The organism is Sphingobacterium suaedae (assembly GCF_042684625.1).
GTDB classification, from domain to species: domain Bacteria; phylum Bacteroidota; class Bacteroidia; order Sphingobacteriales; family Sphingobacteriaceae; genus Sphingobacterium; species Sphingobacterium suaedae.
In genome coordinates this window covers 115343-173013 of record NZ_JBHULR010000004.1, presented here as the reverse complement: position 1 = coordinate 173013, position 57671 = coordinate 115343, and the positions used below count along the sequence as shown (strand labels likewise).

The following is a 57671-nucleotide window of genomic DNA, read 5'->3' as shown; positions in this document are numbered from 1 at the left end:
TACGGATGAAAAAATACAGATCGATCGGCAAACTTAGTCCGGTATTTCGGAAATAGAGCCGATCGGCAGTGGCCTTCGTGAAGGACCTAAAAACAGACATGTTGTGCCCGAAAAAAGTAAATAGGTTTACGCGCATATAGGTACGTTAAAAATTATTGATCATCGTGTCGTTGGTTGCCGGTTTATTCAGTGGATCTTACAAACAGCGATGCCCAAAGTTAGCGATACCTCGTTTTGTCCATGTTGAATTTCGGATTATTTACCGATGAATTTTAGGTCAAAATCATCAAAAACAATAATTTAACAGATAAATGTATAAAAAACATTTAAAATATTCCATGCAATTTCTATCTTTGAAAAGTCGACATGACACGGCCTGGCCGTGGTCGCTAACCGAATGAAGATACTGTATTCTTGGTCGACCATAAACTAAAATTTCTGTCCTATGTTTCTAAAAAAAACTTTTCTCTGTCTCGTTGCTGCGTTCGTCTGTGGAGGCCGTGTACATGCGCAAACATCGGAACGTCTCCAGTATTTTGATTTGCAGGATGTGCGCTTGCTGAGCAGCCCCTTTAAACAGGCCGAAGAGTTGGATTTGCGCTATTTGCTGGAAATGGATCCGGATCGTTTGTTAGCACCATTTCTGCGGGAGGCCGGGTTGCCTAGTCCCAAGGAGTCGTACGGCAATTGGGAAAATACAGGATTGGATGGTCATATTGGGGGACACTATCTTTCTGCACTCGCACATATGTTTGCGTCAACAGGCGATGCACGCATCAAGGAGCGGCTAGATTATATGCTTTCTAACTTAAAACGTTGTCAGGAAGCAAACGGAAACGGCTACATAGGAGGCGTGCCCGAAGGAAAACGTATCTGGACAGAGATCCAACAAGGCAAGATCGATGCCGGAGGGTTTAGTCTGAATGGTAAATGGGTACCATTATATAATATACATAAAACATATGCAGGGCTGCGCGATGCGTATCTTCAGACGGGCAGCGTACTGGCAAAGGAGATGCTGATCGGCATGACCGACTGGGCCATCGCGCTTGTACAACACTTGTCCGACACACAAATTCAAGCTATGTTGCGCAGTGAACACGGTGGCTTGAACGAAACCTTCGCCGATGTGGCGGCCATCACCCAGCAGCCACGTTATCTTGAACTGGCCCGTCAGTTCAGCCAGCAGTCTATACTCACCCCACTGCTCCATCATGAAGATAGATTGACGGGGCTGCACGCTAACACGCAGATCCCTAAAGTACTCGGTTTTAAGCGCATAGCTGATGTTGCCCATGATTCGGCATGGGCCGATGCTGCCCGATATTTTTGGGACAACGTGGTGGAACAGCGGTCTATTGCTATCGGTGGTAATAGCGTAAGTGAACATTTTAATCCGGTAGATGATTTTTCCAAGATGGTACACAGTATCGAAGGTCCCGAAACCTGCAATACCTACAACATGCTCCGCCTTACGAAAATGCTCTATCAAACCGATCCACAGGGGAAATACCTGGATTTCTATGAGCGCGGACTTTATAACCATATTTTATCCACACAACATCCTAAACATGGTGGTTTTGTATATTTCACCCAGATACGTCCCGGCCATTACCGCGTGTACTCCCAGCCACATACCTCGATGTGGTGCTGTGTAGGATCAGGCATGGAAAATCATGCCAAATACGGCGAGATGATCTACGCTTACGAGAAAAATAATATTTATGTGAATCTCTTCATTGCCTCGCAGCTCAACTGGAAGGCAAAGGGGGTCGAGATTGTGCAGGAGAATAACTTCCCACAGGAGGCACATACAGTGCTTCGGATCAATCCGAAGAGAACGACGACCTTCACCCTGCATATCCGTAAACCTACCTGGTTGATCGGCTCACCCCAAATTTCCATCAATGGAAAACCGATCCAAGCGGTCGATGGCGAAGGACATGTACAGATCAAACGAACCTGGAAAAAAGGCGATCTGGTTCGCGTGGATCTTCCTATGGGTATTCATACCGAACAGCTACCGGACAGCAGCAATTACTTCAGTATCAGCTACGGCCCGATCGTTTTAGGTGCCCGTACAGGTACAGAAGATTTACGGGGGTTATTGGCCGATGACAGCCGGATGGGACATGTTGCACGCGGTAAGCAGATCCCCTTACGTGATCTGCCAATCCTCACCACTGAGCCAAAGAATATTCCAGCTTTGGTTGAACCTATCGCCTCCAAACCACTGCACTTCACCTTATCCGGTCTTCGATTGGGCAAGGAACGCGTACAGATGGAACTGGAACCGTTTTATGGTATTCATGATACCCGTTACGTCTTGTACTGGCCCCAAGCCACCGAAGCACAATTGCAGCAACTGCAAGAAAAAATAGAGCAGGAAGAGCGGGAAAGTCTCGCTCTGGCGGCGATCACCGTAGACAATGTGGTATGTGGAGAACAACAACCGGAATCGGATCACTTTATCCGGGAGGAGCGGAGCTCCGCTGGCGTCTTTGACGATACGCGCTGGCGAGAAGCGAAGGGATGGTTTACCTACACCATGAAAAAAGAGAAAAATACAGGAGGCACACTGTATATCAAGTATCTTCGGGAAAATCAACCGCGCGTCACGTCCATTTCAGTGGACGGGACCCCAATTGGCACACTGAAGGATGACAATGCCAAAGCGGGCATACATACCGCGCGGTTTAAACTTCCTTCGCATATCGATGCCAACTCCGAGATCACGGTACGCCTCGAAGGGCGGGACATGAGCAGCCATAAGATCTTGGAGGTGCGGATTCTCCGGCTAGAGTAGACTATGCCTACAGGTGGATTGCCAAGTGCCACTCGAATAGTCCATGCGACTTGATGGAAACAGGCAAATTCGTTAAGTTTATAACACGAACTGAATTGATGTGAAAGATGTACTTGCCAATAACCTGATTTTGTTCCTCCTCCTGTTGTGTTCTGTACCCGGGAATGCGCAACGCTTGAGCCTATCCTCTGTTGGTATTGAACAAGAATTGCCTTCCTTAACGATTAACAAAACTTACCAAGACCAAGAAGGATATATTTGGTTGGCGACAACGGAAGGGATCTGCCGCTACGACGGCTATGGTATTCGCACCATACGGCTCACCGCACCCAGTGGCGACGCAACGTTAGTACAAAATATCACCACGATCAGTGAAGTCAATGGCCATCTGCTGGTGGGAGCTGATGCGGGCCTTTATATTATTTTTAAAGATACCTATAAGGCAATTCCTTTTCCCGACCAACGCCTAGCTCACGAAAAAATAACCGATATTCTCGTCGATAAACGGCGGCGGATTTGGGTAGGCACCGCACAGGGTATGCATGTATATGGCTCAGACTTCCGCTACCTAACCTCCTATGGGTCGGAAACTGATCGGAACAGCGGTCTACCTCATGCGGGCGTAAACTCCTTCTTTGAAGATCTCGATGGCTCAATCTGGATTTGCTTTTGGGAAGCCGGACTTTACAAGCTAAATCCTACAAACGAACGGGCTGTGGCTTATCCACCACTGGGGAACCGTAACAATCCATACCGGATGATGCGGGATCGACGGGGACACTATTGGGTCTGCACATGGGGAGATGGTCTTTTTATGTTTGATGACCATCGTCCATCGGCGTACACTACTATATCGGTGAAAAATAAACGGCGAAAAACGGGGGACGAATATCTCTTTTACGATATCATCGAAGATGCCCAGCTCGGGTACATCTGGGTGCTTTCCTTCTCCGGAATATCTGCTTTTCACTATTCCGATGCACATACCGTAAACGAAATTGACCTGTCCCCGACCTTCGACCGCACCGCCAATATTTTTGCACATCTCTTCCAAGGCCGCGATGGCACCCGTTGGTTATCGATCCCGGGCGAAGGTATCACCCACATACGCACCGATCGTCCGGAGACCCATCAGTACACACTCCATTCTATTAAAGAAGATTATAGCATCACGCCCAACCTCACGACGTTATTCCGCGATTCAGACGGCGAGTTTTGGTTCAACCAAGAGCGTATTGGACTCATGGCCTTCAACCCGGTTTCGGGCGATATACGTTCCTTCAGCAACACGGATTTTAAAGATGTGCTGTCGCTTCGTGCCGTCAATGGGATTGTAGAAATGAATGGTGATCTGTGGATTGGTTCAGCCCATGAACCCATCGTACACGTGTTTCGAAAAGATCATAAAAAACTGCATTTGCGGCATTCGTTTGATCTGCGCCATGCAGCAGAACAGATCGGTTTTCCGACCGTATTTGTTGTGGATAATCGTCAAACTATTTGGGTTGGCACCACACGAGGACTGGCAAAAAAAGGACTTTCGGACAATCAATTTAAAAACGTAGCTGCTATTACGGATCACGTCATGGACATGACCACCGATCGGGAGGGCAACGTGTGGGTCGCAACAAAAAATCAAGGCCTATACCACATCCCCCCGGGAGCAAACGTGCCTACCTTGCAACTAAATAAGACCGTACAAGGACTACAAACCAATCAAATCGAATCGGTAGCTACCGACATGCAGGGCAAGTTGTGGATTGGCACGAAAGACAAGCGTCTGCTCGCGTACCACCCTGCTACGAGGCTGTTCACGGAGTATGCCAATGCGCTCGTGTTTTCGAACGAACGATTAATCGATATCGCTATTCTACCGCATAATATCTGGCTATCAACAACCCGACACCTTTATAAACTGGATCCACAAACAGGTGCTTTGGTGGAATACAGCCAAGCCGACGGTTTTCAAGTCAACATGTTTAATAAGAAATCGCATGATGTGGATAGATCACAGCAGCTGGTTTATTTTGCAGGACACAACGGCCTGGTAGGCTTTAAGGACACACCTATACAACATGTCCCGGAATCCAGGGCGTTTATTGCAGATATCAGAATCAATAACCGTTCGGTCATCCAGAATTTTCGAGACGGACAATGCAACTTCCGCGACCTCCACTTAGTGCTTCGTCCAAACGAACAGAATATAGAGATTAATTTCACATCCATGGCCTATGCGGCACCGGAAAAGATTCGATATGCCTATAAATTGGAGGGCGTGGATAAAGAATGGGTATATGCTCCGCGCGAGCGGGTATTCGCCACCTACAATAACCTGAGTAAAGGAACCTATACGTTTTTGCTGAAAGCAACCGATTTAAACAACAAATGGAGTTCGCCGATTACCGAATTGCATATTGTTAAACAGCCAGCCTTCTACGAAAGCACCCTCGCATATGTGCTTTACGTCCTCTTGCTTGCAGGCCTGATTTATTACATCGTGAGCTTTACACTAAACCGATTAAAATTGCGTAGTGATTTGCAGATTGCTCAGATCGAAAAAACAAAGACGGATGAGCTCGTGCAAACCAAGCTCGGCTATTTCACCAATATTTCGCACGACCTATTGACACCATTGACTATTATATCTTGCTTATTGGACGATATACAGATAACCACGAAAAAGAACCTGTCTCAATTCGAAAAAATGCGGTACAACCTCGATCGTTTGAAACGGCTGTTACAACAGATTCTTGATTTCAGACGCGTGGAAAACAAGCAAATGCAACTGCTTGTCAGTGCTGATTCAATCGACAGTTTCGTAGAGGAACTTGGCAATGTCTATTTCGGACCACTGGCGCAAAAAAAGAAAATAGATTTTCAGATGGTGCCGCCTGATCGGCCAATTTACGGGTATTTCGACCGCGATAAACTCGATAAGATCGTCTTCAATATCTTATCGAATGCATTTAAGTACACAGCGGCGGGAGGACAGGTCACGTTGCGGTATGGGGTTCACGAAGAGAACGGGATCCGGTATCTGCACATGGAAATCCATGATACCGGCGTAGGAATACCTGCCACCGAAATCGATCGAATCTTTATTCCATTCTATACCAATAAGGACGCGAACCACCGAGAAAGCAATGGCATTGGCCTGGCATTGACCAAAGAACTGGTCGAGATTCACCATGGACGCATACACGTGCACAGCATCGCACAACGGGGTTCTTGTTTTACTATACAGCTGCCGATCGATGGGGAAGCCTATTCCGATTCCGAACGTCAGGACGTACACGAACAATTCGGGAGCAGCCTCGTGGCTCCTCCCGTAATTTATGAACAAGAAAATGTCGATGCGCCACTCTCCGATATGGAAAAGCAGCAGCTCCACCTGTTGCTGGTGGAAGATAACGAGGATTTACGGCATACGATCGCCAACGTGCTATCGCGAAACTACCAAGTGCATCAAGCTACTCAAGGAGAAGAGGCCCTAGACATATTGCGGCATCAAGACATCGATATTGTAATCAGTGATATCATGATGCCTGTCATGGACGGCTTAACATTATGTAAGACGATAAAGAACGCCGACGACATCAACCATATTCCTGTCATCTTATTGACCGCCAAAAACAGCATGGACGACCGGGTCGAATGCTATCAAGCGGGAGCAGACGGGTACATCAGTAAGCCGTTTGAATTGAAAGTGCTGGAGGCAAGAATCCATAGCTTTGTTATCAACAAACGCACAAAGCAGCTCGACTTCAAGACCGACCGACACATCAATATCTCGACATTGGATCACACACCGCTTGATGAGCAGTTTCTGACCAAAATGATCCATATTATCGAAGAACACCTGTCTGATTCGCAATTCGACGTAGTCGTTCTCGGTGATAAAGTCGGGTTATCGAAGTCTACCCTATACCGAAAAACGAAAGTTTTGCTGAATCTTTCTCCTAGCGAATTTATTAAGAACATCCGCCTAAAACACGCCTGCCAGATGATGGAAAAAGACAAGTCCATTACGGTCAGCGAAGTTGCCTTCTCGACGGGTTTCTCCGACCCGAGATACTTCTCTACATGCTTTAAAGCAGAGTTTGGCATCACTCCTTCCGAATATCAAAAAAGTAAATCCGGACACGCTATCGGACATGATTGAATAGGAATCGGTTTATGATACCTGGGGGTGCCTATCGATAAGAAAGGCAGTTGGGAAGCCCCAACTGCCTTGACTAAACTAACACATGTCCATGGGGAATGGACCAACTAAAAAAACCGATAAAACGGATATCTTATGTAATCGGAATTACGCATTGTATGTTATGCACAAGGCGTAATCCCGTTTTCGTATACACGATGCATCGAATAAGCAATCCATCCGACTACCGACCGTGAATACCTTCTGTGGTCATGCGCACGCGCTTCAACTTTCCGTCCGCTTGGTAAAATAATCGATCAATACAAACCGATCGACTGTAACTACCACCACCGGTCTGAATACCACCGTTGTGGTAGATGAAATACCAATTGTTTTTAAACTGCACGATAGCTTGATGATTGGTATTGCTGTTTCCGGCAAGTTCGTTTAATATTCCTTGATAACGATAAGGCCCATCTATACGGTCAGCGGTCGCATAGGCAATCTTCTCGGGAAACCCCGTGGCATAGGACAAATAATATGTACCGTCCTTTTTGTGTATCCAAGGCGCTTCGGTAAACGAAAAACCGTCGAAGTCCAATCGTTTGATCGCACCGTCAATTTCAATCATATATCCTTCAGCTTCGCATAGTAGCATTCACGGTTGCCCCAAAAAATCCAAGCTTGCCCGTCGTCGTCTGTACATATTGCGGGGTCGATACAGGCCCAACTGTGCTTGGAATCAAAACAGTCGGCGTTGGTCAACAACGGCTTGCCCAGAGCATCTTTATAGGGACCTTCCGGTCGATCCGCTACGGCAACACCTATGCCCGACCAATTGGTGCTGATATACCAATAATACTTTCCACCTCGCTCGGCTACATGTCCGGCATACGCATCTCCGCTTTTCGCCCAAGAAAAGGTCGAAATCGTCATGGGAACTGGATATTCCGTCCAATTCTCCAGATCTGTTGTCGAAAACACCAGCCAATCCTTCATCGTATACCCTTTCTGTCCACCCGCCAAATCATGCCCAGTAAACATCCAAAGCGTATCGCCTTGTACTATCGCTGCAGGATCGGCCGTGTAGTGGTGCGTGAGTATAGGATTTCCTTTGGCTTGAAATTGAAAACGATCGTGCCGTTCAATGGGCTGTAACAATCCCGCAGGCACTCCTCCCCACCGCTGCTCCAGACGCCTAGCTTCCTCTTTCGTTATCGGAATTATACTCCCGTGACGTGGGTGGAAATCTTTCTGAAATGATTCTGGCGTGCTCGTAAAATCGACCAGGTCGGTGGTCCGCTGAAACTCATACCGGCCGTCGGCATAGAGATCGTACATTAAGATGTACTCGTCTGTTTCATTCTTTTTAAATATACTGGATCCTTCTACGACCGTCGAGGTATCCGCATACGCATCAACATACACGTAGTTTTCTTTCCAGGGGCCCTGCAAGGATGTACTGATCGCTTGCTGTATGCCATTTTTGAACTCCTTACCATTGGCGTCTTTGGTGTTTCCTTTGAAGAAGAAATGGTACACACCATCCCGGTAGATAATATCGCCGTCGATACCGCCGTATTTTGGACTGAACAGCAAGGTCGGCTCGTTCTCGAATCCCGAAAAATCCGCGTTGGCATACGCACAGTAAAAATCTAACTTTTCATTATGGTGATAGCGTACCGTGAAGTATACCATATACTTCCCGACCGTTGAATCGTAAATGGTTTGTGGCGCCCACACCCATTTCACCTGTGCAAATCGCCCGGGATACAAAGCTGCTAGGTCAATCGCCTGATGCTTCCAGTCAATCAAGTTATCTGATTTCATCAGGATAATTCCAGGGTTGCTACCCCAGCCATTTTTTGCCGTAAACATATCGGTTGCGACCATATAAAAAGAATCATCAGGCACACCGCGCACGATATGCGGATCACGGATACCACCTGTTTGGGAGATTAGGGCCGAGGGAATTATGGGTTTATTGCCGTTTAACGCGCGCCAATGCACGGCATCGTCACTGACTGCGAAACGGAGTTGTTCCTGCAGATCTCGCTTCCCAGTTCCTTCAAAATAAGCAAAAAGATAGCCGTCGAATATGGGCTTCGTAGACTGCCCAAAAACTAGTTGTATAGATAGGAACAATACAAAAACGCATGCACGTGATCTTTTTTTCATGGTGATGATTTCTTTTTGTCTACGCTTAATCCAATAGTTCTCCCAGGACCAACTTATCTCCCGAATCATCTATTGTAAAGAAATGTGGATAACGGATATGTCGTCCGTCGACATTTTTGTTGCTATGCACGGACATCAACAATTTACCTTCAAATGTTCGAAATAGCATGCCGTGCCCGTAGTTGGGTGGTGTAAATGGTAGCTTTTCTTGTATCCAGGGGCCATCTAATGTTCCGCTTGTTGAATACGCAACTCCCTGCGTGTATACATCGAACACCCAACTTGTCCAAAGCATACCCAGTTTCCCGGTCTGTGTCCGAAAGAGCCAAGGTCCGTCTGTAACCTTATTCGGAACTGTTTGGCCGTCCACATTCTCTCTGCTCCAAGGCGAAGCACTCGCTTTAAATAGCAAGGTTGATTTTCCTACCGTCCCGCTTAGATCTTTTTTCAATTCGATCTTCTCCACGGTACCGTCCCAATTTTGTAACCATTCGTGACAAAATACCATATACGGTTTTTGGTCGACGTCTACCCAAAAAGTACCGTCCAATGTCGGCATGTGAGCCGGTAGATAAAGCGAATCATTTAACGGTGTATACGGCCCTTCTGCCCGATCGCTGACCAGCACATGGCTTGCGCGACGATCAATGATATTTCCTTTAACCGTATCAATCTTGACCGCTGTATTCGTAAACGTGCCAAAGTAATAGTACTTGCCTTCATAAGCATGTATTTCGGCCGCCCATATGTCCGGTCGTTTACCCATCCAAGAAGCGGTGTCGTGCTGAACCACGTCAAACGGGCCTGTCCAGTATTTCAAATCATGGCTTTTCCATAACTTGCCCCCTGTTCCGGTCATATAATACGTGCTCGTGTTTCGGTCGGCCAGGATGTACGGGTCGCTTAAACGAATAGAATCCAACGGCATACCGACGCGGAACGGCGTGGGACGTTGTTGTGCGTACGTTACGGTTATACTGATCAATAGCGTGATCAACAACATACCGCTTTCTTGCAGGGTTCTATTAGCTAACCTAATCATTTCTTTTCCAATAATTTTCCAAACGATCCGCCTCCGTTTTGGTCAGGTGGATAACCGACCCATGTTTTGGAGACTGGAAGTTGGTTGTTTTCATTTTCCCCTCGTTAAACCGGCCAATAGACGTGAATGTCTTGAAGTCGGTCGTTTCGCTAAATCCAAAATTATGCGGTGTAATGCCATATACGTCGTACATCAATACCCATTTATCTTCCCCAATACGTTTCCAAATATGAGGCGCCTCGCAGGCGTGCTCTTCCGGATCGTACCATGCCGGATCATATTGATACCCGCCGCGCAATGAATCAGACACCGCTTGTTTAATTCCGGCGGTTCCGTCGTGTGACACATAAAATAGATGATAGCTGTCGCCAACCTTTGTGATATCCCCGTCGATATATGCTTTATTGTACTTCGGATATTGAAAAAGCAATTTGGGGGCTGCTTCCAGCCGAGAGAAGGTCGGATCAAGAAAGGCGTAATACAGTTGGCTCAAGCCATTACGAAATCGCAACGTAAAATAAATCATCATTTTTCCCGTCGTGTCTTCGTAAAACAGCTGAGGGGCCCAAGCACAACCAATATCCTCCCAGCCCGGAAAGGCCTGATCGACACGCAATAACGCGTGTGACCAATGGAGGAGGTCTTTAGATTTCATTAAAACGATATTTTTATTGTTGCCCCAGCCAAACTCTTTACCGTCGCGCTCCCATTCGGTCGTTCGGTAGCCAGCTTGTTTAGCATAGATGTGCAGATCCGTCATCGCCATATAGAAGTATCCATCCATACCACGCATGATATACGGGTCTCGGATACCTTTCTGTTCGGCGATCGAATCTCCTGCAATAATGGGCTGTCCACTGTTGATATCGGTAAACGTATAGCCGTCACGGCTTAATGCAAAATATAACCCGTGGCTTTCGTCTTTGAAATACGCCAACAGATACGCGGCCATGTCTTTTTCCTGTGGAATTCGTTGGTCGTTCTGTCCATAGATCCGACAAACGTTACTTACCAGAAGTAAAACGGTTAATCCCCTATATATGATTTGGTTCATCCTTTCTTATTTACTACGTGACTACGGTGTATCGCGAGCGGACCAACGGTGTTTTCTGCCCGGCGACAACTGCGCTGTGCACGCCCCAAAATGTCCTGTACAACTTGTTTATGAATGAATTTTCACAAATAACTATTCGAATACATTGGTTAGCAAGCGTATAACAAATGTACAAAACACATTTATTATTTCCATCTATTTTTGATTCAAATATGTTTGTTTTTGGTTCAGTCGAAACTGCTGCCTGCCCCCTGAACAAAAGTATAGCCCCTAAAGGTCTATTACCCCCCAGGGCTATACTTTATAGGAGACTTTAGTCCCAGCGTTTACCCGTTATTTCGAATAACCAGGATTTTGTACCAAGGATTCCCCTTCCTTATTATTTAACTGAATTTCGCTCAATGGAATGGGTAAAAGAACATGATAATCCTGGAAACCGGAAGTTATCTTATTGGTCGGACTGGCGTCACCATTTCGTGCAATGCGCTCTTTTAATTTTCCGGTACGCACCAGTGTCATCCGTCGGTTCTCTTCAGCGACTAACTCCCGCGCACGTTCATCCAAGATAAAGTCGACGGTCATATCGGAAGCGCTAACTTTTCCAAGATTGGCGTTTCCATTAGCCTGACGAATAGTCTTAAACGCGCGGTCACGCAATACATTGATGTCTGCTGCCGCACCCGCGGTATTACCCTGGCGCAAACGCGCCTCCGCTCGTAACAAATAGGTCTCGCCAAATCGCATAACCGGCCAGTCTTTCACCAACGCATAGCCGAAGTCGTCTATGGGATCATATCCTCCCCATTTGGTCGGGAACGGATACCATACCTCTAAACTATCGGTGCGGAATGGAATCACTTTGTCGCCGGTCTTGATCGTTATGTTTCTAACGCCGGCATTTTCGGCAACACGATAGCCATCCGCATCGAGACCGATCGTCGCACTAAAATTTGGCCGGTTATAGTTCGTCGTACGACGGATGTTATAGTTACTGTTTCGGATATCCCCTCCTAGCCCTTTCCAGACCGTATACTTCATAAAATTGCTCAACCGGAGCCGGCCGTTACCGCGTCCTCCCAGCGAATCTGCATTGACCATCCCATCCCATTTGTGATACGCCGGCTGCCACACACGACGGTGCTGTGGATTATCAATCGTTCCGCCGTTCACTTCTCGATTAAACTCGAGCTCGAACGTCCAAATAGCTTCCGTATTACCTTCTGATCGGCGCATATTACCTTGACGGAACATGTCCCGGTAGTAGTCTCCTCCTTCTGCTAGGTATTTACCATAGCGGGCTTCGATTAATTTATATTTCGCCCCATCGATAATCGCGGATGTCATGTCTTCCGCTTTTTTGAAGAAAGAATTGTCCCGCATACCGATGCGTAAATAGGCCTCTGCCGCAAGCTGTCGAGCCATGTCTTTGTTAATCCGGCTCTCGGCAGCAGCCGAGCCTACATCGGGCAGATTTGCGACCGCAAAAGTAAGGTCTTCATCAATCACGGCATCAATGGTGGCGACGGCAACGCGCTTGTTGTCAAACGTCGGAACAGTAATAGGCTCCGTCAACAACGGCACGTCTCCCCATAATGTGACTAACGTGTTATACGCATACGCACGAAAGAATCTTGCTTCCGCTGCTGCGGCTGGATTGCTCTCCCCCACAGATTTAATGATGCCATTTGCATTGTTAATGAATTCATAACTTTTCTGCCAAAGAAAACTTACGCCAGCGTTCTCCGAATTCAGATCGGCATATTGGTAAAACGGGTTTTCTACGCCCTGGGTCGCTCCTGCACTCGTGATATCCATTCCAATCTGCCAGCACGATAAAAATCCTTGCTGGCTACTCATCCCCCATAATTCCGCATAAATGTAATGCAAACCTAACAATTGATTCTCGACCGTCGTTGGATCGTTAGCTCCAGCATCGTAATTGGAGTACGGTTTTTCATCTAAGAAGCTATCACTACATGAAACCGTCCCTACCCCAAGGGCTGCAAGTACCACAAACAGCTTTATATATCTATATCTTTTCATGATGTTGTTTTAAAATGTAAGGTTAACTCCGAAAATGTAACTGCGAACCATCGGATAGTTTATATTATCATTTGTCGACCCGCGGGTAATATCCCGAGCTTCCGGATCCCATCCAATCCAGTTGGTCCACGTGTACAGGTTCCGACCGCTTGCGTAGACTGTAACCCCACCTACGCCAATCCGACTGGCGACATCCTTCGGCAAATTATAGCTAAATGTTACATCTTTTAGGCGGGTAAAACTTGCGTTCGTCGGAAAACCATACCCATATATATTTGATCTATTACTCAATGAACGCCATTCATTGCTTTTATTTTCGGGCGTCCAATATCCGATTTCGGCTGGTGCACTCCGTCGTCCCAATTCGTCCGCGGCAGCACCTATCTGTGGATTATTACGCATGGCACCTTGTACCGTATTGATAAAAACATTTAACGAAAAATCTTTATAGGTGAAGGTATTGGTGATCCCTCCCGTCCATTTTGGAGCTGTTTGCCCTAAGATCGAGCGGTCATCGTTATTGATAATTCCGTCGCCGCTTAAATCTGCCAGTTTTACGGCTCCTGCTTCGGCTTGTTCATCCCATCCTTTATTTACGCCATTAGCAATCTCCTCTTCTTGCCAGATACCCACCTTGGTATAGTCGTAGATAACGCCAAGCGGTTCACCGATAAACCAACGGTTTCCCAAATCGTCTTTTCCGTCTCCATACACGTCGACAATCTTGTTCCAATTACGGGAGAAAACCACTGTTGTTGCCCATGTAAAGTTCTCTTTCGTTATATTTTTTGAGTTTAACGTGATATCCAACCCGCTGTTTTCCACTTTCCCTAGATTGGACCATACGTCGACAAATCCCGTCAGGCGAGGGAGGTTCTGTAATAAAAGCATATCCTGCGTATTGGTGTTGTAGAAATCGATGCTACCATTCAATCGGTTGTTCCACAAGCCGAAGTCTACGCCAGTATTGAATCCTGCCGTTTTTTCCCAACGCAAGTCATCGCTTCCCATGCGCGTCCGGTAACGGATAGCCGCGTTGGACAAGCCATTCATGGCAAATGGATTTGAATTCATCAACGATAAGGCCTGGTAAATACCAATACCCTCATTACCCGAAACACCGTAGGATACGCGCAGTTTTAAATTGCTTACGACATCTTTTGTGCTGGACATAAACGACTCGTTGTGAATATTCCAAGCTACGGCAGCCGACGGAAACATGCCATATTTATGGTTATCTCCGAAAACGGATGCTCCGTCCCGACGCACGGTTAAGGTTAACATATACCGGCTATCGTATCCGTAATTGATACGCCCCATTTGGGAAATTGATCGATATAAATCGGCGTATGAGGATACTTTTTGGGTGGATGCCCCTCCTAAGTTGCCCCATCCTAATGCATCATTCGGAAAAACTTCTCCCGTGGCTACCGCTTCTTGATAGTACTTGCTTTTTGCAGCATACAGTCCTGTAAAATCAATATGGTGGAGGCCAAAATCCCGATTATATGTCAAAATATTTTCTATAGTATACGTTTGCGACTCCTGATTCGTGATACGTCCCAAACCTGCGAAATTATAAGCCGATTCGCCTTCATATTCGTTTATACGCTTGGGCACAAACGAGTAACCGCCATTGAATTTATATTTCAACCCGTTTAATGCCGGTAAAATCTGACCAAAATCTACCTCTGCATAACCGTTTAAAGAAATATTAAATTCACGCCGCTCTGGGTTCAGTGTTGTGGGCAACAGAGGGTTTGCCCACAGCTGCTCGGAGTACATTGGAAACTGGGTCAGTGTACCGTCATCGTTATACATACGCGCATAAGGACTCATGGCCGCCGCCTGTAAGAGATTGGCGCGTCCGCCATCTCGATTGTGTGCTACGACAAAAGCCGATGTACCCACTGTCAAATATTTTGTGGCATCAAAGTCGGTATTGGCACGGAAGGAATAACGCTTGTAATTATATCCCCTCAAAATACCCTTCTGGTTGAGGTAGTCGGTCGAGACAAAATACCGGGCATTTTCGCTGCCTCCTGATAGACCTATGTTATGATTCTGGATGACACCGGTTTGCATCACAGCGTCCAACCAATCTGTCGTCACGCCGTTTTTATAATTATCGAATTCAAACTGGTTGCGTACGGGACCACCATTGTACAAGCTGGTATTTGTAATTCTAGCATATTCCGCGTACCTATTGAGCAACTCCTCAGGAGAGGCAGGTTCCAATATATGTGCTGCTTCTTCAACTCCCCCATATCCACTGTATTTAATCGTGGGTTTGCCGGTATTCCCTCTTTTGGTGGTGATCAGAATAACCCCATTTGACCCATTTACACCATAAATAGCTACCGCTGACGGATCTTTCAAAATCTCGACGGATTCAATATCATTTGGGTTGATATCGTTGATCGATCCATCCGTTTTTGACAACGGAATTCCATCGACCACCACATAAGGCCCTGTACCGGCACTCATGGAATTTATTCCCCTGACCAGTGCCGAGGGTGAGTCGCCTGGAATGGACGAGGATTGACTAATCGTTACGTTCGCCACAGCTCCTTGAATCGCTTGCATCACGTTATTTACGGGAAGTTTTGATAGGCGGTCTTTTGGAACAGAAGCAACCGATCCGGTGATGTCCGACCGCTTTTGCGAGCCGTATCCTACAACCACCAGTTCATCCAAGACATTTTCGGCGGGGTTCAATGTAACATTCAACGTTGTACCGGCACCGACAGAAAGTTCTTTTTCGGTATAACCTACATAGGTAAAAAGAAGCGTCGCGCCTTGTTCGGCTGGGATGGAAAACGATCCGTCTGCCGCCGTTTGCGTGCTCGCCGTCTTCCCTTTGACGGAAACCGTTACCCCTCCCAGGCTACTGCCCGTGGAGGCATCTGTTACCCGGCCTTTCCGTTCTGTTTGTTGCGCCAGACCATACAGTGTATAGAGTAGCGCACATAAAAGCATAAGTATTGCTTTCGAATACGTTTTAGTAATTTGTTTTAACATAGTTTGCTTTGGTTAGCTTTAATAATAATCGCTTTTCACGCAGTTTCTGGGCTATACACAGCTACTGCTTCAGAGTTAAGATTTTCGAGTTTGCTACGTAGGTTTCATGTTCTTTTGTACAATGGTTAACATTTTTGCGGACAAGATACTTCTCCCCGCGGTGCATCGTTAAGTATTTCGGTTTACAACATCTTCTTGGAAGTATGCGTCCAAGCCGATAAAACAAAGCTAGACGGAAAGGTATTTTTGGATGTTGAATAATATGTCAAAAGGGTTGAGAATCCGTTCAAAACACCGATCAAAGTGCATTTTTGGAAAAACAAGAAAAGCAACCTACTGAAAACAAAAAAAGCAAATACATCGCTGTATTTGCTTTTTCGATCCGTTTCCATCGAACTTTTATCTGACCGGTATTTTAATCACTGTAAAGGAATACGGTGTAAATGTTTCTGTCAAACGTTTACCTTTGTAAGATACTTTTTCTTCTTTCGGTTGTATGTTGAGCGGCTCTTCGAAACTGTTGGCTACGTTCAGGTCCGCATTCGCTAACGTGATTTTAGTAGCACTAGTTCCCAGTTTCTTTTTCGAATTTAATACAAAATTGGCTTGTACAGGTTTGCTATTGTAGTTGACAAATTTGATGACAAGCTGTTTGCTTTTTTCGTCATACACGGTAGATGCATACAAGCTATCTTGTCCGATCACATTTGCCCCGTTACGCTTAATTGGGATAATCTCGGTGCCTTTTGTCAGGGAATACAATTTTTGCACCTGATAGCTTGGCGTGCCATACACCTGTAGGTTGTCTACCCAGATTAGATCCGGCGACCATTGCCAACCATCGAGATGCCCGAAAAGAGGAGCATACGATGCCATTGTAACGACATCTGCATTGCGCTCTACGCCGGTCAGAAAAGCAGCTTCTGACAGCGCCGCTTCCCACGTGCTACGCCCTGGACCATTCGGACGTGTTGTATGCGACGCGTATTCGCCGGCAAAAATCTTTGCCCCCTTTCTATCATAGTCGTCATATCGTGCCGCGCCCGACAAAAACCAAGATGGTGGACGGTAGTAGTGTTCATCGATTATGTCGATCTTCATGCTTCGGAGTTTTTCATCCAAGAATTCAAAACGTTCCCCTTCAGGATCTGTCCCCGAACTGGCGATAATAGCGATTTCCGGATGCTTATCGTTGAGGACCTTTTTGAATGCGTCTAAGCGTTCCACATATTGCGGTCCCCAGTTTTCGTTTCCTACGCCTAGCATTTTCAAGTGGAACGGTTCCGGATGTCCCATTTCAGCGCGCAATTTACCCCACGGAGTTTCTACGGCACCATTCGCAAACTCGATCAAATCCAACGCATCTTGTATATATGGATCCAATTCATCCAAAGGCACCACTTCGCCGGTATTAAACTGACAAGCCATACCACAGTTGAGAATAGGCACCGGTTCAGCGCCGATGTCTTCCGACAGCAAAAAATATTCATAGAATCCCAGTCCGAAGGTCTGAAAGTAATCGGGGGTGAGCCGGTGTTTAAACTCCGTATTCCATCGGTTGATGATCAATTCTCTCTCTTCAATCGGTCCAACCGTCTTCTTCCACTGGAAACGGGTTGCTAGATCGCGCCCTTCCACAATACAGCCGCCCGGGAAGCGAACAAACCCCGGCTTCATATCCGCTAAGATTTGTACCATATCCTTGCGTAAACCTTTGGGGCGGTTTTTCCAAGTCTCCTTTGGAAAAAGCGATAGCATATCAAAGGCCGCATCGCCTGTACCTTCTATCCATACATTGAGCTTGGCCTTCGCTGTCGTTTCAGCCGCGGTGAACTCGACAGATGCTGTTTGCCAACCCGCGTTATCGACGAGCGAAAGCGTGCCTCCGCCGATCGTTTTATCCTGCTCGTTGACTAATTCGACGCGCATCTTGAGTCCGGGTTTCGACAGCTTGTAGTTTACGGAAAAACTATAGTGTTCCCCGGCCTTGACCCCCATTCCACGAAAGCCCTCGTTCTGTAATCCTAATTTCTCCGGAAATGGCTTATGTACATGAAGCGAACGTGCATTGCCCTTTCGCTTCGTGTCATTGACAATTAGGAAAGTCCCTTCAGGCGATTTATCCAATTTTTTCCAGCCCATCCAGGGCTCGTCAAATTCAAAAGATCGGTTTTTTACCAACTCCGCGTAAATGCCGCCATCGGCCCCCATATTGATATCTTCAAAAAATACACCCCACATGTGTGGCGATATTTTTCCCGTCGGCTTGTCTAGCTCTATGGTGAAATCAACCGGTTCCTGCGCCCATAAGCTAGAGACTCCGAGCGTGAATGCGGCCATTAAATAGGTTAATTTATGCATGGTCGATAGCGTTTAGCGTCGTACAAACTTATATGTCGTTTTAGAAGAATAGGTCTGCCCAGGTTTCAAGACGGTTGATTTAAACGTCGGATGATTTGGGGCATCTGGAAAATGCTGCGTTTCAAGACAGAATGCTGAACGGAAAGGATATGCTTTTCCTCCTTTGCCCTTTGCATCGGTATCCGACATGAAATTTCCGCTGTAAAATTGTAACCCCGGTTCTGTCGTGAACACCTGCATTTCTATGCCTGTTGATGGGGCGTAGACCGAAGCTACTTTTTGAAAGCCGTCTTGTTTCGACAGTTCAAAATTATGATCATATCCTTTTCCAATCTTCAGCTGTACATCGTCGGCTTCAATGCGTTCCCCGATGACGTGCGGCTGTTGAAAATCAAATGGTGTATTTGATACCGGCAGACTTTTACCTGTAGGAATCAACGTCGAGTCGACTTCGGTGATGGCAGCGGCATCAATCTGTAGTTCATGGTCCAAGATCGTTGAGCTTCCTGCGCCATTGAGGTTGAAGTAGGCATGGTTGGTCAAATTCAATACGGTCTCTTTATCCGTTGTCGCATGGTAGTCGACGGCCAGCGCACCTTCGCGTGTCAATGTATAGGTCACCTGCATATCTACCGTTCCGGGATAGCCCGCTTCACGATCTGGCGACACATAACGTAAAGTAATGGAGGTATCAGAATTATTCTTTACCTCCCAAACCTTGTTATAGACCCCATTTGTGCCTCCGTGTAAGGAGTTCTTTCCGTCATTTTTTTCCAGTTCGTACGTGGTTCCATTCAGCGTAAACGATGCATTTCCGATGCGGTTACCATAGCGACCCACAATGGCCCCATAGAAATTACTAGCATTCTCTTTGAACTCATCTGCGGTATCATAACCTAAAATGACGTCGGTCAGATTGCCGGATTTGTCGGGAACATGCAGACTTACCAATCGCGCTCCGTAATTAGTCAACGAAACGGATATATCTCCGTTTTTCAGACTGAATAGCCTAACGTCTTTTCCGTCGATCTGTGTGTCAAACGTTTTTGCGGAAGAATCTGCTGTCGCTGCCGTTCCTTCTGTTTGCTTGTTGGCTCCCGATTGGCAGGCGTATGTAAACGCGGCGGCCAATAGTAGAGCGGTTAAAAATTTTCTGTTCATATTATCTGAAGTTTATATTGGCATGTTTGTTATTCCGTTACCAAAAACGAACATAGATCGCGGTAACCAACAATAAAGTAATCACAATCAGCACCATTACCGACGGCTCGACCTTGAACATTTTCCGATCCAACGCAAAGGCTTTTGGATTTTCCTTTGGACCGAACAGGCTGACCGCAACCATTAAGACCATAGTAAACGCAAAGGCTAAGCCCATACAAATCTGGAAAGGAATTTCATAGATACCGTTTTTGTTTAGGTAAGCGGTATAAATCCATGTCTCGGGACCAAATACTTTGGTCGCAAATTCGTTGAAGAAAACCGACAAACCGAATCCCGTGATCAAACCCGTGATCGCTGCCGCTCCTGTTGTCCTTTTCCAAAACATTCCTAACAGGAACATCGCAAAAACTCCAGGACTGATGAAACCGGTATATTTTTGGATAAAGGTGAATCCACCAGCACCTCCGATTCCCAAGGTATCGTTCCACGTAAATAAAACCGACACGAGGATAGAAACCACAATCGTAATTTTACCCACCCACACCATTTTGGTTTCGCTGGCTTCTTTACGGATGTACTTCTTATAAATATCCAACGTAAAGATCGTAGCAATACTATTTGCTTTTCCGGCTAATCCTGCCACAATGGCTGCCGTTAATGCGGCAAGTGCCAAACCTTTCATCCCGTTGGGCAGGTATCCGAGGATGGCAGAATATGCATTGTCTGCATGGAATACCCCTCCCGGAGCCATCTCTTCCTGCAACGCTCCGTTTTTATACAACACATAGGCCGCGATTCCGGGAAGCATAACAATGATAGGCATCAACAGTTTTAATAATCCGGCGAAAAGAATCCCCGTACGGGCTGTTTTTAAATCAGCGCCCAATGCACGTTGGGTAATGTATTGATTACAGCCCCAATAGTTGAGGTTCACAATCCAAATTCCGGCCAAATACATTCCAATGCCGGGCAACATCAAGTACTTATTGATTTCCTCCTGTGTAGCACCAGGTCCAGGTTTCTCGACGATCATATTAAAATGGCTCGGGGAGTCCTCCATCAGCTTGTTAAAACCCGCAAGGACATCTTTGCCCAATCCGAAATGTTCACTGACTAATGTCAACGCAACGTAGGTTGTCGCTATTCCTCCGATAATGAGTACAATTACTTGAATTACGTCTGTAAAACCGATGACGCGCATTCCGCCTAAGGTGATAATGACCGCGAACACCGCTAAGGCTACCATGATGATATGGAAGCTCTCTCCACCCCCTGCCATACTCGATATCGCAATCGCTCCGAGGTAGAGGATCGAAGTGAGGTTGACGAATACGTATAAGAAGAGCCAAAACACCGCCATGATTAAGCTGGTTGTCTCGTTGTATCGATTATTCAGGAATTGCGGCATCGTAAAAATCTTATTCTTTAAATAGACCGGTATAAACCATACCGCTACGATGATCAGCGCAACCGCTGCAATAAGTTCGTAAGCCGCTACGGCGATCCCCACTTCGAAGCCATTTCCACTCATTCCGATAAATTGTTCTGCTGAGATATTGGAAGCGATCAACGATGCGCCGATTGCCCACCAGGTTAATGAACCCTCGGCAAGAAAATAGTCTTTGCTGCTATTTTGAGCGCCTGTTTTCTTGTGATAAATCCAGTAGCCATATCCGGCGACAATGAAGAAGTAGATTACGAAGATGACGTAGTCTACAGTTGCAAATTTTTCCATGTTTTTGTGTGCTGTTTATGAAGAAGGCCCCCGCACCGTGTTTGAACACGCACAAAGGGGAGCCTTTTTAGGTTTATTTTTTCAGCAAGTAGTATAACTCATTCCACTTTAGCTGATTTTCTAAATTTGTCAGTGTTGTTTGCTCGTCAATCGCGACATATTCCACCCCAGCAATACGTGCGAAATCTTCAAGATATTCGGGCGTCAAACTTAAACTGTAAGCGGTATGGTGTGCACCACCCGCGTAAATCCAAGCACTACATCCCGTTTTCATATCGGGAAGGGGCTTCCAAAGGACGCGCGCAACTGGAAGTTTTGGAAGATTCTCCTGCACCGGAACCCCCTCCACTTTATTGACGATCAAACGGAAACGTGTTCCCATATCCACTAGTGAAGCATTGAGGGCAGGTCCGCTAATACCGTTGAACACCAAACGTGCTGGATCAGCTTTACCTCCGATACCCAACGGGTGTACTTCAATGCGTGGTTTATCTGCCGCTAAAGCCGCATCCACCTCTAACATATGCGAACCCAATACCATCGCGTTTTCCGGATCGAAGTTGTACGTATAATCTTCCATAAATGCCGTAGTGCCTGGCAATCCAGCCCCCATCACTTTACATGCTCGAACTAGTGCAGGCGTCTTCCAATCGCCTTCTCCGGCAAACCCATAACCGTCCGCCATTAACCGTTGAACAGCTAGTCCGGGCAACTGGATCATACCGTGCAGATCCTCAAATGTATCTGTAAACCCCTTATAATTACCTGCTTCCAAAAACTTACGAAGTCCGACTTCAATCTTGGCGGCCTCTATCAAGCTTTGACGTTGTTCGCCGCCTTCTACGACATTCGGCGCAAGCGTGTAGGTGGATTCATAGTCCTGCAATAATGCCGCAATCTCTTGTTCACTCACGGCGTTTATTAAGGCTACTAAGTCGCCAATGGCATAGGTATTCACCGAAAAGCCGAACTGCGTTTCTGCCGAAACTTTATCGCCGTCGGTCACAGCAACATAACGCATATTATCACCAAAGCGAACAAATTTAGCTCCTTGCCAATCGTGCCAAGCGGCAGACGCGCGTGCCCAGATATTGATGCGTTCCAACACGTCTTCGTCTTTCCAATATCCTGTTACGACTTTTCTGCCGATATTTAATCGGCTAACGATATGACCAAACTCGCGGTCTCCGTGTGCACTTTGATTCAAATTCATGAAATCCATATCGATGCTATCCCAAGGAATATCTCTATTGTATTGGGTGTGCAAGTGAAGAAGCGGCTTTTGCAAGGCATTCAATCCTCTAATCCACATTTTTGCGGGAGAGAAGGTATGCATCCAGGTAATCACGCCAACACAGTTTGTTGCAGCATTGGCCGCCACTAATGTGTTGTATATTTCGTCGCTATTTTTAACAATTGGTTTGTAGACCACTTGTACAGGAATATTTTTGTGCGCAGAGAAATATTGAGCGATTTCTTCGGCGTGTACGGCTACTTGGCGAAGCGTTTCCTCACCATATAAATCCTGGCTACCTGTGATAAACCAGACTTCAAATTGTTTTAAATCGATATTCATTTTTTGTTTTGTTAGTTATATGCACACCCATGCTCGTATCCTTCAAACGGCATGGTTTGTGTGTTTAAGGTATCCTTATTTCTTACTCTTGTCCGTAGTACGCATCGCCTCCATGTTTGCGGTCGTAATGTTTTTTGATCAATGCATCTTTCAAGCGCGGAGCTTTCGGGTTGATCTGCTCGGTCAGATAGGCCATCTGTGCTACCGTTTCTAAAACCGCACTATTGTACACCGATTTAATGCCGGTTTTCCCCCATGCAAATGGCGCATGGTTGCCCACTAACACCATTTCGACTTCTTTGTAATCGAGCTGTTGCTGTTCAAAATGGTTGATAATCTGAAATCCAGTTTCATATTCGTAATTGCCCACAATCATCTCATCGCTCATCGGCGGAGCACAGGGAATATCTGTAGTCAAATGATCTGCATGCGTTGTACCGAAGATGGGAATATCACGTTGGCTTTGTGCCCACGCGGTGCCATAGGTGGAATGGGTATGTGTAATTCCACCGATGTGCTCCCAATGTTTATAAAGCACTGCATGAGTCTTCGTGTCGGAAGACGGGCGCAAGCTTCCTTCGACGATGTTGCCTTCGAAGTCGACGATAACCATCTTCTCAGGCGACAGGTCTTCATAGGGAACCCCACTGGGTTTGATCGCAAAAACACCTTTGCTGCGATCTGCCACACTTACATTTCCGAACGTGAACAGCACCAAACCCAACTTAGGCAATTGCATATTGCAATGATAGGCCTCTTCTTTTATGGATGTATACATGATAGGTAGTAAAGTTAAAATTCAATATTATTTTTTTTGTAGTCAGCAGTCTAAAAAAGTTGATCGCCACGCGCTCCTTTATGTACTCCATTCGTTCCATGACTACACGAGTCCATTCATTCGTTTTTCGCTTCTATAAATGCACCTAGCTTCTTATAGTATGCATATCGCTGCGCATAGATGGCCACCTGTTCTGCCCGCGGTTCATATGTTCGTTCGAAACCTTGTCCCATGGCATCCATGGCGTCTTCTACCCTGGGATAAAGTCCTGCGGCCGTAGCTGCAAACATCGCCGCTCCAATGGCACATGTTTGTTCTGTTTTGTGGATACGGATCGGCATATTCATAACATCAGCCATGGTTTGCATGATGTATGGAGATTTTTTCGCTACGCCCCCCAAGCCGATTAATCCCTTCACTGGAATTCCTTGCTCGATGAAACGATCGACAATACTTTTTGCTCCAAAACAGGTAGCCTCTACAATGGACCGGAAGATTTTTGCGGCATCTGTCCCTAAATGTAGCCCCATCAACGCGCCTTTTAGTGTTTGATCGGCATCGGGGGTACGACGGCCATTAAACCAATCGACCGCCATTTCTGAAGCAGCAGTCACGGGCAGTGCTTCCGCTTTTTTGCTCAATTGAGGGATCAATTGATCTTCTATAAGCTCGAAAACTTTCGCCTTTTCTTCCTCGTTTAGGGAAGATGCATCACCTAATATATTCGTCAACGGCCACATCAACACTTGTTTAAACCAAGCATATGCATCGCCAAAAGCTGATTGTCCGGCTTCCATACCGATCATTCCCGGAATAATCGAACCGTCCACCTGTCCGCAGATTCCTCGCACCAGTGTGTCGGCGATCTCCTCTTTCGGAGCGACCAACATATCACAAGTCGATGTGCCCATCACCTTGCTTAAGTAATATGGTTCGATTTGTCCACCCACAGCTCCCATATGGCAATCAAACGCACCCACGCCTACGACTACATCCGTCGACAACCCTAGACGGCTTGCCCATTCTTCGGATAATGTCCCTGCGGCTTCCGCGGATGTATACGTGTCGGTAAACAAACGATCAACAATGCCGTCCAAAACAGGGTCTAATGTGCTAAAAAAGCTATTTGGGGGAAGACCGCCAAACTCGGCTGCCCATAACGATTTATGTCCAGCAGCACATACACTACGTTTAATGGTAGATGCATGCCCCCCGCCGGTCAATAGAAACGGAATATAATCGCAATGTTCTACCCATGTATATAGCGATTCACGGACGTCCTTATCTGCCCGGAGTACATGTAATAATTTCGCCCAAAACCATTCTGAAGAATAGATCCCTCCCACATATTGTAAATAATCAACATCAAACTTCCTTGCGTGATCATTGATCTGCTGTGCTTCGTGAACGGCTGTATGATCCTTCCAAAGGACAAACATCGCGTTCGGATTATCTGCAAATTGATCCAATAAGGCCAAAGGGATCCCCTGCTCATTTACGGCGACGGGTGTAGAACCTGTGGTGTCCACAGAAATTGCTTTCACTGCTTTGGCAATATCTACATCGCCAGCCTTTCTCAGGCACTCTCGAATCGTCGTTTCTAACCCTTCGATATAATCTAAAGGGTGTTGACGAAACTGACTTGACGACGCGTCGCAATACTCCCCACGCTTCCATCGGGGATAATAAAAGACGGCCGACGAAATCTCCCTACCATTACCTGCATCGACCAAGACGGATCGAACGGAATCACTCCCATAATCTACTCCGATCACATAAGAATTGTTCATTATCTATATTCTGGTTTATAACACTGATTTATAACACACCTCATCCAGCCTTTCCCTCTTCATTCATGCATTTGAAAGAGAGGTCGTTTAAGACTATTAGTGTCAAATTAACATTTATTTTTTTATAAAATGAAATTTTTATGCTATTTTTCTTCAGTTTTCTTTTCCGGCGGATACTGTCTGCTAGTTGAATTCCCACGACAGGTTGATAAACATCGAACAACGAACAGAACACAACCTCCTTCATCGCCAATCAATAACTAGAAATTTCATAATTTCTGTGATTGATTTGTGAGATTGAGAAAGATACTAGACATTTGTATTCTAATTTTTATGGCAAGACTAATCAACTATGGATTTTTACAAAAGTGAACCTAAAGTACTATTAGCAGTAGACTGTATTATTTTTGGGTTTAATGGCGAGTCACTGGAGATTCTTTTGATCAAGCGAGGATTTGACCCTGAACGAGGAAAATGGAGCCTTATGGGCGGATTTGTTCAGCCTGATGAAAGTCCAGAGGGAGCCGCTTCGAGGGTCCTAAAGAAACTAACGGGTTTAGAAAACGTGTACATGGAAGATTGCGGCATCTTTGGCGACCCGAACCGCGAGCGTAATGGTCGTGTGGTCAGCTTAGCTTATTTCGCGCTCATCGATACCCATCAGTACGAGCACATTATCAGTGACGAATACGAAGCACATTGGTTTCCGTTGACAACATATCCCGAATTGATCTTTGACCATCAGCAGATGATTGATAAAGCTAAGCGCGAGCTACGTACCAAAGCTGCGCTTTATCCGATTCTATTCGAATTGCTGCCGGAAAAATTTACTATACCCCAGATAGCTTCTTTGTATGAGTGTGTCTACAACATTGAGCTGGACAAACGGAATTTCAGCAGAAAACTCCTCGCTTCGGATCTGATCATCAAATTAAAAGAGAAGGACAAGGAAAATTCTAAAAAGGGAGCTTTTTTCTATCGGCTAAATACGGAAATCTACAGGGAAAAAATCATGTCGTTTTTACGGTATCTTCCGGGCTGGTCCATGGACGAATAACGCTAGGATCGGTAATGGAGCGATCAAATCCTCCATCACCGAACGTTGCTTATGCTTCTAAGCGCGTCATGTTAGTTTAACGGATAATTCACGTACCAGTTTTGCGGATTCAAGAGATAATCCCGGATCTGTTCTTTACGTCCCGCTGGATACTTCGCCGAAACAATATCGGCCAATAGCGAGGGGTCGTTCCAGCGTTTAGCGATGCGCATTAATGCAAAAAACGCCTTTGCTTCTCCTGCACTTTCCATTAGTGTTTCTTGAACGACCAATTGATCTAGCGCCTTCATGTAGGCTATCTTCTTTTCCTCATTGTCTATCGTTTCCGATTTCGTTATGCCATTTGGATATACTGGCGACAGATTGACACGACGACGAATCCCCCAATTTCTGGACAAGCTGCTGTTCCTAACGAGATCGTCGAAAGGGTACTTTAAATTTCCGGCATTCCTCGATAAATAAAGTTCAATACCATCATTCAGTAGGGCTTCCGCCTGATCGAACATCCCCATATTGTTCAATGCCTCGATCATAAAAAAATGGACATCAGCGTCTCTATAGATAACAATATGCACATTGTTTTTATGGATTTCGGAGGAGGCCTCACGATCACGTGAAAATTTGCGTACGACCCAACTTCCGTTCTGGAAATAATAGGTGTAATTAAGTCCTCGATACTGATCACCTAATGTGTGTCCATCGTAACGCAGTTGGTTTTCGTATCGTTCCCTAGCGACAGCGGTTGGCCTCAAATAATATACCGAAGGGGGTGTGTTCGAAAAGAATCGAATGAGTCTATTCGTCTGGTTCCTTTCGTAGTCATACGGAACGATATTGATGAGACCGCGCGTCTTGGTAATTGGATCACGGGTAAAAAACTGCACCCATTCTCCGTTATAATCGTCGTTACCGATCTTATAACGGCCTGAACCATTATCATAAATAAACTGAATTCCTAAGGATACAACTTTTGAATATTCTTTATTGCAGAGATAAAGCTCCATCAGTAAAGGTTCAGGAGATGGGCATATCATATTCCAAACTAGATCTTGCTGGTTTGCTGCTACACCGGGAAACAGAATGTCTCCCCAATTGGTCACCACGCTTCCGTTGACTCCGCCTACCCCCGTCTCCATCAAAGCAATAAGTTTCGGAAGTAGTTGCTCAAAAGAGATCTGTGGAATCTCATCAATTTTTTCCAGATCCAACTGTGGATCATCAAAATAGGCTACCTGGCCATACAGCTTTCCGAGTGTAAAATACGTCCATACCTTGAATCGGACTGCACCAGATATCAAGGCCTGATAATGTGCATCCTCAATCGCTTTGGGGTATTGCTCCCGATAGGTTATTACTTTGTTAAGATACGCGTTTGCATTCACAATTAGATCATAATAGGCCTTGGGATCAGCGAAGCTATTTCCTTTCTTTTCTTTGAAATTATACAAATCCCAAATATCCTGTGGCGCATTATTTGTAGGCTCTAAGAAGTCCGTCCGAAGATCGCTCAAAAAAACAGTTTGATCAGCTAAGGTTTGCATTTTGGAGGCTACACCCATATACCCTGAATACAATTCATTTGATTCTTTCACGTAATCTTCCTCCAACAACATGTCATTTGTATCAACGTCGAAGTAGCTCGAGCATCCACCGATGGCAATAGAGGCCAAAAACATACTATATATTAAAAATTTCTTTTTCATGTCCTGATTAGAGCTTAATATTCACACCAAATTTAAATGTCCGCGGTAGCGGTATTTTTCCGTAGTCCATCCCCATGTCACGAGCAGCGTTACTGAACGAAGTAACTGGATCTACACCTAAGTAATCCGTCCAAGTAAAGAGATTCTCGCCGGCGATATACCATTCCGAATGAGCGAGTACCTTGAGCCCATTGTTCCCAAAGCGGTAGGATAGCGTGACATTATCCAAGCGTAGAAAAGAAGCGTCTTCTATCCAACGGCTCGAAAATCGTGCATTTTCCATAGGATCTCCATAAGTTGCTTTCGGAATGTCTGTTTGTTGCCCATCAGTTTGCCATCTGCGCAAGGCTGCTTCTGATTGGTTGGCATAGCTGTCCAGACTTTCTAAACTGCGGCGAACTCCATTATACATCGTATTTCCCTTATTGAAGCTCAGTGAACCCTGCAATCGGATATTTTTATACCGAAGGTTGAAGGAGCTTCCTCCAAAAAGCTTAGGCAACGGGCTACCCAATACCGTTTGATCTTCTCGATCGATTATGCCATCTCCGTTTAAATCTTGAAAGTGTGCATCGCCAGCCTCAAAAGGACGATTTTTGTAATCGAACAAAGCGAATGCATTAGCTTGCTCTTGACTAGCGATAACACCTAAAAATTGATAGCCATAAAATGAATTGGGTGCTTCGCCCACGCGCTGGATACGTGATACATTGTCTGCCTGTGACCAGAAGACATCGTTATTTCCGACGAGTTTTTTTACTTCGCTATGCAAGGTCGATAGGTTACCGCTCCATGTCAGCGACCAATCTTTATTTTCTATAAATGATAAATTTACGTCCAACTCGAGTCCCCGATTATGGATTTGTCCGCCATTCAGATAAACATTGTCAATACCCGACACAGACGATACCGTGAATCGGTTCAATAGATTGCTTGCCCTATTGAAATAGTATCCTACATTCACATTCAATCGTTGATCCAAACCAGAGAATATCAAGTTTGCCTGCCAATTTTCGTTATCCTCCCAACGGATTGCTTGATTTGGGATGTTTCCGACGACAATCCCCGCCAGCTGTCTATACAATTGGCTGGAATAGTATGCCCGGCCAATTTTTGACGAAAAACGACTGTTCCCTGTCTTTGAATATCCAAGCTTTAAAATCAGGTTGTTGACAGTGGGAATATCCTTAAATGCCGGCATATTAGACAGTAGAAAGGAAAGATCTGCTGCCGGAAAGAGACCAAAACGATTGGCTTCATTACCTGAAGCAGAAGAGCCATCTACACTTAGATTTACGTCCAGTCGCGCCAAACTGCGCCAGTTGTATTGTGTAAATCCATAAACATTCATCCAATTCCATTTTTCGTTGTACCCCCAAAGTAAGCGCCCATCGTTACTTACGTAATTTAGTGTCCGATAAAAATCTGAACTGGTATTTCGTCCCTCCCCTACGTCCGATTCTTGTGCATTTAACAAACCTTGTATTCCACCGCCAAAGAAAGCCCGATCATTATTCCAAGACTTGTCATACGTACCAAAAACATTCCATGATAAATTTGATGCTTTTGCGGGACCGGAACGAGCTGTGTTTAAGGCCACACCTTCTTGGAGGGGAATGATGGTTCCACTGGACAATCCAGCAATAAAGGCTGTTTGTCGCGCATAGTTTGTAAACAATCCCAATTGCGTTTGAAACCGTAAATTGTCCGTTGCCTGATAGCCCAGATTCGTATGTAAAAACACATCGTAAATGTCGTTCGTGAAATCGCTTGTTTCTAACAAAGCCACCGGATTAGAAACGCCAAACTCGCCTACTCCATCCAGGTCTGGCAATAAATTGTTTTGTACGTCTTTCCGGTGTGTACTGAGAATAGGCGCCCGATAAAGTGCTGCTAGCAGTGGATTCGACGCTTTCAATATGCCTTGCTCTTGAATCCTTCCTGTGCTGTATGTTAATCCCATGCTGGCTTTCAGATCAAACTTGCGCCCAAGTGCAATACTGGAATTTAACCGTGTACTATATCGCGTATTCGCCGTGTGGTTCAACGTACCTTGCTGATTGAGCACACCTAATGAAAGATCGTATTTGGCAATCGCATCGCCGCCTTTGATCCGTAAATGGTTGTCGGTAACAAATGCATTTCTATAGATGACATCCTGCCAATCGGTGGCATTATTATACAGATACTTGTAATAGTAATTCGGATCGTCCCGCAGAAATGGAAATTTTAATAAAAGCTCTCCCATATCCTCAAACTGCGTCATACCAACCGAGCCCAACAAACTTTTGTAACTGCTGCCTTCCAAGACCGGAATAGTACTATAGTTATGTGCCACACCATAACTACCCCGAAATTCAATCACCGTTTCTAGATCCTCGGAGGATGACGTTTCTAGCCATAAGACTCCGTTTGCTCCCAACGATCCAAAACGAGCTGCATCTGCTCCCTTTAACAAACGTATGCTCTTTATGTCGTGTAGATTAAGGGGCGCTAATAGACTTCGCGCATATCCACCAATAGTTGAGGATATACTTGCATCCGGCAGGAAGGGCACACCATCGATCACCATCAGCGGTGTATTATCCGCTTCAAACGAACGTATACCGCGGAAGCTGATTTGTCCTCCTTCCGAAACCATACCGCTTTTGTTTGTAATTCTTAATCCAGCCATTTCGCCAGTTAATGCTTCTTCGGGCGTAAATGCCCCCAGTCGATAGTCTGTAGCTGCTAATAACGCTGCATTCTTAATCGAAAAAGATCCGTCTAAGACATTCTGATAATTATCTCTCCCTTCTCCGATGAGCGTGATCTCAAATTCTGATCTCCCTAGAATAGCCACTTTGGACTCATAATATCCGGGACTCCATATCCGAAGTGTCTTAGCGCCGGCTTCGATAGCATCCAGTACAAAGGATCCATCCGGGTTGGTCTTTACATGCTTTGTCGTGTTCAGTATGGTGATCACGGCTCCAGATACGGGAGTCTTATCGTATGCGCTGATTACCTTCCCTTTAATGGTTGTTTGCGCAAGGCCGGAGGAAGCAGCCAACGCAAAAGAAGCTAGCAACAACACCCTCCACCTTTCCTTCTTGGTTGTATGTATCATATACTCGTAATTTCGGTTAGTTAGTTAATAATTATTTGCGGTGGGGATCAGTGCCCAGTGATAGGGCTCTAACGTTTCCACATTGCCTTTACCCAAACCTGCAAATTCTATTTTCAATTTAAATGAGCGCACTTCACTCCCTTCTATCGTTACAGGCCCTACGAGTCCTCCCCATCCATTGTATTTGGTACCGGAGACGGTATTGGTCGATCTGTCATAGTTCCACGGCGTTGATGGTTCTACATTGAGTGCCCTCGCAACAGGTTGATCATCTACATAGATATTAACGAACGGGTGGGCACTCGATCGGAAGCCCATGTATAAATTATATTCACCAGGTGGCACCTCTACAACTTTGTATCCGGTAGATCCATCTCCTTTACGTTCTAACATAATTGGTGTAAATTCTAGAGTTGCGGGCTGATTATCTGTTAGGTTACCCTGAAACAATAACGTCCGATAAGTGAGTTCTACACCGATCGTAGGAAAAGAAACCTTATCTCGATCCTTCGGTTCTATATTGGTGACGTGAGACAACTTAAATAATGCATCCCGTTGGTCGTCAGGCACGAACTCGTAATAGTGAAACAACTGCTTGATCATTTGGATATGTACATTATTCGGAATCTTCAATTTTGTCACTTGGTACACACGACCGTTGCTCATACGTTTATAATCTGTATTTATTCGTTGAACAGTTGGCTTCCATAAACGCCCGAATGCAGAGGTCAGGTCGGATTCACCATAGTTGTCCACCACTTTATCATAAAAAATTGCCTCTTTAATCCATTGATAAGCAATCAGGGTATCTTCCTTTAGAAAGGATTTGCCGAACTGTCCGTACAGTTCAGCCAGATCATCAAAACAATCTTCAATAACCCGATTACTAGGCAGAAACATGGTTACATTCGCAAATTCCGACCGGATATTTGCCTTATCAAAAATCGGGTTGGCGATGACAAATACCGAATCATAGACGGTATTCCCAGTAGCATCAACTCCAATTGGAATACTGTTCGCCAAATCAAATACGGTATCATTCATAGCGCGTATAGAATCTCGAATCATCGAATAATCAGCACCTAACGATAGCAGGTAATCGTAAATGCTCTCATCGGGCTTCAACAATTGCGTAATCTCATGAACGACACCATTTTTACAGAGCTGATTCCCCTTGATGACCGATGCATCGCCAACATACACTGTCGGCCCTTCTTTCGTGATCGTCAAATATTTACCATTAAACGTCATGACCCTCAACCCATTCTTAAGTTTTGTATGGTCATATACCAAGCTATTTATATGATAGCTTAGAATAAATTTCAAGTCTGTTCCAAGGCTTTGTAAGGCAGACATCTTGTCGTTGGAAACGGCCCAAATTGTCAGGTTTTGATCCCTTTGTAGCTCGTCGGCCAAGCCCGTTTCCTCTAGCTTTAAAACAAACTCCGAATACTGTGGTTGGCTTTTTAAGTAGGCTAGAAGATCTAGTTCAGATACCGACCCTTCCTCTCCATAATGGTTGTCCCAATTTTTTTTACATCCCGTCAGCAGTAGTATTGCGAACAGGAATACAAAACACAAAATATTTTTCATAATCTAATTTTTACTTATTCTACGGGGTCGAATTGTATATAGTCAAGTGTCATTAATTTCCCATCCAGTGACAGGATACGTAAGGTGTGGTCTGTCGTTTCCGGAAATTCTACGGTACCCAGTTCTTGAGTAAGTACACGATCCGTCCGCGTATTCGACAGCACCAATCGAGAATACAGCATCACGTTATCTAATACGAAAGCACATATCCCCGTATTGGCGGAGGTTTTTGTGCTCGGCCACACCACTTTCACGTTGTATTTACCACGGACTATCGTCGGGCTTTTCATCTGTATCCAGCCCGACTCTCCAAGTTCTACCCGAAGGTGGTCATGATTTAGCGTTTCGGTATACCAAATGCCGTCAGCACTTCTGTTGTTTCGATACGTGAGAACATTGCTTCTTGTTTCTGGCTGGGCCGACCACGTAATACTCGTTAAATCACCCAATGCAAACGTCTTGTTGTATTGGCTACCAAGCGAAGCATTTCGGTATTGAGTTACATTCGCGGCAATATCCGGATAGTCCGTAAACTCCCAGACCACGGGAACTTGTTCGGGAACGAACACAGGCATCCAATGATCAATTTCATGTACGACACCATTTTTGCAAGGGATGTTGGCTTCCTGAAATCTGACGGCTTGATGACTTGCTAAATCTTCGTTCAACACCAAACCGTCAACACTTTCAGATACCTTGATCAATTCGCCCGCAGCCAAGGTTGGTAAATTCATTTTCCGAACACCTTCTGGAAATTGCCCCAGATCGGCATACGATCGTTGTTGATCCAATAAATGGTAAGCTATGTAAGTATGAAGTCCGTTTTCTACATCGGAATAATTGCTTCCGGACTCGACGTCCAAGTAATCTAACAAATCGTTAAAAGTTCTTATCCCTACTTTTGCATACGTCTCATCCGCAACAACAAAAGCTGTATAACGAAATCGCTTTTGCACAGGGTTTCCACTTGCGTCCGTTCCTTCGGTGTATACGGTTGTTAGTTTCTCTAAAAAACCAGCTTCTTCTACTGCTTGTCGGAATATGCTGTATTTAGGGTCTTCCAATCGATCCGCTACGGTTGCTGTCAGCGGTGCCAATACATCATCTATGCTGTGGATGATACCGTTCGTAGCCTTAATATCGAAGCCATTGAAACGAGATTCTCCGTTGAGATAGATCGATTCGAGCCCTCCGCTTCGAAATTCTATAAAAAGATTATCATCCGTTGCTGTCAAATCATTGATTGCTCCGGCCTGAAATTGACCGCGATCGATACTTACACCTGGAATTAAATGATAACGTACCAAGTAATTGGCATCCTCTTTCGTCATTTTCGCTACTGATTCTAAATTCAGTGCTTGCAGATAACGTTGTACTCCCTCATTAACCGGTACGAAATGGGTATATACTACATGGATATTGAGCGTATTGAATAAATCTGCTTTTTCCAACACCTCTACCCACATGCTGTATTTTTCTGGATGCTGTTTTAGATACCCGGCGATAGGTAAGTCTTCGTATGCCGTAAATGTCTTGTCTTCAAAAGCATCCTTACAAGAAAAAACCAGGAAGAGCACACACATGAAGAACGTTGTAATACCTTTGTCTATAGTCATTTTCATCGTTTCCTTAGTTTAGATTTTCATAATATGGGTTTTGCACTAAAAGCTTATTATTTCGCAATTCATCCGCGTGAATGGGAAGATAGTGAGCATGTACATTCATTAACTGCGATCGGATGACGGGAGTTGAAGCGCCGGAAACGCCCAAAACCACTTGTTCAATAAAATAATCTTTATACCTGTATTCATCGCGTTGCGCAACCCGCAGCAAATCGAACCAATTTTTACCCTCCCCTACAAACTCTTTTGCCCGCTCCTGAAGGAGCGCATGTAGCATTCCAACTTCCGTATTTTCTGCATCTAAAGGTTGTGTGACTCCAGCACGCATTCGGATCGCACGGACAAGTTCCAACGCTTGTGGAAAATAGGTTTCACCTTTCATAATCAGAGCCTCGGCTTTCATCAAATACACATCTGCCATTCGATAGATAATCCAATTCTGGTCGGAAAAAGGACGCGGAATACTCGTATTACCTTCTGCTCCCAAGTATTTCCAAAGTTTCCAATCCGTTGTCTGGTAGGTTGCTCCAGCCCCTCGAATATCTTCACTACTTTGGTCGAATACAGATACCATGTACGGAGAGACAACCCAGTTATAACTTGTGCCGAAGATTGCAACGAGATCATTGGTTTGCCCTTTCGTCTGATCGAATTGTATTTCGAAAATACCTTCATTGGAATTTCGTTGTGCAAAAATATTGAACCAGTTATTTTTGTTGTTTACCGTGCCCTGCAATAACCCGTATTTTCCAGATTCCAAGATGGCATTGCAGGAGATGATGGCCTTATCGTATTCGCCCACCCACAGATATGCGTCCGCTAATAATGCATGAATTGCCCATTTAGTAGAACGTCCTTTGGTTTCCCATACGGTTGGCCAAACTTCTTTGCTATTCGAAAGTGCGGTTGTTAAATCAAAAATAATTTGTTCGAAAATCTGTTGTTTCGTGGATTTTGGAAGTTCATGTGCCTGTGCATCATTCATGTACGGCTCCAATATCAGCGGTGCTTCGCCAAAACTACGAACGAGATAGAAATAGCTCAGGGCCCGCAGGAAGTACGCTTCTGAAAGAAACGACTGCATTGCTGCTTGATTGAATGAGGGATCTTTTTCGACGACCGAAGGAGCGTATTTCAGGACCATATTGGCATAATTGATGACCTGATAAAAATTACCCCACTTCACAAATTCATTGGTTGGCACCAAAGAGAAACTCTTTAAACGAAGTAAGTCCACATTCACAAAACCACCCAATGCGAGCGTATTGCCACGCGCTTCTCCCCATACCAGCATTGTTTGCAGGGATTCCTGCAGTTTGACATAAGCGGATCCCAATACCGCTTCTACTTCTTCTTTATTGGACCAGTACAGATCGCTGACCTGCTCATTTTGTGGTTTGACATCCAACCATTTCTGACAAGACGTCAATGCTGTCATCGCCAACAAGAAAACAATTATTTTATAGCATATTTTCATAGCAGTAGATTTAAAAATTTACAGTTATACCTAGCGCATATCGCCGCGGTCGCGGTGTATTCGCCTTATCTTCGCTCAGCATGTAGATATTGCTCCCCAAGCTCACCTCCGGATCTTGCCCAGAGTAATCCGTCCACGTGAAGACATCCTGAATAGTGGCAAAAACGTCAAAACGAGTAATGCCTAGCCGTTCAATGAACGTCTTGGGTAATGCATATTTGAGAGAGATCATCTTAAGGCGAACAAATGAAGCATCCTCTACAAAACGATCCGAACCTAGATAGTTGTAGCCTTCACCATACAACGCACGTGGGATATCGGTATCATCCCCTTCATTACGCCATCTGCCCAGTACCGCTGTACTTTGATTGGCAGAACCAAACATATTTTCGGTACTGATACGGACACGGTTTACAACTTTTTGACCGAACCGACCGTGAAGGAAAGTGTTCAACGTAAATGCTTTATAGCGGATATTGAACCCTCCTCCGGCAGTAAATAACGGCATCGCATTGCCTAAGTATACGATGTCATATTGATCGATAACTCCATTGCCATCAATGTCTTGATATTTCGCATCGCCGGGATACACTTTTCGGTTCCCGTTGTTCATCACGACCGCTTCGCCTTCCAAATCGTAGATAACATTTCCGTTGAGATCCCTAGCATAGGTTTCATCGGTATTCTGGTATACCCCTAAATATCGATAACCATAAAAAGAACCGACAGGATTTCCTTCTACGATTCGATGTGCATAGTTGCCATTCCCAAAATTGTACCGTTCAAACTGAAGATTGTCGGGGAGTTCGAGCACTTCGTTTCGGTTTTTAGAAAAGTTAAAATTGAAGGATAAATTAAGATCTTCGTCTCGAACCGCTTCTACATTCAGAATTAATTCCCAACCTTTATTGGCCAGTTTACCGGAATTGTAAAACTTCATTTTCGTAAACCCTGTTGACGATGGAAGCTCGATATCTTTCTGCAATAAATCTGTTGTAACGCGGTTATATAGTTCTCCGGTAATTTGTAGTCTATTTTTGAACAAACTAAAATCCACCCCAAAGTCGGTCTGTTCTACGGTTTCCCATTTCAGATTATCTAATTGAATAGAAACCGGTCCGATAGCAGTCATATCAATGTACCCCGGAGTAACGGGCTGAAAAACCCCAAGATAGGTAAATGCACCCGAGGGGGCATTACCCGTACGTCCCCAACTAAAGCGCAGCTTGGCAAGATCAACAAACCCTAGTTTTTTGATGATCTTTTCATCCCCAAAATGCCATGCTGCGCCTATCGACGGGAACCCTTTCCAGCGATGCTGCGCCGAAAGGCTTGAGTTGGCTTCCCAGCGATACGTTCCACTCAAGATGTACTTTTCCATGAACGTATAATGGAGGCTGGATATAGCCCCAATATTCCGAGTCATTGAATTTCCCGACCCCATCCGGACGACAGCAGCGCCGGCTGTCGGATCACTCAGTGACGACGAGGCATTTCCAGACGTTTCACTGGCATAACTAAACGAACGTGCTTCATTCGTCTGCAACAACCCTGTCGCAATCAGGTTGTGCCGTTCACCCAATTTCTTATTGAAAATAAATTTGTTCTCCGTGTTCAGATAGAGTTCGTCTGACAACATATCTGACCCTCGGTTAAAATAAGGGTCAGTCCAAATGACACCCGTTGCTGATTGCGGCAAGAATTTTCTGTTTTTGGTGGAACGTGTATCAAAACCGACCGTTCCGGTATATTGTAAAGAAGGAAGGACCTGGTACATCGCCCTGAAAATAACACGAGCCTGTTCGCCGCTTGTTTTATTGACAGATTCGTTAACCAATGCGACGGGGTTATACATTTGCGTCGCGAACGATCCTTGGAAATTTATTCGCGGTGTAAAATATTCGTCTGTGTATTGTCCATACTCGCCAATAACATATGGACTCATATTCGGCATTTTTTGCATCGCCATTCCTCTCGGAGAAGGTATATCGTTGCCCGTCCAGTAATTATTTCTGTTACTAACAGAATAAGACATGTCTGCATTGATGCTAAACTTATTGGAAAACTTATAGTTGACGCTAAGCAACGAATTATATCGATTTAACTTGGTTCCCTTTGTCGTTCCTACATCGTTAAGAAAGCCCAATGATAGTCGATATGTTGCCTTATCGCCCCCCCCACTTATGGATAAAGAGTTATCCTCGAAATGACCGACCTGGGTAACCTGATCTAACCAGTCTGTATTCTGATTGTATTCATCAAAATATACCCATGACGGGTCATATTTTATTTCATTGGTATTGTACAGTAAATTCAGATAGGGCAATGCACCGATATACCCCAGATCATTTACAGAGTTCCATATTGCATCCTGTACCATCGCCACATATTGCCCACCATCGAGCATCGGAATTGTTTCAGCTTCTCGTTTCACATCCACTTTACTCGAAAAGGAAAATTGCGTTTTACCTTTCCTTCCTTTCTTCGTTGTAAAGAGTAAAACCCCGTTTGCACCTTTAGAGCCCCAAATAGCTGTCGCGGCGGCGTCCTTCAAGACTTCAATAGATTCAATGTCGTTTGGCGAAATATTAACAAGAGCGCCGAAGTCTTCGTCGTTGGCGGTAGAAAAATTGAAGTCGTCTGATATCGATGTAGGGTATGGAACACCATCTACGACAATAAGTGGGTCAGAATTTCCATTTAATGACGATGTACCACGTATGCGAATCGAGCTTCTTGCTCCTGGATCCGCACTGGAAATGATGTCGACGTTCGCTAAACGTCCTTGCAAACCACTTTCAATGGATGCAAACGGCATGGTCTCGAGTTCTTTCATTTCGAATTTTTCCGTTGCCGATATTTGATTCCGATAGGTTATTCCCATACTGTTTTTGGTAGTTGCCCCTTCCCTAGTCACGACAACTTCTTCAATAGATGTGTCGTCACGTACCAACGTAATATGTATCGTGGATTGCCCGTTATATGGTATGCGGGTCGTCTCATATCCTATACAGGCAATCACGATGGTCAGATTCTGTTCGGCGGGCACCTCAATCGTATACTGGCCGAGATTGTCTGTTGATGCGCCCTTTAGATTTCGGTTATCTTTGTTTTCTACAAACACAGAGGCACCGTGAAGTGCTTGATTGTTTTCACCTTTCACCACGCCGATCAGTGCGTTCGATTGTTGGCCGAAGGCAGAGAAAACAATACCTAGATAGGTCATTAGAGTTAATAGATATAGCCTCATTTAGTCTCTTTTTAAATGGAATTCAATAATTCGTATGGATTATTTTTTTAAAAGTTTGGTGATGTGGTATATGGCCCCATCTCCGAAAACTTGCGGAAAGCTGCCCGATAGAGGTATGATACTGTTGTCTGTATCTCTCAGCTCCAACGAGGTCCCCTGGTCGATGAGGCGGATTTGCCGATATTGATTGTATCCTGTCCGCAAGGCTGTATCCCAAGTACCTTGAATGCCATAGCCCGGAAAAGGATAGTCTCCCAGCGAATTGTCTGGCACGGATACAAAATAAGCTTTCAAATAATTGGCGAGGGCGGCCTTATCGGAAGGAATAGCTCCACTTTCCAGACCTTGCAGCACGGTTTGATTGTCTGGTGCAAACAATATAAACCGATTACCAAATAAAAAGGACAACGAGTTGCCTGTTTCCATCAGTCCCGCTTTGACAAGCAGCTTCGCGAACTCGCTGTATTTGTTTAACGGATTGCTGGCTGATTCTGCTCCCAATAAGGTAAATTTAATTGTCCTCGTCTCTCCTAGTAAAGACGAACTGGTCTCGTTCGAATTTCCGTTATACCACGTCCCATTGATTTTCGTGATTGGTACATCTTCCGAAGCATTATACGCCGCCGTAGAATAAATTTTACCTTGATGTGTATATATATAGTTGTACGAATTACGGGTACGGTATGCTTTACTTTCCTGCAGGGTGTTGATCCGATCGTATACGATATGGTCGGAAACGAATAACTCTTGTTGCCGTTGGGAAAGCGGAACCCGCACGCCGTCTGTATTTTCTATTTGAACTTGTTCGTCACCAAATACCAGCGGGTTTCCTTCTGACCAATAAATATAACTATCGCCGTAAAGCGTACTGAGAATCGCCTCGTCGGACGGGATGAACAATGTAAATGCTATTTCACGACTTGCTAACGTTTGTAACAAACCACTGTTAGCCAACATGTACATAAATATTTTGTATTTAGGATTGCGAAATGCGGGACCAGTAACGCTATTAAAGATCTCGGGTACGAGTACTTTATCTAATCCATAAAACGCCCCATTAGATGCAATCGCTTTATTTTTTACGTCCGCTTGTGGGTCGAAAATAATCGGAGCGCCAAACGACGTTTTTATGTCTGGATTTTTTCCGATTTCGGACGGTAGCACTATATTCCCAGCGTACACATGGTTATACATTACCATAGCCATTGGAAGAAGATCTACGTCAGCAAGCGAATGGTAGTAAGGGGCAAAATATGCATTAAAGAACGATTGCAGAGCCTGATTCGTCGGAGCAAAAACGTTGAATGCACGGTATGTTAGTCCCTCTAGATCAAAGAAGTCTGACGCCCCTGTAAGCCCGTACGTCGTCCATTCTGAAGCAATTGCCGGCAAGGCACCATGGCTCACATTGTATAATGAGTCTCCAGCGACGGCATAATTTTTACTGGTTTCTTCATCGTAAGTAAAGGTGCGGTAGCGATCATAAATACCTAAAAAACTTCGGTAATTATCGTTTGCGTCAAGCGCCTCATATACGGTTTTCAATGGCTGGAGAACCTCATCAACTAAATAGACATAGCCATTATCTGTCGGAATAGCATATTCTGTTACGCTCGCGTTGGCCACGTTAAAACCACCATCGCCTTTCCATGTTCCAGCTCCAAAGAAATATTCGTAATTGGCTGCTGCGTTAATGCCTTTAGTTTGGAAATGTGTATGAGATAACACCGGCAAAAAACGATCTTTATGATATACTTTTTTCGTTTTTCCATCGGTCTTATCGATTTCAAGGGTGATCGTATCCTGACTTCTTGTACGGTGCTTATAGTAAAGTCCAGCTTTATTTGGCTCTAGGTTGTCAACTCCCTTAGGTTGGTAGTTTTCGAGCTTCAGCTTGTCATACGAATAATAGACCAAATGGTAGCCCATGAGTTTTTTAAGTTCGCGAAGGGAGAGTTGTTCGATGGAGGGAATGTGATTCGCCGTTAAATAACGGGTGATGGCTTCATCCGTCGGTGCAAAAACAGTCGCAATCGTCTTTCCGTCTAATATCTCCCTAAATCCTGCGCGTTCAACCCCTTTTAAAAACTGTGTAAAATTGCCCCGTTCTTCTAATACCTCCCAAATGTTCCCCCGAAGCCATGCTGGGCGTTCATAGTGCGCGACAAGCTCTTTCTTGGAACACGACATCAAGCCGATCAGGCACACGCTGATCATGTATAAGATGGATCTTTTCATATACTGGTTAATTTACTAGCTTGGTTAGCTGTTATTATTGATTAAGTTATGCTTCGATTGCACCTTGGCAACCGGTTTCATTTTTAGATGTATTTATTTTTTTACCGCGATTGCAACACGAAAAAGTACTACTCCATAGCAAGAAGATGCAAATACACTTCGATGTTCAGATATCCTGCAAACGTCTTATTTCGACTCGGCAATAGGGCATCCTCGGCCCGGTTTTTGTTCAACCCGAGTTTCGTCTCCCACTGATCGGGTATACCATCTTTATCGCTATCTCGGAGAGACTCCCTAGCTTCCATGCGTCCTAATCCACCGTTGGCCAAGACTAAATCGGATTCATCATAGACAAATGAGCCATCCCTCCCTATGCTCTCCAATTCCTGTATAAGTAATTGATCAACCTCATCCCGAGTCGGCCGGGTTGCTCCTGCGTGTTCAAGGATATATAGAAACGTTTGTTGAGCGTCCATGCTGGGAGATATACTGGGATAGGTAGCAAAATCTGTTTTTGCCTTAAAATTTACAGTTAATAAACCCGGGAACCAGCGATCACTTCCGCCGATCAATGAACCGTCGAGCATCCCATTTTTATTGTTGTCAAAGTAATTTCCTTCCTGATAGAGGTTGAAATTTTCGTTACCACGCGAAAAAGGTGTTACTTTCGATAGCGGAGTGGCAGGTCCACCTATGAAGTAATTGTTCAGAATCAATGCGTTTGATGTTGCTGCAGATCCTCCCCCGAGAATATATGCATCTGCAGAAATCGCATGTTCTACATGGGTCGTATTGGCATTGCCAAAATTATACACGACATTATTCACAAATTCATTTATGCCTTTTACTTTCGGGTTTCTGGTTTTGTTGTTAATGTATAAAGTTTTGATAATCGACACTTTTCCCCCCGATTGGATCAAACCTCCTGCAGAGTGATTATATCGATGTAGACCTTGACCAATAATACTATTTTGGATGGTAATATGTGTCGGCTCCACCCCTCTTTTATCCCAATTGATGGAGAACACCTCGTCTAATCCCCACGTCAGAGATAGATGATCTAACATGATGTTTTTTCCGTTGGCAATTCCAGACGCATCGTCATTTTTCCCTGCACCTGCTTGTGCACCTAATCGTATTCGGAGAAAGCGCGCTATGGTTTCGCTGGCTCCGCTAAACGAGACTTTACGTCCGTATAAGACAACACCATCGCCCGGCGCTGTATGCCCCGCAATAGTTGTATAAGGAGCAACCATTACGCTACTTTTTAAACGAATAATACCCCCTACTTTAAAAACCACGAAACGGCCAGGCTGGCTCACAGCCTCCCGAAAAGATCCGGGACCATCGTCCTCCAAAGACGTGACGAAGTAAACGCTGGGATCGGCATAACCTCTCGCGCCTTTAGCAAACCGACCAAACCCTTCGGCTCCCGGAAAAGACAACAATCCCTGTCCTATTAATTGCTGAGCGAACAGATTTAGTACAAAAAAAATAATTCCGCGAACTAGGTTCAATTGTTTCATTGGTTAGTTTTTTTGTCACGTACCACTCACGGTCGTGCGTCATTCTCAAATTAGGCTTACTTACGAAAGTAAATATCTTAAATGCAACCGGTTCCATCGTCCTGTACTATCCTGCTCGACAAAAGACATTTTGCAGAAAACACGTTTTAGCAGAGTAGATTCACAAGATATTTTCTATGTTTTTTTTATAACATAGCAGAAAAGAAGTTCTTTGGTTCTACTTACCCGATGTTCTATAGCCAGATTCGCAAGTCATAAGATTAGGTTAAAACAAAGGCACCGAGCGAATACTGCCTAGACGCGTCTTCTTCTGTTTGGTTGATCGACAACGGTACGGTGATGGAAGTTGATACGCTCCCATCACCTCATTCTTACTTATCCAGTTCCAACAGCCCCATAATAAATGGCCCTGTCGCCTTTGCGTCGTTTTCGCGCACACGCTCATGTATATAGTATTCGTAGCTTCCATCGCGGTACGGATGACCGCCCAAGCCTGAGACGGCATTACACTGGATCAGCGATAGGGTTCCGTCGGATTCCCGACGCAGGAGTTTTTTGGTGATACCTGACAGGGTTTTCTCAGCGACAGCTCGGTAATGCTCGGGCAAATAACCTTTATTGACGGCTTTGGCATACGCATACATAAACATGGCATTGACCGACGCTTCTTGGTAGTTTCCTTGCCTGCCAGGTTGGTCAAGAACCTGCCACCAAAGCCCTTCGTCGTCTTGATACCTCGGCAAAACTGCCGCAAACTCCTGAATCGTTTTGACTACTTGGTCACGCTTGGGGTAATTTTCCGGTATGAAATCCAACACATCGACCAACGCCATGAACCACCAGCCCATACTTCTTCCCCAAAAATTAGGAGATTGCCCGGTCACTTTGTTCGCCCATTGCTGGTTTTTACTCTCGTCCCAGCCGTGGTAGTATAACCCAGTTTTAGCGTCATAGGTATGTTTAGCCGTCTGAAGCACCTGATTTAGCACGTCGTCAAAATAGCTTGTCTCGTTAACAAATTTTCCGTAGGCAGCGACGAACGGGTCGCCCATATAGAGACCATCCAACCATATTTGATGTGGATAAATTAGCTTATGCCAAAAGACACCGTCGTGGGTTCGCGGGTGGTGTTTCAGTTGGGCCATCAATCGTTCGATCGCTCGTTTATACTTTTGCTTCCCCGTTTTTTCCAACAGAGTAAACAGGATCTTTCCCGGGGCAATGTAATCAATGTTATACGCTTCTACTTTATAAAGGTGGATCTCTCCCTCCTCGTTAATCAAGGTGTCGGCCCACTGTTCAACATAATCAAAGTAATGCTTATCACCTGTTTTTTTCCATAGTTTTAGCATGGCTAGGCATCCGACACCCTGCGAATAACCGAAATAAAGCCGCTTCCCATGGTCTAGCTGCCAAGCTTCCGGGAATCTCTTGATTTCGGAATCAGCAAATTGCTGATACAATTTGCGTTGCTGAGCATAAAGGTTATGGCACATGCAAATGACGACCATAACCATAATTTGAAAGTGTCTTACAGAATTTGACATAGGTATATTTTTAATATAATGGATGTTGCTGCCCACGCAATCCGGGATTTGCATCGATTGTTGCTGTGCTCAAGGGAAAAAGTTCAACCTTATTTTTTTCCAGCCCGCGATAAATGTTCCTCACCCACGTGGCATCTGCTTTTAGTGCATTTGCAAAAAAGGCAGCGTTTGCACTATACATATCGAGCAAGGTATATCCTTCCTTTTCTAGCTGGGTACGCTCTGCCGATGACGGTTCTTCTTTGAATGAAATAAAATCTAGTGCCACGGTCGGATCGTTAAACACTTTTGCATCTGTCTTTTTATACGCCCTGAAACGATCAACATGGCCATATTTCCCGGTATGGTTTGCTAGATCCAGTAAATCCTGTTTCGTTTCTGTCAACTTTTCGAAAAGCACACCCCAGCGAATGAGGTCCGTTCTCCGCCATCCTTCGAATCCGAGTTCTAATTTCCGTTCTTGCATAATGGCATCACGAAAAGCGGCATAGCTCGTCGGCGTAGTTCCAATTTTGGCACGGTCTTCTTTAAACGCACGCAAACGGACCATTTCCAGCATCTCCTTGGCGACCGGCGTAGGACCATTCGCAAGTTCGTTTTCTGCTTCTGCATACATCAATAGCACATCGGCATAACGCAGATGTATCCAATTAATATCACGCTGTGCAGCAGAAACGCCTAAATCAGCCTTCCAGTTCACGCGAAATTTTCCAATGGTATGGCTCGCATAGGTATTCAGTTGATGAACGCTATCTGCATTTAAGGAATAATTGGCAATCGCTACATCCCGGCGACTGTCGCCTTCTTCAAATTCGAAATAATAGGTGGGTAGAGCGGCCATCGCTGGCTGTGCTTTTTGATAAAACGAATTGGTATGCGCAAAAATTCCGTTGGTGTAGCCCAATCGCGCTTCGTTGCGATCCGCGCTCTTTTGACCATACTCAAACATCGACTCTTTGTTGTATCTGCCATTTACCAAATCTCGAAAGATTGTTTCATAGTTGATTAACGCATGCTCTCCGCGGTCTACAATCGCTTTACAGGCATCACGTGCTATTGCGTAGAGCTCCGCAATCCGCTGGCTGTCGTTCCGTCGCGCGAGTTGCACGGTTGAAGAAGCGTAACTTGTCAGATCCCAACGGAGCGAATACCCTGCCGCGTACAAAGCTGTCCGAGCCAATAAGCCATAGGCTGCATTTTTAGATATACGCTCCACGGGCAGTCCCGATTCTCCTTTCCAAGGAAGCAAGACAATGGCTTCTTGCAAATCGGCAATACATCCCTCAAAGATCGTATCGCGGTGGACACGGGAGGATGAGAAACCCGGCATATCCACCACCGGAATGCGCGGATACGGTACATCTCCGAAGTAGCGTACCACGTTCAACATATTCATCGCACGGATCGCATAGGCCTCACCCAACAACATGTTTAGTTTCTCTTTCTCCGACTCGTCAACATCGCTCATCAAGGGAATATTTTTGATGATCACATTCGCCTGCTCTACCCCCGCGTACATAGCTGAATAGGTTCCGGATGGACTTATTGCCGGGTTATATACATAATTTGAAACTTGATTTTTCGAGTTAGTCTCTCCTTCTGTCGAGAAACACTCATCAGTCCCCATACCAAACTGGTAAAAAAGTTCGGCATTGAATGTACTGGTATAAGCTCCAAGCACGGCCATTTCCACTTTACCGGGATCCTCAAAAATCGTCGAACTATCAAAGTCTTTCTCGGACGGCAGTTCCAACCAATCCTTGCAAGACGTGGTACACAACGTAAATCCTAACCCCATGATATATAACAGCTTTTTCTTCATAATTCCGTTTTTTTAAAAAGTTAAATTAACACCCGCAACGACGCTTTTTGCTCTTGGATATGCAGCGTTATCCACCCCTCTAGTCAAGATAGAACCCGTTGCCGATACTTCGGGGTCATACCCCGTATAGCTGGTAAATGTGTGTATATTGTTCAAGGTGAGGTAAACGCGCAGCTTTTGGAGAAACGCTTTTTTCGTGAACGCTTGAGGTAGTGTGTATCCTAGTGTAATGTTGTTTATTCGCAAAAAAGAGCCGTCTTCAAGATAATAATCCAATGGATCCGAAATAGCAATATTATTTGTCGAATTTAAGCTCCAAACTTGATCTTTGGCCTGCTGATCCAGATTTAATTCAGCCAGCCTCTTTAAATCCGTAGTTTCTGCACCCGTTGCAGGATCAATGAGCGTAAACCGATCGGCCATGATCCCTAACGAATTTTGATTCGGTAGGTAAGGTCCCATAAAACGTTGCGTATTCATATTGAACACTTTGTTTCCGTAAGCAAAATTGAGGAATACACTAAGATCAAAATTTTTGTAAATGAACTCATTGTTAAAGCCGCCGAAGAACTTGGGTTCAGGATTTCCGATCTCTGTTCGATCATCCGCTGACCATACCGGGTTACCATCATCATCTGTCTGACCGGCCGTTGGCAGGTATTTAACATCACCCGGTTTTATCGCGCTCCGGTCTTTCCCTTTCAAAGACGCAACGCCGTCCTTCAACATGTAGGTTCCGTCGCTCAATTGGTCGAAGTCGTCTGTCGTATAGACGCCATCGTACTTATAGCCATAGAAGGAACTGACAGGCCCTCCAGTCCTTGTATAGAAATTAATCCGCGATTCGTATGACCGGATCATGTAATCACCTTCGCTGCTGCCCAATAAACTTTTTACTTTAGATCGGTTGAAGGTGAGATTTAGAGCAGATTTCCATTGGAAATTTTCATTGCGCACATTCAAGGTATTCAATGAGAATTCTATGCCTCTGTTGCGTAACGAGGCTATATTCTGATATTGTTTGCTGTATCCGGTCGACGTCGGGATGTCGACTTCTAGCAATAAGTTTTTCGATTCATTGTTATAGAAATCTGTCGTTAGGTTGACTCTGTTATTCAAAAAAGCAATGTCCAATGCCACATTTGTTGTTTGGGTCTTCTCCCAAACCAGTAACGGATTTCCTAGGGTAGTACTTGGCCTCACTCCAACAACGGTTCCGTTGTCGACGGCAACCACCGTAGAGCCGTAAAGAGTAGCATATCGTGTACTACCAATTTTATCATTTCCGGTAGTTCCATAGCCAACACGGAGCTTCAGTTGATTAAAAAATGTCCCCCCCTTCATAAATTCTTCATTATGTATATTCCAAGCTGCTGATGCGGAAGGAAAACTTCCCCACTTGTTTCCCTGTCTAAAGGTAGACACACCGTCTGCACGTATCGTCGCTGTCAACAAATAGCGATCATCGTAGTTATACATTCCCCGGAAAAAGGCCGATACCAATCCATACCGGTTGGCCTCCGAAGTCCCCCTTTCTGTACGTCCAGCTAAGCTGACGTCTTTTAATCCGAAATTACTTTTCGGAAACTCAAAATAACCGTGTTCAAGACTTTGACTTTCCTCGTACCGCACCTCATGTCCGGCCAGCAGATTAAGATTATGTTGGTCTAACTGCTTCATCCACGATAACGTATTCGTCCATTGCCATTCGAATCCTTCTGCATTTTTAATAGAACCATATGGTCCCCTATTATTCCGTGCATTTACTGTCCGGCCGTCGTCCCAGAAATCTGTGCGTGTCTGTCCCCATTGGTACGATCCCGATGTACGGAATGTAAAATCGTTCAAAAATTTTGCCGTTACCCCTACATTGATATTGGCAAGGCGAGCGGCTTTGTTTCTGTTCAGGGCATCGTTCATTATAATTGGGTTGTACACGTCATACTGGGAGTTGATCGCTTGCAGTTCTTCTGCGATATCGGTATGGAGCATCTGCTCATCGGTAAAACGCACGCCGCCGGTAGCTGGTTGCAAAATAGACATCTTCAGTAAACCATTTAAGGAACCTCCGCCCTGCGTATTGGCGTCCTGAAACAACGAATTAAAATCTACATGAACGTCCTTCATGAGCTCATGATTCACTTTTGCCCGGACGCTATTCCGACGAAAACCTGATTTCGCGAGAATTCCATCTTGGCTGGTATTGTTATAGGACAACATCACTTTTGTCTTATCCGTTCCTCCGGAAACATTGATATTGTGATTCTGCAATACCGCCTGTCCACCGAAGACTTCTTCCTGCCAATCGATCCCTGCACGATTGGCGTACTGTTGACGAATACGATCAAAAGCACCTGTTGCAAAATCTGCCGCATCAGGGTCGCCGCCGTACATCGTGGCGAAATCTTGCTGTTTACCTGCTAACGTCTGGAATTCGTATTGATACTTCACATAATCTTCTACGCCCAATAGGTCTAGTTTTTTACTGAGGCCTTCGAAGCTTGCATAAGCGTTGTAATCGATGGTTGTTCGGCCTGATTTACCCGACTTGGTGGTTATCAACACCACACCATTTGCTCCACGTGCACCATAGATAGCCGTGGCTGATGCATCTTTCAGGATATCGATATTCTCTATATCATTGATATCCACTTTCATCAAAGCATCTTCCATTACAAAGCCATCCACAACATACAAAGGCTTGGTAGACCCGGTAATGGACGTCCCGCCACGTATTAAGATATTTACTTCTCCACCCGGAGCACCGCTCTGCGTGACAACGTGTACCCCGGCAACTTTTCCGGTTATAGCTTGGGCAGCCGTCGTCACTGGAACATTCCGAATGTCCTCGGCTTTAACGGATCCGACAGCACCGGTCAGGTCGCGCTTACGTGCCGTACCGTAACCGATTACGACCACTTCATCAAGATCGTTGTTTGCCGGTTCCAACACAATAGTCAACGGTCCGGTCCCTACAACACGTCGTTCAATCATTTGATAACCAACATAACTGACCTGTATGATGGCCTGACGATCGGCCTTTAACGAAAACTCTCCCCGCTGATTCGTACTGGCGCTTTCCGATCCGCCTTTGATCTGAAGGCTAGCCCCATTTATCGGCGTTCCGTTGGTATCCACTACCTTGCCGACGACCGTGTCCCGTTGTGCCCATGCTACGGACATCAGCATAAAAAAGAAGAGCGATGTGACGACCCCCCTTCGCATCTCTTTAGGTTTTAATTTCTTAAGCATATTTTTTGGTTTACAATGTGTGCCTATGCACGGTTAGTTGATTAGTTTATAGATCTCGCTGCCTGCTAGTAATACGCACCCGAGCCCATAGTCCTCAAAATCAGGGATTTTATCAATTGTCACAGGTTGCCCATCCTTCGGTTCTTTTCCCGTCGATTGCATGTATCCTAAAAAGCCTGTCGGTTGTATCACTTCGTTACTTAGTGCTTGCCATCCTTTTTCGATAGTTGGCAAAAAGATCGCGCGATCTAATATGTCGTGATTCACACCCCAAGACATTCCGTATACAAAAAGAGCGGTACCCGACGCTTCCTTGCCGCCGAAATGATTCGGATCGTGAAGACTCACATTCCAAAAACCATCCGATCGCTGCAAGGGCAATAACGCCTGCGCTAACTGTTTAAAGTCCGTCACATATTCTTCGTAGTGTGGATCTTCCTTGGGTAGTTCTTGTAGCACCAAGGCTAAGGCGGCGAGTACCCAACCATTTCCGCGCGACCAATAGCAATCCTCCCCATTGGGCTCCTTATATGGTGGGACAAAATCTTTATCACGCCACCACAGTTTATCCGTCGGATTGTACAGACCGTGTCCGCCTTCCACATACTTGATATGGTGATACATCCTGTACATGTAGTCGAAATATTTCGGATCGCCAAGCGTTACACCCAACTTGGCATAAATAGGCATGGCCATTTGTATTGCATCAATCCATGTCCAATCGTTTACCCGACCGCTGCGTATCACCGAATCAATATTTTCTTTCACGGCTTTTAGTCGCTCGGGTTGTTTATCGATACGATATAGGTCGATATACGTCATACCGCAATTCTGGTTGTCCGCGTGACGGGTATATACTTCACCACGAACAGGTTTCCAATGATGCTTTTCTCCCCATTCGACCGCGTAATCGTAATAGATTCGCTGTGGATCTATGGCATATAATGCCATCAAACCTTCGTAGTATACACCACGTGTCCAGATATTGGCCCGCCGCTCCTTATTGGTTACGATGTTTTTTCCTGGATCCGGCCATTTTTTCATAAAGTAATTATTCGCCAAACGCAGGCGCTCAAGAACCTGTGCTTTCGTTGTAAAATCCTGTGCCTCCCCCATGCGGAATAAGCAGAGCAGCCCTAGGCATAGTATGATCTTTTTCATCTGTTTATTTACGGCATTTTTTTAAAACCTTCTTTCTTGATTTTCCAAGAACCGTCTTTCGGGAATCCGGGACAGTCACCCTCTGAAGCGTCCCAACCTTCCAGCATCATAGCGACGGCCGTTAATACGCCACCATTTCCTGGCAGGTAGATACGTAGACGCCCATCCTGATAATTGTGCCCATTTTTAAGATAGGTGTTTGTTTGTATATCCATGAACAACGCGTCTAAAGCTTTCTCCGGCAATTGTAATCGGGCGGCATTCATGGCCGTCATTGGAAAATCCCATCCCCATGTGTCTGCCCACGACCATTTTTCCCAAACGGTATCCAATGTGTTTTTCATGACTTCTTTGTCCAATTTTGGAGATTCAGGCACCATGCCTAAAGCCCCCAGCACTGCTGGATGATCCGTCATCCATTTCGGAAACGTGTAGGAATCGGTAGCTGTTTCAGTGGCTAAGTATACATTGCCTTGAACGGGAAGCGGTGCCAATTTCTGAATCACTTCGTCCCATTTTGCATCACGAGGCTCGCCCAACCTTTCTTTCCAAGTCTGCGCTATACGCAACGCCCAATCCCAATAGGCAACTTCATAGGTCGGATTTCTTGTTTCCGCCGCTTTAAAGACTTCCTGTGCTGGGATCACGCCTAGACCGAGGTTATACCGATCCTTCGCTTTGTCGTAATAGGCATAGTCGGCCATAAATTCCGCTGTAGCAAACACCAGGTCTTTATATTTTTCTAGTACTTTTTTATCGTTTGCGTGACGGTAAGCCAACTCTGTCATATAGATAATATGCGGCTGTTGCCAAATCAAAAATGCCGCCACTGATGACGGACTTTCGTTTCCTTCATTATCCGACATCTTAATCCATCGTACGCCTTTATACCCCTGACGTGCAGCTAATGCCTTGGCTTTTTCAAACGTTCGAAAATAGTATTCCAACGTATTTTCCATAATCTCTGGACGCCCCCATAATGCGTAATGTACGCCATGCCACCAGTGCATTTCTGTATGCGGCTTACCATACCAACTATTGAACGTCAGTCCGGTTTCTTGTGGCGGGTTGCTTCCTCCACATTGAACTTTTGTTAGATACTGTGAAAGCACCACGCGCCGTTCCAATTCATGAGCCCGAGGATCGGTACTTCCGGCAAAATCTACAGCGGCCCCGCTTTCCCAAAACTGTTGCCAAGCCGATGACGACTCCCGTTCTATTGCGGTATACAACGCCGCTGATTTAAAGTCGTTTTTCGGAGCAAAGGCGAAGGACAATTCGAAATGATCGGTCGCGGTGGAAGGGCGATACGCGAAATGGTGTATCTGCTTTTCTTTCAGTTGTCCGTCGGTATAGGCAAGCTGGGTAAAATAATGCGTTCCCGGCAACGTGTGTTCTATCGTCGCAGCAGTTGCCGATTGCGACAACAGTACCGATTGATGTTTATCCGCATCACCATAATACGCGGCTTCATCGAGAAATTTTCCCGTAGGATATGGGTATCGAACAAATACCTCTAAACGCCCCTGCTTGACGAGTGAGGAGGAAACCCGAACGCCAATTCGATCGTCTTGTTGGCTGGAGGCGGTCCAAACCTCCACCTTCTCCCCCTCTACGGTAAACATGCTGCGGATAATCCCCGACCAAAGATCCAGCCTTTGTTCAACGTTCTGAATATCCTTGGGAGTAGCCTCCTCGCCATTTCTAAGATAAATGGTAAAACCAACGTTACCAAGTTGCAGCCGATGGGGATTTACACGGTAGTATTCCGTTGCCTCTTTCTGCCTTCCCGCTTCCTTATGTTGGATGCTATATTCTGCCTGTCGTCCTTCTTGATTAAAGTCATAAGCTTTAAGCGTCTCTTGAAACGAATAGTTGTTATCGTTCGGAAAACTATTCCATCCCCACTCGGACTGCGTCCCCAAGGAAACTCCATTTTTGTAATAGACAGGAAACGATTGCATTCCTGTTGCATCCACGGTGTACGCGAATGCACCATTTCCTACGGTAAGCGACGCTAGTGTATCCAGCGAATTATTCACGACATGATGTCTATCAACAACCGCTTTTCGATCGATCTTATCGGTTTGCTGTGCTTGACAGGAGGCCAAGACTGCAACAGCAAGCAGTACTATTAATTTTTTATTTCTCATTTTTTGTGTTTACGAATGGACACCAAGTCTGGAGTCGTATTAATTGATCAAAATTCTATATCGGTCTTAATAATGTGGCGGCAATCAATCCCACGACCACATCATTTGCATGGGTTTGCAAGCGCAATGCTTTAATTTCCTTTTCCGGATCCAGTGGCAGATCGAGCAATGTCGCCGCTCCGCCGTCCACAGCACGCGTTGTATAACCTTTAATATCTTCATATGCTTTTAATTCGCCTCCCCTATATACGTTTCCTGTCTTTAGCTCCACGCGATAGGGAATCGATTCATCAGGAATTTCAAACGCGTAATTATCATCCAAATAGTCTTGTTCGATGGGCCACCAGTTGGTCGGATTCCGAAGGTCTAGCGTGTCAGTTTGCCCATCCATGTAGGTTACACGGATCTTTGCATTCACTAATTGTGATTGCATGGGGTTCGTTGAACCGGCCATTAACAAATAAAGCTTGCGTGCTTTTCCGCGGACTGGAATATCGACGGAAGTTGGATAATTGTCCCATTGACTGGTAAACAACACATTCTTCTCTTCACCCTTGATAAGGAAAGGAATGTCCAGAAAAGTGACCACATCGGCACTTCGCCGGCTCATCAACCCCTGATCATCAATGTGTGCGGTAGTCAACGGGTAACACCAATTTCCAATCCCTTGCCAAGGAAGTTGCAGTGTAGGTCCTTCAGGGCGCGGCGACAGATACTGCTGTTGAAAGATTTGGGTCAGTCGCGCATTGTAGAATGTCGATAGATCATTCGTCTCATAGCCGCCCTTATTACCCACCTCCCAAGTCGTATAATCCACGTTCCACTTCGCGTCTTCTACGTTCAACGCAAACCGATTAGTCCCTTTCGACAACATGTCGGAAGGAAGTATTAGCGTAATTTCTTCCCCTGGATTTAACATAGCTGTTTTTTGAAAATCATCGTGCGTTACAGATATGCGTTGGTGTCGGCCTGTCCGATTTTTAAGATCGACATGATGACCTTTATCGTTCATGGCAAATCGGACAGCGACCGGCTCGACCAATTCCATATTGACGGGTTGCCACCACTGCATATCGGCCCGCTTCAACTGCACGAAGAACGTCCCTTTGCGTTTTCTTTCCACAAATCGAAACTCATTGCCCTGATGATTTGTAAGCAGACCTTGCGGGTCTCGCACCTCTCCGATTTGTATACCGGTCTCTACGGGTAAGGCGTATGCATCTGTATAGGGATGCACGATTGTTTGCTGATTGCTTTGTTGCAAAACTCCTGCTCCGACAACCTCAATCGTAAACACCGTAGATTCAGGCGTTTCTACCAAAAGGATCGGCCGGTCAATAGCGGAAGGTTTAAGTGTCCAAGATACCGCCTGATTGTTTACGCGGACCGCTTTCACCTGCGCATAATGCACCGGTATTTCAAGCTGTAGTTTTACCGGTTGATCAAATCGCGTTCGGATATCGAATTGAACACGATTTTCCATTCGCTTATATGCATAACTCCAAGCCGGCAGATCGATCTCCGCAAAATCCCAACCGCTTGGAAAACCCGGCTTGATTACAACCTTTTTCTCCATCAACTTTGGGTAGACACCAAACAATCCTTCTACAAGTGTACGAGAGGCAACTCCGATCGGATCGGCAAAGTCTCTATACAACTCCCCGCGAAACGCATCATAGTGCGATAGTTGCTGAAAGTTACCCGGACTTATACCATGATACATGCTTTCGATCACGTTGCTTTTCCACAGCAAAAATGCGTCTTCGTTCCGGCCAGCTTGCCAATAAGCCAACGCCGTTTGGAGATTTTCGGCCAACGCTACATTGTTCACGGACCACGTGTACGGTTGCCAGTTCGTAGTAGACAACGTATAGAGGCCTGTATGTTCCATTCCCTTTACGTTGACGGGAATTTTGGGCAAATAATGTTGTATATACTGCAGATTTTGATAGCTTTCGAAATCATCCAATAGAAATGCATCGGCTGTATGGTAGATCGTCCATAACCCGGGCATGTCGTGGCGCAAGCGGTTGCCTAACGCATCCTGAAATTCTGCAAAGTACCCGCGATCGGCTAGCCATAATCGTTCTTTGAGCGCTTTTTCGATTAATGCGGCCTCACGTAGATACGGTGTCGGATCTTCACCGAGTATAGTCGCCAATTTCGCAGCAGACCGATTTGCACGATAGTTGTACATGGTTGTGTGTGTCACACCACCCCCTGCATATTGCAAACCGTCACTTGCCCATATTGCACAGTAGGCATCATACAATCCATCGCCATCCCGGTCAAAATTCCGCTTTTCCCAAGTCAAGTGTCGGACAATAGCAGGCCACATTTTCCGGAGGTAGACTTTGTCTCCCGTATAATCAAAATGTGAAAACAATTGATCAAAGAATACCAAGTTCATGTCGTAGTGGTGCGGAACGGTATTATTATTTGGATTTCTGGAAATATACCCGCTTGTAAACACTGAAGTTCCCATCTGTTCCACATGCCGTGCGAGATGCAACGCGGTGTCCATAACGACCGGACCTTCTTTGGGTTCCAGCACCTGCGCATTTACGTAGCTCGAGAAGTGTTCCTTGGCCCGATCATGCCATCCCAAGGCGTCGGCCGCATAGGCGCCACGCCAAGCATTGAGCCGCATACGCCAGGCTACAGCGCCATGTAAATAAGTCGGACTCTCCCAGATGCCATCCGCAGCTATCGCCAAGGCAGCGCCAAATGTATTGATAAAGCGATCGGGCGTACGTAAACGGAGTCTGTCGACTAATTGGCGTCTAGCCTCCTCAGCTTGTTCGAACCGTTGGACCATTTCCGGATGGTTGTCATGTGAAGCACGCCCCTCTCCTTTGGCAATCTGCATATAAACCGGTGCGGTCCACTTATCGTATTTCGCGTAGACAATCGGATGATCTTTGTTAGTACTTCCTTCCAATGTGCTCAATGCTTCCAATGCAAGTGCATCACCAACATGTACGGCTGTAGTACCCGAGAATGTACCATGGATGAATTGTTCTTCTCGACGCTTGCCCAAATAACGCAAGGTAAAGCGATTGCCTGTTACTGTGAAATGATTATTCTCTGTATAGGCTGGGAGCAAGTAAAAGCCCGATTCGGGGTCAGCTCCGATATCCCCGTTTCGACTAAAGGTTTTTCCGCTAGCTCCGCCGTAGACAGCATACAATATAGAAGATGCGGCTACATTTTCGCCTTCCAGTTTCAATACTAAACCTTCGGCGTGGGCTTGCGCCATCACCGTAATTCGGAGTTTTCCACCTCCTAATAGGGGATCATGTATGGTGTAACACATGGATCCCGGCCGATAACGGGTTTCTATATGCTTTGCATCGATTAGCTTTTTATACGTAGCCCCTTGCCGTAGGACAAACTGCAGATTGCCCCCCATACCCGGCAAGTACAAGGCGAATTCGGGAAGGTCTCCCGCTTCCACACGGGATGCCCTGTTATCACCATATAGGGCTCTATTGAACCGATAGGTACCATTCAGTAACAAAAAATCGCCCTGATCTTCGGTGTAGTGCAACGTACGATCATTCTTTTGCCAATGTTTAGACTGTGCATATAACGATACACCGAGCACCTCTAACAGAAAAAAAGAACTGATTAGAATTCGCCACATAATTATTCGAATGAAGTCACTGTTTGTCCGTTAATAACTACGTTTTTAAGTGTTACATTTTTTAAGTGATCCACTTTATACAGCTCCTTAACACCGTTGATCTTACAGTTTATCATTGTAAAATTGGTCACAGGAGATGACGCATACGCATTTGATAATACGGCATATTTGCCACCACCATTTACCTCCAGATTCTCTACCCAGATATTTCTAATGATAGGAATATGCTTTCCAGGTTTTTCGTAAAACATGTTGAACCGAACGGCGGCTTCTTTATACTGCCCTACTTTGGTGTTGTAGAAAAAAACGTTTTCAATAACTCCACCTCGGCTCGAGCTGGTTTTTATACGCAAGGCTCTATCCAAATTCGGACTGTCCATCACATTGTTTAATGCGTAAATATTTTTCGCACCTCCTGCAATCTCGCTTCCGATCACGACGCCTCCATGTCCATCTTTCATCATGCAGTTTTCGATGATATGATTTTCTGCTGGACGGCCAATATTACGTCCATCTTCGTCCCTGCCTGATTTGATCGCTATGCAATCGTCTCCTGTATCGAAATAGCAATCCTTTATCCATACATTTTTACACGCCTCCGGGTCGCAGCCATCATTATTTGGTCCGTGGCTCACTACTTTAACGCCCTCAATGAGGACATTTTCGCACAGCACGGGATTGAGATTCCACATCGGTGAATTGATCAATTTCACGTCTGCTATCCAAACATTCTTGCAACGATAGGGCTGAACGAAATTGGGACGTAAGAAATGACCATCGCCATACACTCTTGTTTTAGCGTCCACTTCATCCGCCATTTGTTGAT

Annotated in this window: 31 protein-coding genes (2 of these 31 running past the window's edge); 3 read left to right on the top strand and 28 right to left on the bottom strand. The window is 45.3% G+C overall.

The annotated features are described in order from the left end of the window. On the bottom strand, positions 1-136 hold the 5' end (the start) of the coding sequence (locus tag ACFSR5_RS10315; protein ID WP_380903408.1) for a glycoside hydrolase family 88/105 protein. The gene continues 1145 nt to the left of window position 1, outside the view; 136 of the gene's 1281 nt are visible here — the first part of the coding sequence; the start codon lies at positions 134-136; its stop codon lies beyond the left edge, outside the window. Between the two features lie 309 nt (positions 137-445). Between ACFSR5_RS10315 and ACFSR5_RS10310 the strand changes: the two genes are divergently transcribed. Together ACFSR5_RS10310 and ACFSR5_RS10305 are read left to right on the top strand one after the other, a co-directional pair. Further along, on the top strand, positions 446-2806 hold the full coding sequence (locus ACFSR5_RS10310; RefSeq protein WP_380903406.1) for a beta-L-arabinofuranosidase domain-containing protein: 2361 nt from the start codon (positions 446-448) through the stop codon (positions 2804-2806). Between the two features lie 100 nt (positions 2807-2906). After that, positions 2907-6968 carry a hybrid sensor histidine kinase/response regulator transcription factor gene (locus ACFSR5_RS10305; protein ID WP_380903404.1) on the top strand — a complete coding sequence of 1354 codons (4062 nt, stop codon included), beginning with the start codon at positions 2907-2909 and terminating at the stop codon, positions 6966-6968. Between the two features lie 223 nt (positions 6969-7191). On the opposite strand, the gene ACFSR5_RS10300 is transcribed toward ACFSR5_RS10305, so the two are convergent. From ACFSR5_RS10300 to ACFSR5_RS10245, 12 genes are all read right to left on the bottom strand, one after another. Continuing rightward, positions 7192-7578: a family 43 glycosylhydrolase gene (locus ACFSR5_RS10300; RefSeq protein WP_380903402.1), complete on the bottom strand. Its 387-nt coding sequence runs from the start codon at positions 7576-7578 to the stop codon at positions 7192-7194. Then, positions 7575-9125: a family 43 glycosylhydrolase gene (locus ACFSR5_RS10295; RefSeq protein WP_380903400.1), complete on the bottom strand. Its 1551-nt coding sequence runs from the start codon at positions 9123-9125 to the stop codon at positions 7575-7577. Before ACFSR5_RS10295 ends, ACFSR5_RS10300 begins: the two co-directional genes overlap by 4 nt. 25 nt (positions 9126-9150) lie before the next feature. Then, positions 9151-10167, bottom strand: coding sequence for a glycoside hydrolase family 43 protein (locus ACFSR5_RS10290; protein WP_380903398.1), 1017 nt, complete (start codon positions 10165-10167; stop codon positions 9151-9153). Next, a complete protein-coding gene (locus ACFSR5_RS10285; protein WP_380903396.1) occupies positions 10160-11221 on the bottom strand; it encodes a glycoside hydrolase family 43 protein in 1062 nt (353 codons plus the stop codon). Before ACFSR5_RS10285 ends, ACFSR5_RS10290 begins: the two co-directional genes overlap by 8 nt. Positions 11222-11554: 333 nt before the next feature. After that, on the bottom strand, positions 11555-13264 hold the full coding sequence (locus ACFSR5_RS10280; protein WP_380903394.1) for a RagB/SusD family nutrient uptake outer membrane protein: 1710 nt from the start codon (positions 13262-13264) through the stop codon (positions 11555-11557). 9 nt (positions 13265-13273) lie between these two features. Beyond that, positions 13274-16285: a SusC/RagA family TonB-linked outer membrane protein gene (locus tag ACFSR5_RS10275; protein WP_380903392.1), complete on the bottom strand. Its 3012-nt coding sequence runs from the start codon at positions 16283-16285 to the stop codon at positions 13274-13276. A 399-nt stretch (positions 16286-16684) separates the two neighbouring features. Beyond that, complete coding sequence (locus tag ACFSR5_RS10270; RefSeq protein WP_380903390.1) at positions 16685-18646, bottom strand: alpha-L-arabinofuranosidase C-terminal domain-containing protein; 1962 nt, start codon at positions 18644-18646, stop codon at positions 16685-16687. A gap of 12 nt (positions 18647-18658) precedes the next feature. Further along, positions 18659-19807 (bottom strand): aldose epimerase family protein, encoded by a 1149-nt coding sequence (locus ACFSR5_RS10265; protein ID WP_380903388.1) that lies wholly within the window; start codon positions 19805-19807, stop codon positions 18659-18661. Positions 19808-19844: 37 nt separating this feature from the next. Beyond that, positions 19845-21545 carry a sodium:solute symporter family transporter gene (locus ACFSR5_RS10260; RefSeq protein ID WP_380903386.1) on the bottom strand — a complete coding sequence of 567 codons (1701 nt, stop codon included), beginning with the start codon at positions 21543-21545 and terminating at the stop codon, positions 19845-19847. Between the two features lie 73 nt (positions 21546-21618). Further along, positions 21619-23121, bottom strand: a complete 1503-nt coding sequence (gene araA, locus ACFSR5_RS10255; RefSeq protein WP_380903384.1) for an L-arabinose isomerase — start codon at positions 23119-23121, stop codon at positions 21619-21621. Positions 23122-23203: 82 nt separating this feature from the next. Next, entirely contained in the window at positions 23204-23899 is a 696-nt protein-coding gene (locus ACFSR5_RS10250; RefSeq protein ID WP_380903382.1) for an L-ribulose-5-phosphate 4-epimerase, read from the bottom strand. Positions 23900-24015: 116 nt separating this feature from the next. Further along, entirely contained in the window at positions 24016-25689 is a 1674-nt protein-coding gene (locus tag ACFSR5_RS10245; protein WP_380903380.1) for a ribulokinase, read from the bottom strand. Positions 25690-26041: 352 nt separating this feature from the next. Between ACFSR5_RS10245 and ACFSR5_RS10240 the strand changes: the two genes are divergently transcribed. After that, entirely contained in the window at positions 26042-26746 is a 705-nt protein-coding gene (locus ACFSR5_RS10240) for an NUDIX hydrolase (RefSeq protein ID WP_380903378.1), read from the top strand. 71 nt (positions 26747-26817) lie between these two features. Here ACFSR5_RS10240 and ACFSR5_RS10235 read toward each other — a convergent pair whose 3' ends face one another. The 15 genes from ACFSR5_RS10235 to ACFSR5_RS10165 form a co-directional block, all read right to left on the bottom strand. Next, positions 26818-28449 (bottom strand): RagB/SusD family nutrient uptake outer membrane protein, encoded by a 1632-nt coding sequence (locus ACFSR5_RS10235; protein WP_380903376.1) that lies wholly within the window; start codon positions 28447-28449, stop codon positions 26818-26820. A 7-nt stretch (positions 28450-28456) separates the two neighbouring features. Next, complete coding sequence (locus tag ACFSR5_RS10230) at positions 28457-31558, bottom strand: SusC/RagA family TonB-linked outer membrane protein (protein ID WP_380903374.1); 3102 nt, start codon at positions 31556-31558, stop codon at positions 28457-28459. Between the two features lie 24 nt (positions 31559-31582). Further along, on the bottom strand, positions 31583-33151 hold the full coding sequence (locus ACFSR5_RS10225) for a fasciclin domain-containing protein (RefSeq protein ID WP_380903372.1): 1569 nt from the start codon (positions 33149-33151) through the stop codon (positions 31583-31585). A gap of 14 nt (positions 33152-33165) precedes the next feature. Then, complete coding sequence (locus tag ACFSR5_RS10220; protein WP_380903370.1) at positions 33166-34773, bottom strand: fasciclin domain-containing protein; 1608 nt, start codon at positions 34771-34773, stop codon at positions 33166-33168. Positions 34774-34780: 7 nt separating this feature from the next. Beyond that, complete coding sequence (locus ACFSR5_RS10215) at positions 34781-36250, bottom strand: RagB/SusD family nutrient uptake outer membrane protein (RefSeq protein WP_380903368.1); 1470 nt, start codon at positions 36248-36250, stop codon at positions 34781-34783. A 10-nt stretch (positions 36251-36260) separates the two neighbouring features. Next, on the bottom strand, positions 36261-39500 hold the full coding sequence (locus ACFSR5_RS10210) for a SusC/RagA family TonB-linked outer membrane protein (RefSeq protein WP_380903366.1): 3240 nt from the start codon (positions 39498-39500) through the stop codon (positions 36261-36263). 39 nt (positions 39501-39539) lie between these two features. Then, the gene (locus tag ACFSR5_RS10205) at positions 39540-41738 is read right to left on the bottom strand and encodes a fasciclin domain-containing protein (protein ID WP_380903364.1); all 2199 of its coding nucleotides are present in this window, start codon (positions 41736-41738) and stop codon (positions 39540-39542) included. Between the two features lie 128 nt (positions 41739-41866). Then, positions 41867-43264 (bottom strand): hypothetical protein, encoded by a 1398-nt coding sequence (locus ACFSR5_RS10200; protein ID WP_380903362.1) that lies wholly within the window; start codon positions 43262-43264, stop codon positions 41867-41869. A gap of 371 nt (positions 43265-43635) precedes the next feature. Beyond that, on the bottom strand, positions 43636-44811 hold the full coding sequence (locus ACFSR5_RS10195) for a glycoside hydrolase family 88/105 protein (RefSeq protein WP_380903360.1): 1176 nt from the start codon (positions 44809-44811) through the stop codon (positions 43636-43638). A 10-nt stretch (positions 44812-44821) separates the two neighbouring features. After that, positions 44822-46633, bottom strand: a complete 1812-nt coding sequence (locus ACFSR5_RS10190) for a RagB/SusD family nutrient uptake outer membrane protein (RefSeq protein ID WP_380903359.1) — start codon at positions 46631-46633, stop codon at positions 44822-44824. A gap of 12 nt (positions 46634-46645) precedes the next feature. Next, complete coding sequence (locus tag ACFSR5_RS10185) at positions 46646-49885, bottom strand: SusC/RagA family TonB-linked outer membrane protein (protein WP_380903357.1); 3240 nt, start codon at positions 49883-49885, stop codon at positions 46646-46648. Positions 49886-49918: 33 nt separating this feature from the next. Continuing rightward, on the bottom strand, positions 49919-51046 hold the full coding sequence (locus tag ACFSR5_RS10180; protein ID WP_380903355.1) for a glycoside hydrolase family 88/105 protein: 1128 nt from the start codon (positions 51044-51046) through the stop codon (positions 49919-49921). An 8-nt stretch (positions 51047-51054) separates the two neighbouring features. Beyond that, entirely contained in the window at positions 51055-53199 is a 2145-nt protein-coding gene (locus ACFSR5_RS10175; RefSeq protein ID WP_380903353.1) for a hypothetical protein, read from the bottom strand. Between the two features lie 55 nt (positions 53200-53254). Further along, positions 53255-56845, bottom strand: coding sequence for a DUF4450 domain-containing protein (locus ACFSR5_RS10170; protein WP_380903351.1), 3591 nt, complete (start codon positions 56843-56845; stop codon positions 53255-53257). A 2-nt stretch (positions 56846-56847) separates the two neighbouring features. Further along, positions 56848-57671 carry the 3' portion of a glycoside hydrolase family 28 protein gene (locus tag ACFSR5_RS10165; RefSeq protein ID WP_380903349.1) on the bottom strand. It continues 580 nt past the right edge of the window, so the window shows 824 of its 1404 coding nt (coding positions 581-1404); its start codon lies beyond the right edge, outside the window; its stop codon occupies positions 56848-56850.

Excerpts from the sequence above, each read along its gene's own strand:
- ACFSR5_RS10290 (WP_380903398.1), bottom strand. The coding sequence starts at position 10,167 with ATGATTAGGTTAGCTAATAGAACCCTGCAAGAAAGCGGTATGTTGTTG.
- ACFSR5_RS10265 (WP_380903388.1), bottom strand. The coding sequence starts at position 19,807 with ATGAACAGAAAATTTTTAACCGCTCTACTATTGGCCGCCGCGTTTACA.
- ACFSR5_RS10175 (WP_380903353.1), bottom strand. The coding sequence starts at position 53,199 with ATGAGAAATAAAAAATTAATAGTACTGCTTGCTGTTGCAGTCTTGGCC.
- ACFSR5_RS10185 (WP_380903357.1), bottom strand. The coding sequence starts at position 49,885 with ATGCTTAAGAAATTAAAACCTAAAGAGATGCGAAGGGGGGTCGTCACA.
- ACFSR5_RS10275 (WP_380903392.1), bottom strand. The coding sequence starts at position 16,285 with ATGTTAAAACAAATTACTAAAACGTATTCGAAAGCAATACTTATGCTT.
- ACFSR5_RS10180 (WP_380903355.1), bottom strand. The coding sequence starts at position 51,046 with ATGAAAAAGATCATACTATGCCTAGGGCTGCTCTGCTTATTCCGCATG.
- ACFSR5_RS10195 (WP_380903360.1), bottom strand. The coding sequence starts at position 44,811 with ATGTCAAATTCTGTAAGACACTTTCAAATTATGGTTATGGTCGTCATT.
- ACFSR5_RS10280 (WP_380903394.1), bottom strand. The coding sequence starts at position 13,264 with ATGAAAAGATATAGATATATAAAGCTGTTTGTGGTACTTGCAGCCCTT.
- araA (WP_380903384.1), bottom strand. The coding sequence starts at position 23,121 with ATGAATATCGATTTAAAACAATTTGAAGTCTGGTTTATCACAGGTAGC.
- ACFSR5_RS10170 (WP_380903351.1), bottom strand. The coding sequence starts at position 56,845 with ATGTGGCGAATTCTAATCAGTTCTTTTTTTCTGTTAGAGGTGCTCGGT.
- ACFSR5_RS10285 (WP_380903396.1), bottom strand. The coding sequence starts at position 11,221 with ATGAACCAAATCATATATAGGGGATTAACCGTTTTACTTCTGGTAAGT.
- ACFSR5_RS10190 (WP_380903359.1), bottom strand. The coding sequence starts at position 46,633 with ATGAAGAAAAAGCTGTTATATATCATGGGGTTAGGATTTACGTTGTGT.
- ACFSR5_RS10300 (WP_380903402.1), bottom strand. The coding sequence starts at position 7,578 with ATGATTGAAATTGACGGTGCGATCAAACGATTGGACTTCGACGGTTTT.
- ACFSR5_RS10310 (WP_380903406.1), top strand. The coding sequence starts at position 446 with ATGTTTCTAAAAAAAACTTTTCTCTGTCTCGTTGCTGCGTTCGTCTGT.
- ACFSR5_RS10225 (WP_380903372.1), bottom strand. The coding sequence starts at position 33,151 with ATGAAAAATATTTTGTGTTTTGTATTCCTGTTCGCAATACTACTGCTG.
- ACFSR5_RS10230 (WP_380903374.1), bottom strand. The coding sequence starts at position 31,558 with ATGATACATACAACCAAGAAGGAAAGGTGGAGGGTGTTGTTGCTAGCT.
- ACFSR5_RS10245 (WP_380903380.1), bottom strand. The coding sequence starts at position 25,689 with ATGAACAATTCTTATGTGATCGGAGTAGATTATGGGAGTGATTCCGTT.
- ACFSR5_RS10215 (WP_380903368.1), bottom strand. The coding sequence starts at position 36,250 with ATGAAAATATGCTATAAAATAATTGTTTTCTTGTTGGCGATGACAGCA.
- ACFSR5_RS10205 (WP_380903364.1), bottom strand. The coding sequence starts at position 41,738 with ATGAAAAGATCCATCTTATACATGATCAGCGTGTGCCTGATCGGCTTG.
- ACFSR5_RS10295 (WP_380903400.1), bottom strand. The coding sequence starts at position 9,125 with ATGAAAAAAAGATCACGTGCATGCGTTTTTGTATTGTTCCTATCTATA.
- ACFSR5_RS10220 (WP_380903370.1), bottom strand. The coding sequence starts at position 34,773 with ATGAAAATGACTATAGACAAAGGTATTACAACGTTCTTCATGTGTGTG.
- ACFSR5_RS10240 (WP_380903378.1), top strand. The coding sequence starts at position 26,042 with ATGGATTTTTACAAAAGTGAACCTAAAGTACTATTAGCAGTAGACTGT.
- ACFSR5_RS10210 (WP_380903366.1), bottom strand. The coding sequence starts at position 39,500 with ATGAGGCTATATCTATTAACTCTAATGACCTATCTAGGTATTGTTTTC.
- ACFSR5_RS10270 (WP_380903390.1), bottom strand. The coding sequence starts at position 18,646 with ATGCATAAATTAACCTATTTAATGGCCGCATTCACGCTCGGAGTCTCT.
- ACFSR5_RS10250 (WP_380903382.1), bottom strand. The coding sequence starts at position 23,899 with ATGTATACATCCATAAAAGAAGAGGCCTATCATTGCAATATGCAATTG.
- ACFSR5_RS10260 (WP_380903386.1), bottom strand. The coding sequence starts at position 21,545 with ATGGAAAAATTTGCAACTGTAGACTACGTCATCTTCGTAATCTACTTC.
- ACFSR5_RS10200 (WP_380903362.1), bottom strand. The coding sequence starts at position 43,264 with ATGAAACAATTGAACCTAGTTCGCGGAATTATTTTTTTTGTACTAAAT.
- ACFSR5_RS10235 (WP_380903376.1), bottom strand. The coding sequence starts at position 28,449 with ATGAAAAAGAAATTTTTAATATATAGTATGTTTTTGGCCTCTATTGCC.